This window comes from Caballeronia sordidicola, assembly GCF_002220365.1.
Taxonomy (GTDB): Bacteria; Pseudomonadota; Gammaproteobacteria; order Burkholderiales; family Burkholderiaceae; genus Caballeronia; species Caballeronia sordidicola_C.
Genome location: NZ_MTHB01000036.1, coordinates 56565 through 113051, shown reverse-complemented (window position 1 = coordinate 113051; position 56487 = coordinate 56565). Strand labels below are relative to the sequence as shown.

General features: G+C 59.4%; 46 protein-coding genes and 2 pseudogenes (1 of these 48 cut by a window edge). 37 read left to right on the top strand and 11 right to left on the bottom strand.

Annotated features, from left to right (window positions below; translation table 11 throughout):
- The 3 genes and pseudogenes from BSU04_RS06220 to BSU04_RS06210 form a co-directional block, all read right to left on the bottom strand.
- Positions 1-1160, bottom strand: a 1160-nt coding sequence (locus BSU04_RS06220) for a sensor histidine kinase (RefSeq protein ID WP_256982229.1), incomplete at its 3' end; no start/stop codon positions are given.
- Between the two features lie 108 nt (positions 1161-1268).
- Positions 1269-1958 carry a response regulator gene (locus BSU04_RS06215; RefSeq protein WP_031364554.1) on the bottom strand — a complete coding sequence of 230 codons (690 nt, stop codon included), beginning with the start codon at positions 1956-1958 and terminating at the stop codon, positions 1269-1271.
- A gap of 571 nt (positions 1959-2529) precedes the next feature.
- Positions 2530-2829: pseudogene (locus BSU04_RS06210) on the bottom strand (4a-hydroxytetrahydrobiopterin dehydratase); the annotation flags it as partial.
- Between the two features lie 100 nt (positions 2830-2929).
- On the opposite strand from BSU04_RS06210, the gene BSU04_RS06205 reads away from it, so the two are divergent.
- The gene (locus tag BSU04_RS06205; RefSeq protein ID WP_089159775.1) at positions 2930-3427 is read left to right on the top strand and encodes an Lrp/AsnC family transcriptional regulator; all 498 of its coding nucleotides are present in this window, start codon (positions 2930-2932) and stop codon (positions 3425-3427) included.
- An 8-nt stretch (positions 3428-3435) separates the two neighbouring features.
- Here BSU04_RS06205 and BSU04_RS06200 read toward each other — a convergent pair whose 3' ends face one another.
- Both BSU04_RS06200 and BSU04_RS06195 read right to left on the bottom strand, forming a co-directional pair.
- A complete protein-coding gene (locus BSU04_RS06200; protein WP_089159774.1) occupies positions 3436-3954 on the bottom strand; it encodes a class IV adenylate cyclase in 519 nt (172 codons plus the stop codon).
- Between the two features lie 116 nt (positions 3955-4070).
- A complete protein-coding gene (locus tag BSU04_RS06195) occupies positions 4071-4991 on the bottom strand; it encodes a LysR family transcriptional regulator (RefSeq protein ID WP_089159773.1) in 921 nt (306 codons plus the stop codon).
- A gap of 128 nt (positions 4992-5119) precedes the next feature.
- On the opposite strand from BSU04_RS06195, the gene BSU04_RS06190 reads away from it, so the two are divergent.
- The 27 genes from BSU04_RS06190 to BSU04_RS06050 all read left to right on the top strand — a co-directional run bounded on the left by BSU04_RS06190 (position 5120) and on the right by BSU04_RS06050 (position 36684).
- A complete protein-coding gene (locus tag BSU04_RS06190; protein WP_089159772.1) occupies positions 5120-6796 on the top strand; it encodes a GMC family oxidoreductase in 1677 nt (558 codons plus the stop codon).
- Between the two features lie 435 nt (positions 6797-7231).
- A complete protein-coding gene (locus BSU04_RS06180; protein WP_089159770.1) occupies positions 7232-8011 on the top strand; it encodes an ABC transporter ATP-binding protein in 780 nt (259 codons plus the stop codon).
- Positions 8008-8769 carry an ABC transporter ATP-binding protein gene (locus BSU04_RS06175; protein WP_089159769.1) on the top strand — a complete coding sequence of 254 codons (762 nt, stop codon included), beginning with the start codon at positions 8008-8010 and terminating at the stop codon, positions 8767-8769. The genes BSU04_RS06180 and BSU04_RS06175 overlap by 4 nt, the downstream gene beginning before the upstream one ends.
- Before the next feature lie 71 nt (positions 8770-8840).
- Positions 8841-10064 carry an ABC transporter substrate-binding protein gene (locus tag BSU04_RS06170; protein WP_089159787.1) on the top strand — a complete coding sequence of 408 codons (1224 nt, stop codon included), beginning with the start codon at positions 8841-8843 and terminating at the stop codon, positions 10062-10064.
- Between the two features lie 155 nt (positions 10065-10219).
- A complete protein-coding gene (locus tag BSU04_RS06165) occupies positions 10220-11104 on the top strand; it encodes a branched-chain amino acid ABC transporter permease (protein WP_089159768.1) in 885 nt (294 codons plus the stop codon).
- Complete coding sequence (locus BSU04_RS06160) at positions 11104-12075, top strand: branched-chain amino acid ABC transporter permease (protein WP_089159767.1); 972 nt, start codon at positions 11104-11106, stop codon at positions 12073-12075. Before BSU04_RS06165 ends, BSU04_RS06160 begins: the two co-directional genes overlap by 1 nt.
- 591 nt (positions 12076-12666) lie before the next feature.
- A complete protein-coding gene (locus BSU04_RS06155; RefSeq protein ID WP_089159766.1) occupies positions 12667-13833 on the top strand; it encodes an ABC transporter substrate-binding protein in 1167 nt (388 codons plus the stop codon).
- Positions 13834-14167: 334 nt separating this feature from the next.
- Positions 14168-15346 carry an ABC transporter substrate-binding protein gene (locus tag BSU04_RS06150; protein ID WP_089159765.1) on the top strand — a complete coding sequence of 393 codons (1179 nt, stop codon included), beginning with the start codon at positions 14168-14170 and terminating at the stop codon, positions 15344-15346.
- A gap of 170 nt (positions 15347-15516) precedes the next feature.
- Complete coding sequence (locus BSU04_RS06145; RefSeq protein ID WP_089159764.1) at positions 15517-16572, top strand: branched-chain amino acid ABC transporter permease; 1056 nt, start codon at positions 15517-15519, stop codon at positions 16570-16572.
- A 4-nt stretch (positions 16573-16576) separates the two neighbouring features.
- The gene (locus BSU04_RS06140; RefSeq protein WP_089159763.1) at positions 16577-18361 is read left to right on the top strand and encodes a branched-chain amino acid ABC transporter ATP-binding protein/permease; all 1785 of its coding nucleotides are present in this window, start codon (positions 16577-16579) and stop codon (positions 18359-18361) included.
- The gene (locus BSU04_RS06135) at positions 18361-19107 is read left to right on the top strand and encodes an ABC transporter ATP-binding protein (RefSeq protein WP_089159762.1); all 747 of its coding nucleotides are present in this window, start codon (positions 18361-18363) and stop codon (positions 19105-19107) included. The genes BSU04_RS06140 and BSU04_RS06135 overlap by 1 nt, the downstream gene beginning before the upstream one ends.
- Positions 19108-19396: 289 nt before the next feature.
- The gene (gene mnmG / locus BSU04_RS06130) at positions 19397-21376 is read left to right on the top strand and encodes a tRNA uridine-5-carboxymethylaminomethyl(34) synthesis enzyme MnmG (protein ID WP_089159761.1); all 1980 of its coding nucleotides are present in this window, start codon (positions 19397-19399) and stop codon (positions 21374-21376) included.
- The gene (rsmG, locus tag BSU04_RS06125) at positions 21376-22056 is read left to right on the top strand and encodes a 16S rRNA (guanine(527)-N(7))-methyltransferase RsmG (protein WP_089159760.1); all 681 of its coding nucleotides are present in this window, start codon (positions 21376-21378) and stop codon (positions 22054-22056) included. Before mnmG ends, rsmG begins: the two co-directional genes overlap by 1 nt.
- A gap of 62 nt (positions 22057-22118) precedes the next feature.
- On the top strand, positions 22119-22889 hold the full coding sequence (locus BSU04_RS06120) for a ParA family protein (RefSeq protein ID WP_089159786.1): 771 nt from the start codon (positions 22119-22121) through the stop codon (positions 22887-22889).
- 37 nt (positions 22890-22926) lie between these two features.
- Entirely contained in the window at positions 22927-23856 is a 930-nt protein-coding gene (locus BSU04_RS06115; RefSeq protein ID WP_089159759.1) for a ParB/RepB/Spo0J family partition protein, read from the top strand.
- Positions 23857-23862: 6 nt separating this feature from the next.
- Positions 23863-25002 (top strand): SLC13 family permease, encoded by a 1140-nt coding sequence (locus BSU04_RS06110; protein WP_089159758.1) that lies wholly within the window; start codon positions 23863-23865, stop codon positions 25000-25002.
- Positions 25003-25339: 337 nt separating this feature from the next.
- Positions 25340-25936 carry an ATP synthase subunit I gene (locus BSU04_RS06105; protein WP_089159757.1) on the top strand — a complete coding sequence of 199 codons (597 nt, stop codon included), beginning with the start codon at positions 25340-25342 and terminating at the stop codon, positions 25934-25936.
- A 245-nt stretch (positions 25937-26181) separates the two neighbouring features.
- Complete coding sequence (gene atpB, locus BSU04_RS06100) at positions 26182-27033, top strand: F0F1 ATP synthase subunit A (protein WP_089159785.1); 852 nt, start codon at positions 26182-26184, stop codon at positions 27031-27033.
- Between the two features lie 171 nt (positions 27034-27204).
- The gene (gene atpE / locus BSU04_RS06095) at positions 27205-27477 is read left to right on the top strand and encodes a F0F1 ATP synthase subunit C (protein ID WP_031364235.1); all 273 of its coding nucleotides are present in this window, start codon (positions 27205-27207) and stop codon (positions 27475-27477) included.
- A 137-nt stretch (positions 27478-27614) separates the two neighbouring features.
- The gene (locus tag BSU04_RS06090) at positions 27615-28085 is read left to right on the top strand and encodes a F0F1 ATP synthase subunit B (protein ID WP_089159756.1); all 471 of its coding nucleotides are present in this window, start codon (positions 27615-27617) and stop codon (positions 28083-28085) included.
- Positions 28086-28087: 2 nt separating this feature from the next.
- Complete coding sequence (locus tag BSU04_RS06085; RefSeq protein WP_089159755.1) at positions 28088-28627, top strand: F0F1 ATP synthase subunit delta; 540 nt, start codon at positions 28088-28090, stop codon at positions 28625-28627.
- Between the two features lie 47 nt (positions 28628-28674).
- On the top strand, positions 28675-30216 hold the full coding sequence (gene atpA / locus BSU04_RS06080) for a F0F1 ATP synthase subunit alpha (RefSeq protein ID WP_089159754.1): 1542 nt from the start codon (positions 28675-28677) through the stop codon (positions 30214-30216).
- Positions 30217-30303: 87 nt separating this feature from the next.
- Positions 30304-31206, top strand: coding sequence for a F0F1 ATP synthase subunit gamma (gene atpG / locus BSU04_RS06075; RefSeq protein WP_089159753.1), 903 nt, complete (start codon positions 30304-30306; stop codon positions 31204-31206).
- A 68-nt stretch (positions 31207-31274) separates the two neighbouring features.
- A complete protein-coding gene (gene atpD, locus BSU04_RS06070) occupies positions 31275-32669 on the top strand; it encodes a F0F1 ATP synthase subunit beta (RefSeq protein WP_089159752.1) in 1395 nt (464 codons plus the stop codon).
- Between the two features lie 82 nt (positions 32670-32751).
- Positions 32752-33177: a F0F1 ATP synthase subunit epsilon gene (locus BSU04_RS06065; protein WP_089159751.1), complete on the top strand. Its 426-nt coding sequence runs from the start codon at positions 32752-32754 to the stop codon at positions 33175-33177.
- Positions 33178-33457: 280 nt separating this feature from the next.
- The gene (locus BSU04_RS06060; RefSeq protein ID WP_089159750.1) at positions 33458-35188 is read left to right on the top strand and encodes an AMP-binding protein; all 1731 of its coding nucleotides are present in this window, start codon (positions 33458-33460) and stop codon (positions 35186-35188) included.
- Positions 35189-35736: 548 nt separating this feature from the next.
- On the top strand, positions 35737-36684 hold the full coding sequence (locus tag BSU04_RS06050) for an alpha/beta hydrolase (RefSeq protein WP_089159748.1): 948 nt from the start codon (positions 35737-35739) through the stop codon (positions 36682-36684).
- Between the two features lie 120 nt (positions 36685-36804).
- Here the strand turns inward: BSU04_RS06050 and BSU04_RS06045 are convergent, their stop codons facing one another.
- Complete coding sequence (locus BSU04_RS06045) at positions 36805-37680, bottom strand: transporter substrate-binding domain-containing protein (protein ID WP_089159747.1); 876 nt, start codon at positions 37678-37680, stop codon at positions 36805-36807.
- Positions 37681-37823: 143 nt separating this feature from the next.
- Between BSU04_RS06045 and hemE the strand changes: the two genes are divergently transcribed.
- Both hemE and BSU04_RS06035 read left to right on the top strand, forming a co-directional pair.
- Complete coding sequence (gene hemE / locus BSU04_RS06040; RefSeq protein ID WP_089159784.1) at positions 37824-38912, top strand: uroporphyrinogen decarboxylase; 1089 nt, start codon at positions 37824-37826, stop codon at positions 38910-38912.
- Between the two features lie 461 nt (positions 38913-39373).
- The gene (locus tag BSU04_RS06035; RefSeq protein WP_089159783.1) at positions 39374-41641 is read left to right on the top strand and encodes a primosomal protein N'; all 2268 of its coding nucleotides are present in this window, start codon (positions 39374-39376) and stop codon (positions 41639-41641) included.
- A gap of 56 nt (positions 41642-41697) precedes the next feature.
- Here the strand turns inward: BSU04_RS06035 and BSU04_RS45225 are convergent, their stop codons facing one another.
- Positions 41698-41883 (bottom strand): hypothetical protein, encoded by a 186-nt coding sequence (locus tag BSU04_RS45225; RefSeq protein WP_144021133.1) that lies wholly within the window; start codon positions 41881-41883, stop codon positions 41698-41700.
- A gap of 327 nt (positions 41884-42210) precedes the next feature.
- Between BSU04_RS45225 and putA the strand changes: the two genes are divergently transcribed.
- Both putA and BSU04_RS06025 read left to right on the top strand, forming a co-directional pair.
- Entirely contained in the window at positions 42211-46143 is a 3933-nt protein-coding gene (putA, locus tag BSU04_RS06030) for a trifunctional transcriptional regulator/proline dehydrogenase/L-glutamate gamma-semialdehyde dehydrogenase (RefSeq protein ID WP_089159782.1), read from the top strand.
- Positions 46144-46235: 92 nt separating this feature from the next.
- Entirely contained in the window at positions 46236-47384 is a 1149-nt protein-coding gene (locus tag BSU04_RS06025) for a branched-chain amino acid ABC transporter substrate-binding protein (RefSeq protein ID WP_089159746.1), read from the top strand.
- Between the two features lie 79 nt (positions 47385-47463).
- Here BSU04_RS06025 and BSU04_RS06020 read toward each other — a convergent pair whose 3' ends face one another.
- Entirely contained in the window at positions 47464-49155 is a 1692-nt protein-coding gene (locus BSU04_RS06020; RefSeq protein ID WP_089159745.1) for an AMP-binding protein, read from the bottom strand.
- Positions 49156-49294: 139 nt separating this feature from the next.
- The gene (locus BSU04_RS06015; protein WP_089159744.1) at positions 49295-51001 is read right to left on the bottom strand and encodes a thiamine pyrophosphate-binding protein; all 1707 of its coding nucleotides are present in this window, start codon (positions 50999-51001) and stop codon (positions 49295-49297) included.
- Between the two features lie 252 nt (positions 51002-51253).
- On the opposite strand from BSU04_RS06015, the gene BSU04_RS47385 reads away from it, so the two are divergent.
- The 5 genes and pseudogenes from BSU04_RS47385 to BSU04_RS49130 form a co-directional block, all read left to right on the top strand.
- Positions 51254-51376: a hypothetical protein gene (locus tag BSU04_RS47385; RefSeq protein ID WP_256982218.1), complete on the top strand. Its 123-nt coding sequence runs from the start codon at positions 51254-51256 to the stop codon at positions 51374-51376.
- Positions 51377-51405: 29 nt separating this feature from the next.
- The gene (locus BSU04_RS06010; RefSeq protein WP_089159743.1) at positions 51406-51915 is read left to right on the top strand and encodes a PAAR domain-containing protein; all 510 of its coding nucleotides are present in this window, start codon (positions 51406-51408) and stop codon (positions 51913-51915) included.
- 9 nt (positions 51916-51924) lie between these two features.
- Entirely contained in the window at positions 51925-52584 is a 660-nt protein-coding gene (locus tag BSU04_RS06005; protein ID WP_089159742.1) for a M35 family metallo-endopeptidase, read from the top strand.
- Between the two features lie 402 nt (positions 52585-52986).
- Positions 52987-53658 carry a hypothetical protein gene (locus BSU04_RS05995; RefSeq protein ID WP_089159740.1) on the top strand — a complete coding sequence of 224 codons (672 nt, stop codon included), beginning with the start codon at positions 52987-52989 and terminating at the stop codon, positions 53656-53658.
- 180 nt (positions 53659-53838) lie between these two features.
- Positions 53839-53967, top strand: a pseudogene (locus BSU04_RS49130) (helix-turn-helix domain-containing protein); the annotation flags it as partial.
- A 141-nt stretch (positions 53968-54108) separates the two neighbouring features.
- Here the strand turns inward: BSU04_RS49130 and BSU04_RS05985 are convergent.
- On the bottom strand, positions 54109-55497 hold the full coding sequence (locus BSU04_RS05985) for an L-serine ammonia-lyase (protein ID WP_089159739.1): 1389 nt from the start codon (positions 55495-55497) through the stop codon (positions 54109-54111).
- 30 nt (positions 55498-55527) lie between these two features.
- Positions 55528-56487, bottom strand: partial view of an alginate lyase family protein gene (locus tag BSU04_RS05980; RefSeq protein WP_089159738.1) — the 3' portion only. It continues 144 nt past the right edge of the window; only the last 960 of its 1104 coding nucleotides appear in the window; its start codon lies beyond the right edge, outside the window — the gene reads right to left on this strand; the stop codon is at positions 55528-55530.

Genomic DNA, 56487 nt, shown 5'->3' with positions numbered 1-56487 from the left:
GCGCCTTCGGCGCGCGAGGTGGGTACGTATTTCAGCGCGTTATCGATGAGATTGCCGATCACCTCACGCACCAGCACAAGATTGCCACGCACGATCAGCGGATGCTCGTTGTCGGGATCGTCGAGCCGCTGGAAGCCCATGTCGATACGCACGGCCAGCGCGCGTGGCACCCATTCGGCGCCCGTTTCGAACGCGAGCGTGGCGTAGTCGAAGTCGACGAAACGCGCGGCCTGTTCGCCCGGTTCGGCACGAGCGAGCGAGAGCAGTTGATTCGACAAGCGCACAGCCCGATCCGCCGATGCCCGCAGCTCCTTGACGGCGTCAAGGACCTTCGTGGGGTCCTTGGCGGTCGCTGCCTGTTCGGCGTGCAGTTTCACGGCGGTGAGCGGCGTACGAAGCTGGTGGGCCGCATCGGCAATGAATTTGCGCTGGCCGTCCAGCGCCGTTTTCAGTCGGTCAAGGAGAGCGTTCATCGCGCTCGTCAACGGACGAATCTCGACGGGAACGAAGGATTCGTCGACAGGCTCCAGCGACATGTGGGTCTGCCGGTTGAGGGTATCGGCGAGATCGGTCAGCGGGTTGAGCTGCTGGTTCACCACGCGCCACACGATCACCCAGCCCGCCAGCAACAAGAGCAGTAGCGGCATCATGATCGCGACCATGAACTCGACCGCTATCCGATACCGCGAGCCCACGCGCTGAGCCACTTCCACGACAATCGGATTGCCGTGCGGCTGGTCGACGCGCACCTGCGCGGCACGCACGCTCGTGCCCTGGTAGTTCGTCTCGAAGACATACGCGTAGTGAATCCGGCGCACGTTCGTTCCGGTCAGCGGCAGATCGGGTTCGCCGGCAATTTCGCTATCGCCGTCGCTGATCCGGTAGATCAGTTGTTCGACAGGATCCGAGAACATCGCGCGGGCAAGCGGGGGCACCGTCACGGGTGCGTCGACACCCGCTAGCTGGATTTGCTTGGAGATAGCCGTGGCGAGGTCAGCCAACGAGCGGTCGACCACGTGCTGCGTGTACTGCCACGCAAGCCAGTACGCCATCAATCCGCTCATTAACGCGAGCAGCGACAGCGGCGCGGCAAGGCGGCGCAGCAGCGAGCGCCGCAGGCTGGGCGGCACGCCCGCAGACGTGGTCGCCGAGCGAGCCAGATGCAGCCAGTCGGCGCGGTCGAAACGTTCGTCGGGCGTGCGCCGGGGAGGGAATCGCAAGGTGCTGGGTTACCGCTTGTCAGGCTGGTTGTGCGATCGACAAACCGCTTACGCGGCGGTCTGCCGGATTTCCTGCAGCAAGTAGCCGAAACCTCGCACCGTCACGATTTCCACGCGGCAGTTTTCGAGTTTCTTGCGAACCCGGTGCACGTAGACTTCAATGGCGGTGTCGCCGAGATCACCGCCGAAATGCGTCAGGTGATCCTGCAACTGCGCCTTGCTGACCACGCGGCCGTGGCGCAGCAACAGCATTTCGAGCACGGCGAATTCACGCGGCGACAGTTCAAGCGGTTTTTCGTCGTTGAAAATGCGACGATCGACGCCCGACAGGCGCAAGCCCCCCAACGATACTTCCGGACGCGGTACATCGCCATGCGGGCCGCTGCGGCGCATCACAGCGCGAATGCGCGCTTCGAGTTCAGCGGGTTCAAACGGTTTGAGCATGTAGTCGTCCGCGCCGCTGTTCAGGCCCTGGACGCGGTCATGCAGTTCGTCGCGTGCGGTCAGGATAATCACTGGCGTATGACGATTGCCCTGACGGAAACGCGACAACAGCGTCATGCCGTCGATACCCGGCAAGCCGAGATCGAGAATCACCAATTCATGGCGATTTTGCGTGAGCGCTTGCTCCGCGAAAATGCCGTCGTGGACCATATCGACGGTAAAGCCGGCTTGTTCAAGGCTACTTTGAATGCCGCGCGCGATGGGGCGGTCGTCTTCGATCAGAAGGATTCGCATGGAAGTCGCTCTTATACGATGGGTTGGGCTCGATTGCGCGTCGCGGCCGCCAGCCGGAATTGCCTACCTTTCTTTACCGCGGCGCGTCCGAGTTATATCAGCAATCTTTTTACGCCAAACGCTGCACCGCGCCTCGCCGTGCAGCGATTCTCCTGCGGCTGGACAAGCCAGAATTCCCCGCTTCGCAGACGCCACCCCGCGACCACTTTCCAGCACGACCATTAGTCCCCGTGGCGACAAATTCGGTCGTTAAACGAGAGAAACGGACGGTCCAAACCGTATGCGCTGCTGATTGTACAGTGTCGGTCTGTGCCGCCGATGGACTGGAATGGTCAGAGCGCCTGGAGCATAGTGAAAGCTTACGCCTGTACGAGGGGTTTTCTTTCTCGCTGAAAGATTTCATTGTCGCAGACTTGCAAATACCTTTGTTTCTGCTTTCGAATAAGGGAGTTTCGGTCCCGTACAGGCTCTTTCCAACTCGCTTATTGCGTATTTTGAATGTCATCGTTTGTAATACGACTGTTACGCATTTGTCGCAGAAGTCAGCGTAGGTAAGCGAATGTCAGGCGGTTCAAGTTATGGAGTCGATGAACTTCGCGAGCGTTATATCGCGGTCTGTCAGACCTTTCGCCGCATGGGTGGTGAGCGTGATGTCCACCTTGTTATACACGTTCGACCATTCTGGATGGTGATCCATTTCCTGCGCTTTTATTGCCACGCGGGTCATGAAACCGAATGCCTCGTTGAAGTCAGCAAACTTGAAGCTTCGGAGAATTGCGCAGCTATCCGCAGTGAGTTGCCAGTGCTCTAACTCCGCGAGAAGTTTGGACGTTTCGTCGGCTGAAAGCTTCTTGATCATGTCGGGACCTTTTTGCGTTAGCGATGGCTATTCTGTGCGCAAGGACTACGCCTGCGACTTGGAGATCACGCGGTAAGCTTGCGTCTTTCGGCTTTTCACGCAGGATATCCACATGGTCGACCTTGATCACTTCGATCTCGCGCTGCTAGACGTTCTTCAGCGCTTCGGCCGCGCGACGCATCAACAACTCGGCGAGGAAGTGCCGCTGTCGCCCTCGCAGATCGGCCGCCGCCTGCAACGCCTCGAGGCGACCGGCGTGATCGATGGATACCGGGTGGTGCTGCGCCCCGAAAAACTCGGTCTCGGCGTGACCGCTTTCACGAGCCTTAAGCTGAAGCATCACGGCGATACCGTTATCGACCGGTTCCAGCAGCAGATCGAAGCGCTGCCCGAAGTGCTCGAATGCCATGCGACGGTTGGCGACGCCGACTACCTGTTGCGAATCGTTGCGCCGGATTTGAATGCGCTGTCTACGTTCGTCATGAAAAAGCTGATGCGAGTTCCCGGCGTAGACAGCGTGCGCTCCAATATTGTGCTGACCACATTCAAGCGCAATGGACCGCTACCGCTGGGACATCTCGCAGCCACGCCGCCGGATTCTGCTGAATAAGCTGGCGTTCAGGCCGGTTCGCTCAGCAGGTCGACATACGCGACCGGTACGAGGTCGCTCGCCGACACGCCAAGCTTCGCAAACAATTCCTCGGCTTCCTTCTCGCCGCCCGCTTCGTCGTCATCCTGGCCAAGCAGGACTTCCAGTTCGATGAAATCGCCCAGTCCGTCCACGCGGTCAAGATGAATCCGCGTGCGCCCGACGTTATACACGTGCCGCTCCTTATTCACGATGCCGCGCGTGTTCAGCGCCTGTGCGAGCAGGGCGTGGGTGGCTTCGGGGTTCGTCACCGGGCTGCGGGAGTAATACGACACCTTCGGGCCGTCGCGATCGTCGCGTTGATAGAAAATCAGTTCGGCCGGCGTGTTGTCATCGAATTGCCGCAGTTTGAGGCGGCCATTTGGCACATCGTAGAAAAAATCCTGCTGGCGGTAGATCATCGGCGGTTCGCTGGCTAGCGCTGCTGCGCGCGCCAGAAGCTGGTCGAACTGATGCGCGCGAGCCTTGATTTCGATATTGCGTGCCATCTTGAAATTTCCTGTTCACGTGGGCGCCAGATGCGCGACCCTCAGACTAACAAAGTTTGATGACCGGAGGATTTGTTGGCTTCCGGTCATGACGTTCATACCGGTTGTTCAGGCGATCAGGTCGCCCATTGATCTTCAATCAGATGTAACGCCGCCGCGATGCTCGGCTCCTCGCGGCGCTCCGCCAGCACGATGAACGAAAGCTGGGTCGGCACCGTGACGCCTTCCACGATCGTCAGCGCATGCGCGTGCGCTTCGGCCAGCGCGATGGAATCGCGCACGAGCGTCAGGCCCACGCCCGACTTGACGAGATCGAGCATTGACGGCTCCTGGTCCACTTCCGCGACTTTGACCGGCTGGACGCCGTGGGCGTCGAAGATCCGCGTCAGCAAGCGGTTATGCGCCGATTCCGGCGGTGTCCAGATCCAGGGCAGCCGGGCAAGCGCCACCCAGCCATTCGCCCCGCCTTCCGAACGGTCCGGACGGTTCACGCGCTCCTTCCAACCCGCCGGCGCCAACACGCGATACAGATACGGCTTCAACTGCACGACATGAAAGCGGTCCGGATCGCGGGGTTCATCGATTGCCGGATCGCCGATATAAAACCCCACATCGAGATCGCGCGCCTTGATGCGCTCGAGCACCCAGCCCGACATGCCATGCCGCAACGCGGTTTCGATGCGCGGATACGTCTCCACGAGCGCCCGCAAGAAGCCGCCCAGCCGCAGGAATTCGGGATCGAGGATCGTCCCGATAGTCAGGCGGCCGCTGACTTCGTGGCGAAGCGCGGCGGCCACGCGCTGGACTTCGCTCGCCGCTGTGAGGGCTCGCTCGGCGTGCGGCAGAAGGGTTTCACCGTCGCGCGTGAGGATCAGGCCATGCGATGTCCGCGAAAACAGCGTGACGCCCAGCGTCTCTTGCAGGTTCTTGATCTGCAGGCTGACGGCGGGTTGCGACACGTGCAACAGCACGGCCGCGCGCGTGAGATTGCCTTCGCGGGCAATGGTGACAAAAGCGCGGAGAAGAGTCAGGTCCATGCCTGATATTAGCCCAGCTTATAAAGCTGTTGAAGATATCTGATTGGATTGCTGCACTGCGTCCGCAGTAGGTTGTGCATTTGCTATGGAGCGAAAGCCGCCTGAAGCGGCTTGGGCAGGAGACATCGATGAAACAGGACGCGCGCAAGCTTGAGGGCGAATTTGATTACACCATCGTGGGTGCGGGAACGGCGGGCTGCGTGCTTGCCAACCGGCTGACCGAAGATGCCGATGTGAGCGTGCTGCTGCTGGAAGCCGGCGGCAGGGATAACTACCACTGGATTCACGTGCCGGTCGGATATCTGTATTGCATTGGCAATCCGCGCACGGACTGGCTTTACAAGACGCAGGCTCAAGCCGGACTCGACGGGCGATCGCTTTCGTATCCGCGAGGCCGCGTGCTGGGCGGTTGCTCGTCTATCAACGGCATGATCTACATGCGCGGCCAGCGCGAGGATTACGACGACTGGGCGCGCATTACCGGCGATCGCGACTGGTCATGGGATTCGGTGTTGCCGGTGTTCAAGCGCAGTGAGGATCACCACGGCGGTGGGAATCAATGGCATGGCGCCGGTGGTGAATGGCGCGTCGAGAAACAGCGGCTGAAGTGGAAGGTGCTGGAGACGTTCGCGCAGGCGGCTCAGGAGAGCGGTCTTCCTGCTACCGACGATTTCAATCGTGGCGACAACACGGGTGTCGGTTATTTCGATGTGAACCAGCGCAGCGGGATTCGGTGGAATGCATCGAAGGCGTTTTTGCGGCCGGCGATGAAGCGGCCCAATCTCACCATCATCACGGGTGCTCATACGCAGCGGCTGGTGATGGAGGGCAAGCGCTGCGTGGGTGTGGAATATCGTGGTGGCGAGACGGACTATCTGGCCAAGTCGCGATGCGAAGTGATTCTGAGTGCGGGCGCGGTGAATTCGCCGCAGTTGCTGGAGTTGTCCGGCATTGGGAACGGGGCGCGCCTGCAGCGGCTGGGTATTGACGTCGTGAAGGACCTGCGGGGTGTTGGTGAGAATTTGCAGGATCATCTACAGCTTAGGATGGCTTACAAAGTCCATGGCGTGCGGACGCTGAACACGTTGTCGGCGCATTGGTGGGGTAAGGCCTGGATTGGCTTGCAGTACATGTTGATGCGAAGCGGGCCGATGTCGATGGCGCCGTCGCAGCTGGGTGCGTTTGCGAAGTCCAATCCAGATGATTCGACTATTACGCGGCCGGATGTGGAGTATCACGTGCAGCCCTTGTCGCTTGACCGGTTTGGCGAGCCGTTGCATTCGTTCAATGCGTTCACGGCTTCAGTGTGTCCGTTGCGGCCGACGTCGCGGGGGAGTGTTCATATTGCGACACCGGATGCGCGGGATGCGCCTTTGATTGCGCCTGATTATTTGTCGACTGATCGTGATCGGGAGGTTGCGGTCAATGCGTTGCGTTTGACGCGGCGGATTGTGAGCGCACCGGCGTTGGCGAAGTATTCGCCGGAGGAGATCTTGCCGGGACCGGCGTTCCAGACGGACGCGGAGCTTGCTGTCGCGGCGGGGAAAGTTGGGACGACTATTTTTCATCCCGTGGGTACGTGTCGGATGGGGACGGATAACGATCCGGCTGCTGTCGTTGACTCGCGTTTGCGCGTGATCGGGGTGAGCGGGTTGCGGGTGGTCGATGCATCGGTGATGCCGACGATCACCTCAGGCAACACGAATTCCCCGACGTTGATGATCGCTGAGCGCGCTAGCGAGATGATTCGCGCCGATCGACGGTTTTTGTTTTCGCTCGCGCCGGTCGACGCAATGCCTGGTTGATATCGCTCGTAATGGCGGATGGACCGGCTCTCGGGATTCGGGATGACAACCCGGCCCGAACTGCGGAGCTTGACCTCAACCACCCGGCATAAACCCCGACGATTACATCAACACCCCGACCCGCAAACCGTCCACCGGTGCGAACGAAAATCAATGCCATCCGGTGCGAACTAAAATCCAACCTCAAAACTAAGTGCAAATCCCGATGATTGCGCTGCATCATTGGCGCGACAATAAGGCCTACGCGCGTGTTGCACCGCAGGTCTGCATCACCATTGTGCAGCACGCAAGAAGTGCAACAGCAGTGCGACAAAACCGCAACAGCGGCAGCGCAATCACCCAAGACCAACACCGCCAGCAAAATCACGGGGCATGCGCCAAAAGCGCGCCGAGCTGAAGCTGAAACAAAGGCTCAAACAAAGCACGGAAGGGGACATGATTCTCGGCGATACGATTCTGGAAACCCGCGGCCTGACAAAAGAGTTCAAAGGCTTCACCGCCGTCAACGGCGTGAACCTGCGCGTGCGTCGCGGCTCCATCCATGCATTGATCGGCCCCAACGGCGCGGGCAAAACGACCTGCTTCAACCTGCTCACCAAGTTCCTGGAACCCACCGCAGGACAAATCGTCTTCAATGGCATCGACATCACCAGCGAACGTCCCGCGCAGATCGCTCGTCGCGGTGTCATTCGTTCGTTTCAGATTTCTGCTGTATTCCCGCATCTGACAGTGATGCAGAACGTGCGTATTGGTTTGCAGCGTTCGCTCGGGACATCGTTCAAATTCTGGAAAAGCGAACGCGTCCTCAATGAACTCAATGATCGCGCCATGGACTTGCTCACGCAGGTCGGCTTGACCGATTTCGCCGATACCACCACGGTCGAACTTTCCTATGGCCGCAAACGCGCACTTGAAATAGCAACCACGCTGTCGATGGAACCCGAACTCATGCTTCTCGATGAACCCACGCAAGGGATGGGTCATGAAGATGTTGATCGCGTAACGGCCTTGATCAAGAAAGTATCGGCGGGGCGCACGATCCTGATGGTCGAACACAACATGAATGTGATCGCGGGCATCTCCGACACCATCACCGTCCTGCAACGCGGTGAAGTGCTGGCCGAAGGCAGCTACGCGGAGGTATCGAAGAACGCGCTCGTGATGGAAGCCTACATGGGCAGCGCCGACGCAGCCCTCGCCGGAGCGCACGCATGAGCACGATCATGGAAGAACGCCGCGCTGAACAATTGCGCGAAGCATCCACTCAGGAGCCGGCGCTGGAGCTCGTTGGCGCGCAAGCCTGGTACGGTGAATCGCACATCCTGCACGGCGTGGACCTGACCGTGCATCGAGGCGAAGTTGTTACGCTGCTCGGACGCAACGGTGCAGGCCGCACGACGACGCTGCGCGCGATCATGGGGCTTACCGGTCGTCGCACGGGGTCGATTCGTATCGGCGGACATGAAACCGTCGGCATGTCGACGCACAAGATCGCGCACTACGGCGTGGGGTATTGCCCGGAAGAACGCGGCATCTTTTCAAGCCTCTCGTGCGAAGAGAACCTGCTTCTGCCGCCGCTCGTGGGGCCGGCGAAAGACGCCATGTCGATCGATGAAATCTATTCGATGTTCCCCAATCTCAAGGAGCGCCGCAGCAGCCAGGGCACGCGGTTGTCGGGCGGCGAACAGCAAATGCTGGCGGTCGCGCGCATCTTGCGTACCGGCGCGAATCTGCTGCTGCTCGATGAGATATCGGAAGGACTTGCGCCTGTCATTGTCCAGACGCTCGCGCGAATGATCTTGATGCTGAAGGCGCGCGGCTACACCATCGTGATGGTCGAACAGAATTTTCGTTTTGCTGCGCCACTCGCCGATCGCTTCTATGTCATGGAGCACGGGAAGATCGTCGAGCATTTCAACTCCGGCGAACTCGAAGCGAAAATGCCGGTGCTGCACGAGCTGCTCGGGGTTTGAAATCGTTCAACGCAAGTTCAACGCATCAACATGCGGCCAACCGCAAGAACAACAACTCAACGGAGACTGTAATGAAGAAGAAGACCCTCGCGCGCTTGTCGGGAATCTGCCTGGCGCTTGCCGCTGCCACCGCATCGCTGATGGCCGGCAACGTCCAGGCAGCCCCTGGCGACACGGTGAAGATCGGCTACATCACGGACTTGTCCGGCCTGTATGCGGACATCGACGGGCAGGGTGGCCTCGAGTCCATCCGCATGGCGATTGCGGATTTCGGCGGCAAGGTGAACGGCAAGCCGATCGAACTCGTCTACGCGGATCACCAGAACAAGGCAGACATTGCAGCTTCGCGGGCACGTGAATGGATCGACCGCGACGGCGTGAACGTGATCATCGGCGGCACGAATTCGGCGACGGCGCTCTCGACCAATCAGGTCGCCATTGAGAAGCATATCCCGTACATCAATATCGGCGCGGGCGCGGATAACCTGACCAACGAACAGTGCTCGCCGTACACGGTCCACTACGCGTACGACACCATGGCGCTCGCCAAGGGCACGGGCTCGGCGGTGACGAAGCAGGGCGGCAAGACGTGGTTCTTCCTGACAGCCGACTACGCGTTCGGCAAGGCGCTGGAAAAGAATACGTCGGATGTGGTGAAGGCGAACGGCGGTCAAGTGCTCGGCGCGGTCCGTCATCCGTTGTCGGCCTCTGACTTTTCTTCGTTCCTGTTGCAGGCGCAATCGTCGAAAGCGCAGGTGCTGGGTCTGGCGAACGCAGGCGGCGACACGATCAACTCGATCAAGGCGGCGAAGGAATTCGGCATCACCAAGACGATGAAGATCGCAGCGCTGCTGATCTTCCTCACCGACATCCACAGTCTCGGCCTCGAAACCACGCAAGGCCTGGTCGCAACTGACAGCTGGTACTGGAACAAGGACGCAACGACGCGCGCCTGGGCACAGCGCTACTTCGCCAAGATGAAGAAGATGCCGACGAGTCTTCACGCCGCCGATTACTCCGCGGTCACCACGTACCTGAAAGCGGTGCAAGCGGCTGGCACGACGGATAGCGACAAGGTGATGGACCAGTTGCACAAGGCGAAGATCAACGACTTCTACACGCAAAATGGCTACATCCGCGCGGACGGAAGCATGATCCACGACATGTACCTGATGCAAGTGAAGACGCCGGCGGAATCGAAGGAAGCTTGGGATTACTACAAGATCACCGCGACCATCCCGGGCGACCAGGCTTTCGACACCAAGGCAGAGTCGCGCTGCGCGCTGTGGAAGTAAGCGGCCGGGTTTTAGCGGCACGGTGGATCCAGCTGTGACGCGTAGGGCGCTGACGCTTAAGCGCTGTCCGTGGTCCGCATGATCGATCGACGCATGACGGCTTGCTCATCTTGAGCCAGGCGGCATGCGTCGAAACTACTCTGACGGCAGATTCAATGGAAATTTTCGGCATTCCGCTCGCGGCGATGATGAGCCAGTTGCTGCTCGGGCTGGTGAACGGATCGTTCTACGCCATCTTGAGCCTTGGCCTCGCGGTGATTTTCGGCCTGCTCAACGTGATCAACTTCGCCCACGGCGCGTTGTTCATGCTGGGGGCGATGCTCACATGGATGGGTTTTTCGTATTTCAATGTGCCGTATTGGGCGATGCTCGTGCTCGCACCTTTGGTGGTGGGCGTGTTCGGCATCGTGATCGAACGGACGATGTTGCGCTGGCTCTACAAGCTCGATCATCTCTATGGCTTGCTGCTGACGTTCGGCCTGACGCTGGTGATCGAAGGCGTATTCCGGTCTATCTATGGTTCATCCGGTCAACCCTACGACGTACCCGAACTGCTTTCTGGCGCGACGAATCTCGGCTTCATGTACCTGCCGAATTATCGCGCTTGGGTGGTGCTGGCATCGCTTGTCGTGTGTTTCGCGACGTGGTTCGTGATCGAGAAAACACGGCTGGGCGCGTATCTGCGCGCGGGTACCGAGAACCCGAAGATGGTCGAGGCATTCGGCATCAACGTGCCGTTGATGGTCACGCTGACCTACGGTTTCGGCGTCGCGCTCGCGGCATTCGCGGGCGTGCTTGCCGCACCGGTGATCCAGGTGTCGCCGCTGATGGGGCAATCGATGATCATCACCGTCTTCGCGGTGGTCGTTATCGGCGGAATGGGGTCGATCATGGGATCGATTTTGACCGGTCTCGGGCTCGGCGTGATTGAAGGTCTGACGCGCGTGTTCTATCCGGAAGCCTCTGCAACGGTCGTTTTCGTGATCATGGCGCTGGTGCTGCTCGTGCGCCCGGCGGGACTTTTCGGCAAGGAAAAATGATGGTTAGGAAAGTGCTCTATGGCGTGTTGCTTGCCGGCCTGATCGCGGCGCCGTTCCTCGGCGTGTACCCCGTCTTCATGATGAAAGTGCTGTGTTTCGCGCTGTTGGCGGCAGCCTTCAATTTGTTGATCGGTTATACGGGCCTGCTTTCGTTCGGCCATGCGATGTTCCTCGCCAGCGCCGGTTATTCCGCCGGTTACGCCATCCAGACGCTCGGTTTTACGCCGGAACTTGGCGTGATCGCGGGCACGGCGGTAGCGACGCTGCTTGGCCTGATCGTTGGTTTGTTTGCGATCCGGCGCCAAGGCATCTACTTCGCGATGGTCACGCTGGCGCTCGCGCAGATGGTCTATTTCGTGTTCCTGCAGGCGCCTTTCACGCATGGCGAAGACGGTATGCAAGGCGTGCCGCGCGGCAAGCTTTTCGGTGCAATCAGCCTCAGTTCCGACCTGACGCTCTATTACGTCGTGCTGCTGGTGATGGTGCTGGCGTTTGGATTTATCGTGCGCGTGGTGCATTCGCCGTTCGGGCAAGTGTTGATCGCGATCAAGGAGAATGAGCCGCGCGCGATCTCGCTGGGTTACGACACCTCACGTTTCAAACTGCTGGCGTTTGTGTTGTCGGCGGGATTGGCGGGACTGGCCGGCGCGCTTCAAACGCTGGTGCTCGGCTTCGAGACGCTCGGCGACGCCTACTGGACCATGTCCGGCCTGGTCGTTCTGATGACCCTGGTGGGTGGCATGAGCACCATGTTCGGGCCTCTGCTCGGCGCGTTCATCATTGTGGCGCTGGAAAATCGTCTCGGTGATATTGGCGCAGCGCTGTCTTCGCTCACGGGTATAGATTGGTTCAACTCGCTCGGAGAGTCGGTGACGATCGTGACGGGTCTTATTTTTATAGCCTGCGTGCTGCTGTTTCGACGCGGCATTGTGGGGGAAATTGTCGCCCGGGTGAGGCCGTTGCGCGGCTAGAGCGGCAGGAGCGCGAGCAATGCAATTTAGTTGGCGATCCGAACTATATGTCATTGCGAGTGATGGTTTTCCCTCAGTTAACCGCAGCATTTATCAGGACCTGAACAAATAAGCGCCCAATAAAGGTGCTAACGTGCACCACTAGGGTAAATGCTAGGTTGTCGGTATTCGTTGCGCAATCTAATATCCGTTTCAGTTCTGTTGCACCCGAATTTTGAGGTGGAGAACGAGGAGACAACGAGGCATCAAGTGCCCGACCGAAAGCGCTGTTGGATGATTCCAACAGCGCTTTTTATTTGCGCTCCGCACTCTCGGATTTTCACGTCCAAATCGATTTATTCTGCCGGAATCCAAGGGCCAGACACGGCCTTCGAATGCCTGCGATTTACATTAATTCAATCATTTTCGTACGGGTTTTCCCGAGTGATTTTCAACGCGTGCTTTGGCGCGCATTCACGCGTTCAAATGCCTTCAAAACGCTTGCCCCACCTGGTTCTCGTCCGCTACACTCGCGATTCACCGACCGCGTGGTCGGGATATAAAAATCGTAAAATCGCGCCAGTGAACAAAACACATTTACGGGGCATATCAATGAAGTTGGCTTTACGCTGGATCTCGACGGCGGCATTCGTCGCGAGCATGTCCACAGTAGTCAGTACGCAGGCTTTCGCAGACGTGAAGATTGGCGTGACGTTATCCGCCACTGGCCCGGCTGCATCGCTGGGAATTCCGGAAAAGAACACCATTGCTTTGCTGCCGAAAGAGATCGCCGGGCAAAAGGTGGATTACATCGTGCTTGACGACGCGACCGATTCCACACAAGCCATCAAGAACGCCCGCAAGTTGACGAGTGAAGATCACGTGGATGCCTTGATTGGTTCCACGGTGGTCCCGAATTCGCTCGCAATGATCGATGTGGCGTCCGAGACCTCAACACCCATGATCTCGATGGCTGCGGCGGCCACGATCGTCGAACCGATGGATGCAAAACGCGCGTGGGTATTCAAGACGCCGCAGAACGACATCCTGATGGCCACCGCTATTGCGCAGCATATGTCGAATCATGGCGTGAAGTCGGTGGCGTTTATTGGTTTCAGCGACGCTTACGGCGAAAGCTGGTTCAAGGAATTCACCAAAGCAGCAGACCTCGCGAAGATCAAGGTGGTCGCTAATGAACGGTTCGCGCGCAACGATACATCGGTGACAGGGCAGGTTCTCAAAGCCATGTCGCAGAATCCCGATGCCGTGCTGATCGCGGGCGCTGGAACACCGGCCGCGTTGCCGCAAAAGACGCTGAAAGAGCGGGGCTACAAGGGCAAGATCTATCAGACGCATGGCGTAGCGAACAACGATTTCCTGCGCGTGTGCGGCAAGGATTGCGAAGGCACATTCTTGCCGGCTGGGCCGTTGCTGGTTGCCGCGCAGTTGCCCGATTCGAACCCCGTGAAGAAGGCCGCGCTGACTTATAAGCAGGCTTACGAAAGTGCTTACGGCGCGGGTTCCGTGTCCACGTTCGGCGGTCACGCTTGGGACGCGGGCCTGTTGCTGCAACGGGCCATTCCGATCGCGTTGAAGAAGGGGCAGCCGGGCTCGCAGGCGTTTCGTGAAGCGTTGCGCGCAGCTATCGAGAGCACCAAGGATTTGCCCGGTTCGCACGGAATCTTCAACATGAGCGCGAACGATCACTCAGGACTCGATCAGCGCGCGCGCGTGATGGTGGAGATCGTAGGCGGGCAGTGGAAGCTCGCCAAAGACTGACGGGAACCCAAACGACGATATGAACCGATCCAAGGCGCGTTGCTTCGAACGCGCCTTTTTTTCGAAGGTTATCGATTGGGTGTTTCAGATGGGCTCGGCAGCGCAGGCCTCATGGCTCACGCTGAGGGAAAACGAGCCTAGGCACGGGCAATGACCGAAAATAGATTGAGCAGCAATTAATGAGCAGCAATTAATGAGCAGCAGTTAATGAGCGGCAGTTAAAGAGCGGCAGTTAAAGAGCGGCAAATAAGCCAAGACCGCACGACAAAGATTCATAACAACTCGCAGTAGCGTACAAGGCGTGCGCGATGGCATAGCGTCTGGAGACGATGCAATGAAAAAGACCAACCCGTGGAAGTGGCAGGGACGGCTGACGAGCGCGACGCTCGGCGTGGCACTCGCCCTTAGCGCCGGCGCGGCGTTCGCGCAGGTGAAGATTGGGGTGACGTTATCGGCGACAGGGCCGGCGGCATCGCTTGGGATTCCCGAGAAAAATACAATCGCGTTGTTGCCGAAGGAGATTGGCGGAAAGACGGTCGAGTACATCGTGCTCGACGACGGTTCCGACACCAGCCGCGCTGTGCAGAACACGCGCAAGTTGATCGACGAAGATCATGTCGACGCTATCGTGGGCTCGACCGTGACGCCGAACTCGCTTGCCATGCTTGACGCCGCCAGCCAGAGCAAGACGCCAATGATTTCGATGGCCGCCTCCGCCGCGATCATCTCGCCAATGGACGCCAAGCGCGCGTGGGCGTTCAAGACGCCGCAGAACGACAGCCTGATGGCCGACGCGATTGCTGAATTTATGGAGAAGCATGGCGTCAAGACGGTTGGCTTCATCGGCTTTGCAGATGCGTACGGCGACGGCTGGTATAGCGTGTTCAACACCGCTGCGGCCGCGCACAACCTGAAGATTGTCACGAACGAGCGCTTCGCCCGCACCGATACCTCGGTCACCGGCCAGGTGCTCAAGACCATGAGCGCAAATCCGGATGCGGTGTTGATCGCGGGAGCAGGCACGCCCTCGGCGTTGCCCGCCAAGGCACTGAAGGAGCGCGGCTATAAGGGCAAGGTCTATCAGACGCACGGTGTGGCGAACAATGACTTCCTGCGCGTGTGCGGCAAGGATTGCGATGGCGAATTGTTGCCGGCGGGGCCCATCCTGGTCACGGATCAATTGCCGGACAGCAACCCCGTGAAGAAGTCGTCGCAGGCTTATAAGACGGCCTATGAGAAGGCCTACGGCGCAGGGTCGGTATCCACGTTTGGCGGCCACGCATGGGACGCCGGGCACATGCTGGAGCAAGCCATTCCCGAAGCGCTCAAGACGGCTCAGCCGGGCACCGAAGCCTTTCGTGCAGCGCTGCGTACTGCGCTGGAGAACGTGAAGGACCTGCCGCTCGCGCACGGTGTGATGAACACGACGCCGACCGATCACAATGGTCTCGACAAGCGCGCCCGCGTGATGGTGCAGATTGTTGACGGCAAGTGGAAGCTGCAGACCGACTAGCTGTGACAGGGACCGCTTGCGCGCCGGCAATTTGGCGCGTTAGCGTTCCAATGTTCAACGCGCCGGGGTTTCAACCATGGCCTGAGGCTGCGTTTTCCCGCAGCACCAGGCCATGTTTTCGATGGGCTGATCCGGCAGCCCCAGTAGCAGGATGCTCCTAAAGAGGACGTATGGACTTATCGATTGCGGCGATTCTCGCGCAAGACGGCATCACCACGGGCGCGATCTACGCATTGCTCGCGCTCGCGCTGGTCCTCGTGTTCTCGGTGACGCGTGTCATCTTCATTCCGCAGGGCGAATTCGTCGCGTACGGCGCGCTGACGCTGGCTGCGCTGCAAACGCAGAAGCTGCCGGCCACGTGCTGGCTGCTGATTGCCATGGGCGTGGGGTGCTTCGTCGCGGAGATCGCGGGCATGGTGCGGCATCCGTCGCGACACCGGCAGATAGGGCGCACGGTTGCCGTGCTGGCGGGCAAATACCTGCTGTTCCCGGTGGCCGTTTATGCGCTGACGCAAAGCGTGCTGATGCAGCCGCTGCCCATGATCCTGCAAGTCGCGCTCGCGCTGCTGATCGTGATACCGATGGGTCCGTTCGTCTATCGGTTGGCTTACGAGCCGATTGCCGAAGCCAGCACGCTGCTGCTGCTGATCGTGGCCGTCGCCGTTCATTTCGCGATGGTCGGCCTCGGTCTTGTGATGTTCGGCGCGGAAGGCTCGCGCACAAATGCTTTCTCCGACGCTACCTTCAACCTCGGTGGCGTTTCTATCTCTGGGCAGAGTCTGTGGGTGGTCGGGACGGCCGCGGTGCTGATCGTTGCGCTGTATCTGTACTTCGACCGCACAATCTCCGGCAAGGCGCTGCGCGCGACCTCGGTGAACCGGCTTGGCGCGCGCCTGGTGGGCATCGGCACGACGCAGGCTGGACGGCTTGCCTTCACGCTCGCGGCCGGCCTGGGCGCGCTCTGCGGCGTGCTGGTGGCCCCAATCACGACCATCTACTACGACTCGGGCTTCCTGATCGGCCTGAAGGGCTTCGTTGGTGCGATCGTGGGCGGCTTGGTGAGTTATCCGCTGGCCGCGGCGGGTTCGCTGCTGGTCGGGCTGCTTGAATCGTATTCCTCGTTCTGGGCAAGCGCTTACAAAGAGGTGATCGTCTTCACGCTGATCATTCCGGTGCTGCTGTGGCGGAGTCTGGCAAGCCCGCATTCGGACGAAGACGAGGAGTGACGCGATGAAATTCGTCATGCGAAACAAGTTTTTCTGGGTATTCCTGCTGGTCGTGTTCGCGCTGCCGGTGCTGCCGCATCCGGTCCGTACGCCCGAGTACTGGATCACGCTGCTGAACTACATCGGGTTGTATTCCATTGTCGCTATCGGGCTCGTGCTGCTGACGGGTATTGGCGGGATGACGAGCTTCGGACAAGCGGCGTTCGTGGGTGTAGGCGCTTATTCAACGGCCTACCTGACGACGCAGTTCGGTGTGTCGCCGTGGCTTGCGTTGATAGTGGGCGTGGTGCTGACGGCGCTGATCGCGCTGCTGCTCGGGATGGTCACCATGCGACTGTCTGGCCACTTCCTGCCGCTCGGGACAATCGCGTGGGGGCTGTCGCTGTTCTTCCTGTTTGGGAACCTCGAATTCCTCGGCAAATACGATGGCATCAACGGCATTCCGGTGCTCAACCTGTTCGGCTGGCATCTCGAATCCGGGCGGTCGATTTATTACCTGATCTGGGTCGTCGTGTTGCTCTCGGTGGTATCTGTTCAGAATCTGCTTAATAGCCGGCCGGGGCGGGCGATTCGGGCGCTGCGCGGTGGCGGCACGATGGCCGAAGCCATGGGCGTGAACACCGCGTGGATGCGTGTGGTGATCTTCGTCTACGCAGCCGTGCTGGCCGCGATTTCAGGTTTCCTGTATGCGCATTTGCAGCGTGCCGTGAATCCGACGCCGTTTGGCTTGAATCACGGCATCGAGTTCCTTTTCATGGCTGTCGTTGGGGGCGTATCGCACGTCTGGGGTGCGGTGTTGGGCGCGACAATCCTCACCGTTCTGCAGGACTATCTGCAGACCTTGCTGCCTAAGCTGCTTGGCTCTAACGGCAATTTCGAAATCATCGTGTTCGGGATATTGATGGTCTTGCTGCTCCAATACGCACGGCAAGGAGTGTGGCCGTTCGTCGCCCGGCTCTTTCCCAGCGGCCCGCGCGCCCGCGCTCCTGAGCACGCGGACGCGCTGCCGCAACGTCCAAAGCCAATCATCGGCGAGCCTTTGCTGGTCGTCGATAAGGCTCGCAAGGAGTTCGGCGGTCTAGTCGCTGTCAACGACGTCAGCTTCCAAGTGAAGGCGGGCGAGATCATCGGTTTGATCGGACCGAACGGTGCGGGGAAATCGACGACATTCAACCTGGTCACCGGAGTCCTGCAAGCCACGAGCGGCTCGATCACCTTTCAGGGTGAGCGCATCGATGCACTGACTTCACGTGAAATCGTCAAGCGCGGTATTGGGCGGACGTTCCAGCACGTGCGGTTGTTATCGGGAATGACGGTTCTGGAGAATGTCGCGATCGGTGCGCACTTGCGGGGAAAGACGGGTGTGTGGCGCAGCGTCGCCCGCCTGAACGCAGCGGAAGAGGGGCGGTTGATGGCGGAAGCGGCAAAACAGATCAAGCGCGTGGGTCTGGAAAAGCATCTCTACGATGAAGCCGGCAGTTTGGCACTGGGGCAACAACGCATTCTGGAAATTGCCCGAGCGCTATGCTGCGATCCGACTTTGCTATTACTCGACGAGCCCGCAGCCGGTTTGCGCTATCAGGAGAAACAGCAGTTGGCAGAGTTGCTGCGACGCCTGAAAGACGAGGGGATGAGCATCCTGCTGGTGGAACATGACATGGATTTCGTGATGAATCTGACTGACCGGTTAGTGGTGATGGAGTTTGGAACCCGAATTGCCGAAGGATTGCCTGAGGATGTCCAAAAGGACCCGGCGGTATTGGAAGCTTATCTGGGCGGGGTGGACTGATGGCCGATGCAATTCTTCAAGTCGCCGATTTGTCCGTCCGCTACGGCAAGGTAGAGGCGCTCCACGGCGGCAAGCTCGCCGTTGGCTCGGGCCAGATCGTTTCCGTTATTGGGCCTAACGGCGCGGGCAAATCCACTTTGCTCAATGCCATCATGGGCGCGCTTCCGTCCACGGGCTATGCGAAGGGAACAGTTCTGTATCGGGGCGAGGATATCTCAGCGCTGGCCATCGAAAAGCGTGTTTCACGTGGAATGTGTCTTGTGCCGGAAAAGCGTGAGCTGTTCGCGAGTATGAGCGTGGAAGACAACCTGGTTTTGGGTGCGTATCGGCGAAAGCGCGCTGGCGAGCGCAATTTCCTCGATCAACTCGATCATGTGTTCGATTTGTTTCCGCGCCTGAAGGAGCGCAGGAACCAGGCCGCTGGGACGTTGTCGGGCGGGGAGCGGCAGATGCTCGCAGTCAGCCGTGCACTCATGGGTAAGCCCGATTTGTTGATGCTGGATGAACCTAGCCTCGGCCTAGCACCGTTAATCGTGAAAGAGATCTTCCATATCATCAGTGCGTTGCGGCAGACAGGGGTTGCTACGTTACTCATCGAGCAAAATGCCCGGGCAGCGTTGCAGATATCTGATTACGGGTACGTGCTTGAAACGGGCGAGTTTGCGATGGAAGGTGTTGCTAGCGAACTGGCTCACGACCCGAAGGTTATTGAAACGTACTTGGGATTGGCGAAGAAAGTCGCATAGCGTCGTTACCGGCTAGTGATATTCGATGGCGTGTTTCACGTGAAACATGCCATTTTTTTTTGCATTGAGTGTTTCTAGCGGCTTTCCTTTCCGCTTGGAGATCAAAGTCGGCTAAAGGCCCAGCGGATAGGTGACCGAAGATCCTCGCTCCAGCAAATTTCGATCGCGTGTTTCACGTGAACCATTCGATTTTTTCGTATGAGCTGTTTGGCCTGGATCGTGGCAAAAGCTAACCGGCTATAATTCTTCGATATCTCTTTCGAAGGTCCGCCACATCGCGCGGGAACCCATGCTTTATCCAACTGAATTCGATGTGATCGTCGTCGGCGGCGGTCACGCTGGAACTGAAGCCGCTCTGGCCTCAGCTCGAGCAGGTGCGGCTACGCTTTTGTTGACCCATAACATCGAAACGCTAGGCCAAATGAGTTGCAATCCCTCGATCGGTGGGATTGGGAAGGGCCATTTGGTCAAGGAAATCGATGCCTTAGGCGGTGCGATGGCCGCGGCAACCGATGAAGCGGGCATCCAGTTTCGGATTTTGAACTCTTCAAAGGGTCCCGCTGTTCGGGCCACGCGGGCGCAAGCAGATCGGGTCCTGTACAAGCAGGCGATTCGGCATCGGCTCGAAAACCAGCCGAACCTTTGGTTGTTCCAGCAGGCCGTGGACGATTTGATCGTCGAAGGCGACCGTGTTGTGGGCGCTGTGACCCAGGTCGGCGTGAAATTCCGTGCGAAAGCGGTCGTGTTGACGGCTGGGACTTTCCTCGACGGAAAAATTCACGTGGGTTTGAATAACTACACGGGCGGTAGGGCAGGTGATCCGGCGGCCGTGTCATTGTCCGCACGGCTTAAGGAGCTTCAACTTCCGCAAGGTCGATTGAAAACGGGCACTCCGCCGCGGATTGATGGCCGGACCATCGACTATTCGAAGCTCGAAGAGCAGCCTGGTGATCTCGATCCGGTCCCCGTGTTCTCTTTTCTCGGACGCGTTGAACAGCATCCGCGACAAGTGCCGTGCTGGGTGACGCACACCAATGAGCGTACGCACGACATCATTCGGGCCGGCCTTGATCGTTCGCCGATGTACACCGGCGTTATCGAAGGCGTCGGGCCGCGCTATTGCCCGTCGATTGAAGACAAGATTCACCGATTTGCCTCCAAGGACTCGCATCAGATCTTTCTGGAGCCGGAAGGGCTGACGACGAACGAGTTCTATCCGAACGGCATTTCTACGAGCTTGCCATTCGATGTTCAACTCGAGTTGGTCCGTTCAATGAAGGGTTTGGAGCACGCGCATATTCTGCGGCCAGGCTACGCGATCGAATACGATTACTTCGATCCGCGGGCGCTGAAGGCATCGCTGGAAACCAAGGCGATTGGCGGTCTGTTCTTCGCTGGACAGATCAATGGCACAACCGGATACGAGGAAGCCGCTGCACAGGGCTTGCTCGCGGGTCTCAACGCGGCGCTGCAAGTCAGTGGGAAGGATGCGTGGTGCCCTCGCCGTGACGAAGCCTATCTGGGCGTGTTGGTAGACGATCTGGTTACGCAAGGGGTGTCGGAGCCGTATCGGATGTTCACTAGCCGCGCGGAATATCGCTTGTCACTGCGTGAAGACAACGCCGATATGCGCTTGACTGAGGCGGGCAGGGCACTGGGCATAGTGGATGATGCCCGCTGGAACGTGTTCAACGAAAAGCGTGATGCTGTTTCACGTGAAACACAGCGCCTGAAATCGACTTGGGTTAACCCTAAAACGTTGCCCGAAGAAGAAGCTATCGCGCTGCTCGGTAAGCCGATTGACCACGAATACAGCTTGGCGGATCTATTGCGGCGGCCGAGCGTCACCTATGCGGACGTTTGTGCACTGCGGAATCACACTTCCGGCCCGGCAGCACCGCTCGCGCAAGATCCGGTTCTGCTCGGCCAAATCGAAGAGCAGATCGAGATTGCGGTGAAATACCAGGGCTACATCGACCGCCAGGCTGGCGAGATTGAGCGCAATGGAACGCACGAGAATACGCGCTTGCCGGAAGCGTTCGACTACGCAGAAGTGCGTGGACTGTCCTTCGAGGCTCGTCAAAAACTCATTCAGCATCGGCCGGAGACGATTGGCCAAGCGTCGCGTATTCCGGGCGTTACGCCGGCCACCGTTTCCTTGCTCATGGTTCACCTCAAGCGGGCGATGGGCCGACGCGAAGGCGCTGCAGATCAGTCCGCAGCGGGAAATAGCAGGTCCGGGCGTGGCAGCGCTCGCTCCGTCTCGTGATGCAGCGTGAAGCCGGGGACGCCGGACTACAAAAGCTTCTAAACGAAGGAATCGAGCAGCTTGGCATAGCCGTCACAGACGCGCAGCGCCAGAAGTTGCTCGACTACGTGACCCTGCTGGGTAAGTGGAACGCGGTCTACAACCTGACTGCGATCCGCGATCCGCGCCAGATGCTGATTCAGCACATTCTGGATTCTCTCGCGATCATCCCGTTCATCACTCGCCGTACCGAGCCTCAGTCAGCGCTCGATGTTGGCTCAGGCGGCGGTTTGCCGGGCATTGTCATGGCGATCGTCCTGCCCGACTGGAAAGTCACGCTGAACGATATTGTTCACAAGAAAACAGCCTTCCAATCCCAGGCAAAATTGCAACTCGGCCTGACCAACTTATCGGTTGTGACAGGACGTGTCGAGAATCTGCACCCCGGCGTCGAAGTCCCAGGTCTTTTCGATGTAATCGTGTCCCGCGCGTTCGCAGAGCTCTCTGACTTCGTTACACTTGCGCGTCATCTGGTTGCTGGCAACGGCCGCATTTGGGCGATGAAAGGGATCAGGCCGGACGCGGAGATTGCTCGCCTTCCCGCCGACACGAAAGTCTGCTGTATCGAACGTCTCCGCGTGCCCATGCTCGACGCCGAGCGCCACCTGATCGAACTTGAAATCGGAGCGGCCCCACATTGAACACTGCAGTCGACATCTCACGCGCGCCTGAAATCCAGTCAGGAAAGAAGGGACACATCACGATGGCAAAAATCTTCTGCGTCGCTAACCAGAAGGGCGGCGTCGGAAAGACGACGACAGCAGTCAACCTCGCGGCGAGTCTGGCGGCGCTCGACCAGCGCGTCTTGCTGATCGATTTGGACCCGCAAGGCAACGCCACCATGGGAAGTGGCGTCGACAAAGCCGCCGTCGAGAACACTGTGTACGACGTATTGGTCAACGGGGTGACGGTACTCGAAGCGCGTACCCGTACGAACGCGGTCGCCTACGACGTCTTGCCGGCTAACCGCGAACTGGCGGGTGCAGAGGTGGAACTGGTCGGCGTGGAAAACCGCGAACGCGTGCTGCGTAAGGCTTTGACTGAAGTCGAAGCCGATTACGATTTCATCCTCATCGATTGCCCGCCGGCTTTGTCGTTACTCACGCTGAACGGTTTGTGCGCTGCGCACGGTGTGGTCATCCCGATGCAGTGCGAGTATTTCGCGCTGGAAGGCCTGTCGGACCTCGTCAACACGATCAAGCAGGTCCACGCGAATCTCAACCGTGACCTGAAGGTGATCGGATTGTTGCGCGTCATGTTCGATCCTCGCATTACGTTGCAGCAACAGGTATCGGATCAACTGAAACAGCATTTCGGTGACAAGCTCTTCGACGTCGTCATTCCTCGCAATGTCCGGCTGGCCGAAGCGCCCAGCTACGGTTTGCCGGGTGTCGTGTTTGACCGCGCATCGCGTGGCGCGCAGGCGTATATCCAGTTCGGCACGGAAATGATCGAGCGCGTACGCGCGCTTTAACGGACACAGCGTCAAGATGGCAGAACGAGGAAGCAAGATGAATGCAACGATGAAGAAGAAGGGCCTTGGGCGCGGTCTGGAGGCCCTGCTGGGCGGAAGCTCGGATATCACCGAGGCCGTGCGCAGCGAAGGCCTGCCGAATGTTCTACGCCTCGACTCGATGCAAGCCGGCAAGTATCAGCCGCGTACCCGAATGGACGAAGGCGCGCTGCAGGAACTCGCGGCCAGTATCCGGGCGCAGGGTGTGATGCAGCCGATTCTCGTGCGATCCATTGGCGGCGAGCGGTACGAAATCATTGCGGGCGAGCGGCGCTTCCGGGCGGCGAAATTGGCCGGCCTCGAAGAAGTGCCGGTGCTTGTGAAGAACGTACCGGATCAGGCCGCTGCGGCCATGGCGCTGATCGAAAACATTCAGCGTGAAGATTTGAATCCGTTGGAAGAGGCGCAGGGTATCCAGCGTTTGCTCGATGAATTCGATTTCACGCACGAGCAAGCGGCCGAATCGGTCGGGCGCTCGCGGAGTGCCGTATCGAATTTGCTGCGCCTGTTGAACCTGGCTACACCGGTGCAAACCATGCTGCTCGCCGGCGATCTCGACATGGGCCACGCCCGCGCGCTGCTTGCCGTCGATGCCGCCACGCAGATTCAGTTGGCCAACCAGGTGGTCAATAGGCGTATGTCCGTACGCGAGACTGAGAAGCTGGTTTCATCGACGACCAAGGAAGCGCCCGCTACGAAAGCGCGCGTCGCGCACGATGGCGGCCGCGACACGCGCAGGCTGGAAGAGGAATTGTCCGACCTGCTGTCAGCGAACGTGAAGATCAAGATGGGCGGGCGAGGGCGCGGGAAGTTGCAGATCGACTTCGGCGATCTCGATGCGCTGGAAGGCATTTTGGGACGGCTGCGTACCGGCGCCGTCAACGGCAAAACGGAAACCACGGACAACGTATCCGCAGCGCAGGCATAACCCGCGATGCAGTCACCCGCGGACTCCAAACGCTTCCCGATAAATCCTTTGGCGAAAGCGTGGGCGCTTGTCACCAAAGAACCCGTGCTGGCAATCCTGCTGGTCGCGCTCATTGCGCTGCAAGTGTTGCATCCCAAGCCGTGGGCGTCGTTACCCGCGTTGATCGACTGGCAGACCGTACTGACGCTTGCCGGCTTGCTGATGTTGACCAAGGCGGTGGAGTTGTCGGGCTTCCTGATGTGGATGGCGCACCGCGTTGTGCATCGAATTCACGGTGAACGCGGCCTGGCGTTTCTGCTGATCGGCCTTGCCGCAGTACTCTCGACCTTGCTCACCAACGACGTTGCACTGTTCGCCGTCGTGCCTTTGACGCTGTCGCTGCACAAACTCGCGCCACTTCCGATCAAGCGGCTGGTGATCTTCATCGCGATCGCTGTGAATGCGGGATCGATCCTGACGCCGCTCGGCAACCCGCAGAACCTGTTCCTCTGGCAGACGAGCGGCGTCTCCTTCGGCGGGTTCGTGTGGGCGTTGCTGCCGTTGTGCGCGGCGCTCATGGCGATGCTCTACGCACTGGCCGCGGCGATGTTCCACAACAAGCCGCTCGATCTCTCCAGCGATACCGAAGGACATTCCGTCGATATCCCGCTTTGCACGGTAGCGGGCATTGCATTCCTCGCATTCGTGGTTCTCGCCGACGCCCATCACGCCGGCATTGGTCTTGCCGCTGTCGCGGCGGGTTTCTTGTTGTGGCGACGTCAGGTCGTGCTGAAGATCGATTGGTTGCTGTTGCTGATTTTCGTGCTGATGTTCATTGTGCTTCGAAGCGTGGCCGCGTTGCCGTGGGTGCATCACGCAATAGCGAGTCTCGGCCTCGATTCACCACTCAAGGCTTACGCGGCCGGCGCCGTGTTGTCCCAGGGAATCAGCAACGTGCCGGCCGCGATCATGCTCGCCGAGTTTTCAAAAGACTGGCGAGCGCTGGCGTTCGGTGTGAGCGTGGGGGGATTTGGTATTGCGATTGGTTCGCTTGCCAATCTGATTGCGGTTCGGCTTTCAGGTGAACGCGGCATGTGGGGTCCGTTTCATCTCATCTCCATTCCATTCTGGATCGTCGCGGCGGCGGTGGGAGCCTGGCTCGTTTGATCAGATGAAAATGGTGCGGCGCACGCAATGTGATTTGTGTCCTGCTGAAAAACGACATGAAACCACCGCACATCTGGCGTTAATCAAACTCGTTGTCGGCACAAGTGAAATCTCCTTTCAGAGACGTGTTTTCAAGGCTCGTCCGCTTGTTTTTTGATGGCCCTAAGCTATTGAATCTGTGACAACAATCGCTTACAATCCCCCGGATTTATCAGCTTGGCGACTCCGAAAGCGCAACGTAAGTATGTGGTTGAATCCAGCCATGAAACCAATGGCAAAGAATGGCAAATGCGAACGGCAAATGCGCAGGCTGTAACTGACTTTAGTGAGATGTGTGATGGCGGTGCGAGAGCAGGATCGAGCGCCGGAAGGCGGGCAAGATGGGCGCGATTCACGCCCTGCCGCTGATTTGACCGGACACAAGTCGTCCGGTTCAACGCCGAACACCACTTCTTCTGGTCAGTCGCGCCACGCGTCGGAACATCCATTCGACGATTCGTGGGACGCTGAAGCACAAGATAACAAGACTGTTCCGCTAACGCGGGCAGAGGCGGAGACGCTGTTCGGTCCTGAAGTAAGTCGTTCCTCGCGTGTCACGCCGTTCAAGGTGGTGGCGGCGCAAATGGTTTTGTCCCTGTGTGCGACGTTGGCATGGTGGCTGTTCTACAGTCCACCGGGCGCTGCTGCGCTGTCCGCGTTCCTCGGGGGAGCGATTTGCTGGGTGCCGAGCGGATTGTTCGCGGCACGTCTGAAAGCGAAGAGCGGCGCTGAAACTGTCGCAAGCTGGATGATCGGCGAAGCAATGAAGATGGGCGCGACCATCGCCATGTTCGTGGCAATCGCGTACGGTTTCAAAGGCGTGCTGTGGGTGCCGCTGCTGGTGACGTACCTGATCGCGTTAAAGACGTACTGGATCGCGATGGCTTGGAAGTAAGGCGCGCTGCATGGTGCGCGAGGTGCGCGAGGTGCACGAGGTGCACGACGAGGTGCGCGACATAAGACGCCTCGTAGCCTTGACGCGGCAGGTAAGTGACGTACCAACGGTAACAGAGCAAATTAATACGTGCGGAGTCCGTCTCCTGCACGCGGGCCCGTGCCCTGCGAACCGCCCAAGAGATGGCGGATCGAGGATCACGCGGGCGGCGGAAGATTTTCGACAATTTGGGTGGCTTTAAAGTTATGGCAGCTAGCGAAGGAACGCACGCGATGGATCCGTCGGAGTACATCGCGCACCACTTGCAGAATCTTTCCACGTCCTCGCAGACGTCGATTTTCGATATCCACGTCTGGAATCTCGACACGCTTTTCTGGTCGATTCTCTGCGGTCTCGCCACCATCCTGATTCTCGGGTTGGCGGCTCGCAAAGCGACCTCCGGCGTGCCGGGCCGCTTCCAGTGCGCGATCGAGATGCTGGTCGAGATGGTGGAAGACCAGTCGAAGTCGATGGTCCATGGTAGCCGCCGTTTCATCGCCCCGCTCGCTCTCACGGTATTCGTGTGGGTTGCGCTCATGAATTCGCTCGACTTCATCCCGGTTGACCTGCCCACGCGCGTGATCGGCTGGCTGGGTCTGTCGGAGACGTTCCCGCATATGCGCATCGTCCCGACGGCTGACCTGAACGGCACGCTGGGCATTGCTATCGGCGTGTTCGTTCTGATGATTTACTACAACTTCAAGATCAAGGGCGTTGGCGGCTTCGTGCACGAACTGCTGTCCGCTCCGTTCGGCGCGCATCCGCTGCTGTGGATCCCGAACCTTGCACTCAACATTATCGAGTTCGTCGCCAAGACGGTTTCCCTCGGCATGCGGCTGTTCGGCAACATGTACGCAGGCGAACTGTTGTTCCTGCTGATCGCGTTGCTCGGCAGCATGTGGCACTTCGGCGCGGACGCCTCTGTGCTTGGCTTTTTGGGCCACGTAGTTGCAGGGACGGTTTGGGCGATCTTCCACATTCTGATCGTGCTGCTGCAGGCGTTTATTTTCATGATGCTGACGCTGGTGTATCTCGGCCAGGCCCATGACTCGCACTAAGCCGCACCAAGTAGCTAAATCAGGCAGCAGGGAAGGCTCACAGTAGTTCGGTAAAACGCTGCAGAACACCGCAGCGAAAGAACGTAACAGCGACCAAAAGTCAGCAGAATCGTATCGAGTTTCAATTTTTAATAATCTAAGTTCCAAAGTCTTTTTCACATAGGAGTAGTCATGAACGCTTTCATCGCCAACATCCAGGGTCTGACCGCCATCGGTATCGGCATCATCATCGGCCTGGGTGCAATCGGCGCCTGTATCGGTATTGGCCTGATGGGCGGCAAGTACATTGAAGCGTGCGCTCGCCAGCCGGAACTGATGAACCCGCTGCAAACCAAGATGTTCCTCTTGGCTGGTCTGATCGACGCGGCGTTCCTGATTGGCGTTGGTGTGGCAATGCTGTTTGCGTTCGCGAACCCGCTGCTGTCGAAGCTCGTCGCAGGCTGAGGTTCCTCGGAAGTGTGCGCTCGAGCTTTCAAGCGACGAGCGCAGGACGGAACGTGCAACGGCGCTTAATCGATGCAACCCTCGATCAAGCGCCTTGCCGTTTCACTCTCCGGATTAGCAACGTTTAAGGAAACACCGTGAATCTCAACGCAACCCTGTTTGCGCAAATGGTCGTGTTTCTGATCCTCGCGTGGTTCACGATGAAGTTCGTGTGGCCGCCGTTGATCAACGCCCTGGATGAGCGCTCGAAGAAGATCGCCGACGGCTTGTCAGCCGCCGAAAAGGGCAAGGCCGAACTCGAAGCCGCACATAAGCGCGTCGACCAGGAACTCGCGCAAGCCCGTAACGACGGTCAGCAGCGTATTGCGGATGCTGAAAAGCGCGCAGTCGCAGTCGCCGACGAAATCAAGGCTAACGCCCAGGCTGAAGCCGCGCGCATCATTGCGCAAGCGAAGGCCGACGCAGACCAGCAAGTCGTCAAAGCGCGCGAAGCATTGCGCGGCGAAGTCGCGGCGCTGGCCGTGAAGGGCGCCGAGCAGATCCTGAAGCGCGAAGTCGATCAATCGGCTCACGCCGAGATGCTGAATCAACTCAAAGCCGAGCTCTGATCATGGCCGAACTTGCAACCATCGCACGACCGTACGCTGAAGCTGTATTCCGCGTGGCCGAAGCGGGTGAGCTCGCCGCCTGGTCTGACTTCGTCGAGGAGCTGGCTCAGGTTGCGCGTCTGCCTGAAGTGCTCTCCATCGCGACGAGCCCGAAAGTGAGCCGCGATCAGGTCAGCGAGCTGTTGTTGTCGGCGGTGAAATCGCCGCTCGCGCAACAGCCGGAGGCAAAGAACTTAGTGCGAATGCTGGTGGACAACCACCGGCTGACGCTGATGCCGGAAATTGCCGTGCAGTTCGACGAGCTGAAGAATTCCCGCGAAGGTGCGGCCGATGCGCTGATTGTCAGCGCATTCCCGCTGGAAGGCGCACAGTTGACCGACCTTGTCGCGAATCTCGAACGCAAGTTCCACTGCAAGCTGAAACCTACTGTTGAAGTCGATAAGTCGCTGATTGGCGGTGTTCGCGTAACGGTAGGCGACGAAGTACTCGATACCTCGGTCCGCGCGCGCCTTGCCAGCATGCAGACGGCGCTGTCCGCCTGACGCGCATTGCGCCGGCGCGGTTAAGAATTGACTATCAGGAGTGACTAATGCAACTCAATCCCTCTGAGATCAGCGAGCTGATCAAGAGCCGGATCCAGGGTCTGGAAGCGAGCGCCGATGTTCGCAACCAAGGCACTGTGATTTCCGTGACCGACGGTATCGTGCGTATTCACGGTTTGTCGGACGTGATGCAGGGCGAAATGCTCGAATTCCCGGGCAATACCTTCGGCCTCGCGCTGAACCTCGAGCGCGATTCGGTTGGCGCCGTGATTTTGGGCGAATACGAACACATTTCGGAAGGCGACATCGTCAAGACGACGGGCCGCATTCTCGAAGTGCCGGTAGGTCCGGAACTGCTCGGCCGTGTGGTCGACGCACTGGGCGTGCCTATCGACGGCAAGGGTCCGGTCAACGCAAAGATGACCGACGCGGTCGAAAAGATTGCACCGGGCGTGATCTGGCGTAAGTCGGTGTCGGAGCCGGTTCAAACGGGTCTGAAGTCCATCGACGCAATGGTGCCGGTTGGCCGTGGCCAGCGCGAGCTGATCATTGGCGATCGTCAGTGCGGCAAGACGGCTGTGGCCATTGACGCGATCATCAACCAGAAGGGCAAGAACCTCTTCTGTATCTACGTTGCAATCGGCCAGAAAGCTTCGTCGATCATGAACGTGGTGCGCAAGCTGGAAGAAAGCGGCGCGATGGAATACACCATCGTGGTCGCGGCTTCGGCTTCGGAATCGGCTGCGATGCAATACCTCGCACCATACGCCGGCTGCACGATGGGCGAATACTTCCGCGATCGCGGTCAAGACGCGCTGATCGTGTATGACGATTTGACCAAGCAAGCATGGGCGTATCGTCAGATTTCGCTGCTGCTGCGCCGTCCGCCGGGTCGTGAAGCGTATCCGGGCGACGTGTTTTATCTGCACTCGCGTTTGCTGGAACGTGCGGCTCGCGTGTCGGAAGACTACGTTGAGAAGTTCACGAAGGGTGAAGTGAAGGGCAAGAGCGGTTCGCTGACGGCATTGCCGGTCATCGAGACGCAGGCCGGCGACGTGACCGCATTCGTTCCGACGAACGTGATCTCGATTACGGACGGCCAGATCTTCCTGGAAACCGACTTGTTCAACGCCGGTATCCGTCCTGCTATTAACGCAGGCGTGTCCGTGTCGCGAGTCGGCGGTGCAGCGCAGACCAAGGTCATCAAGAAGCTGTCCGGCGGTATTCGTACCGACTTGGCGCAGTATCGTGAATTGGCAGCGTTTTCGCAGTTCGCATCGGACCTGGACGAAGCTACGCGTAAGCAGCTGGAGCGCGGCCGCCGCGTGACGGAATTGCTGAAGCAGCCGCAATATCAGCCGCTGCAAGTTTGGGAACTGGCGATCGCGCTGTTTGCCGCGAACAACGGTTACCTCGACGATCTCGAAGTCGCTCAGGTGCTGCCGTTCGAAAAGGGTCTCCGCGACTTCTTGAAGACCAAGCACGCCGACATGATCAAGCGCATCGAAGATAACAAAGACTTGTCGAAGGACGACGAAGGCGCATTGCATGCCGCGCTGAAGGACTTCAAGAAGTCGGGCGCTTACTGATCCTCGTATTGGTCGAACTTTGAAGCGGCGCGGGCCGCTTTCAGAACAAACGAAGCATCCCGCGCCACTTCGATGAAGGAGTAAGCAATGGCTGGAATGAAGGAAATCCGCGGCAAGATCAAGAGCGTGCAAAACACGCGCAAGATCACCAAGGCGATGGAAATGGTGGCTGCGTCGAAAATGCGCCGCGCGCAGGAGCGCATGCGCGCTGCCCGCCCGTATGCCGACAAGATCCGCGACGTCGCCGCGCACATGAGCGCTGCCACGCCTGAGTATCGCCATCCGTTCATGGTTGAGAACAAGGGCGCGAAAGCGGCCGGCATGATCCTCGTCACGACCGACAAAGGTCTGTGCGGCGGCATGAACACGAACGTGCTGCGCGCTGCGCTCCTGAAGTTCAAGGAGCTGGAGCAGAAAGGTCAGACGATCGAAGCATCGGCGATCGGCAGCAAGGGTCTGGGCTTCCTGAACCGGTTGAAGGCCAAGACCGTGTCGCAAGTCACGCATCTGGGCGACACGCCGCATTTGGAAAAGCTGATCGGCGCAATCAAGGTCCAGCTCGACCTGTATTCGGAAGGCAAGATCAGCGCGGTGTATCTGGCGTTCACCCGCTTCGTCAACACGATGAAGCAGGAAGCCGTGATCGAGCAATTGCTGCCGCTGTCGGTGAGCGATTTTGCGCGCAAGGACGGCCTGGATAAAGACAGCGAACTGGTCACGCCGAAGACATCGTGGGACTACATCTACGAACCGGATGCGCAGACCGTCGTCGATGAACTGCTCGTGCGTTATGTCGAAGCGCTCGTCTATCAGGCGGTGGCGGAAAACATGGCGTCGGAGCAATCGGCTCGGATGGTCGCGATGAAGGCTGCGTCCGACAACGCGAAGACCGTGATCGGCGAACTGCAGCTCGTGTACAACAAGAGCCGGCAAGCATCGATCACGAAGGAATTGTCAGAAATCGTCGGTGGCGCTGCAGCGGTCGGTTGATCGCCCAAGCGTCGAATCGAACTGCGCCTGTCGCGCGAGTGAAGAATTTAGTATCTAAAGGAAATGCGATGAGTACTACTGCTTTGGTAGAAGGCAAGATCGTACAGTGCATCGGCGCGGTTATCGACGTGGAATTCCCGCGTTCCGACATGCCGAAAATCTACGACGCGCTCGTTTTGGAAGGTTCGGAACTGACGCTTGAAGTCCAGCAACAGCTGGGCGACGGCGTGGTTCGTACCATTTGCCTGGGTGCATCGGATGGATTGCGCCGCGGTACGGTGGTGAAGAACACGGGTAAGCCGATCAGCGTGCCGGTCGGCAAGCCGACGCTAGGCCGGATCATGGACGTGTTGGGTCGTCCTATCGACGAAGCCGGCCCGATCAACACGGACGTCACGCGCGGGATTCACCAGAAGGCGCCGAAGTTCGAAGATCTGTCGCCGTCTACCGAATTGCTCGAAACCGGCATCAAGGTTATTGACTTGATCTGCCCGTTCGCCAAGGGCGGTAAGGTTGGTCTGTTCGGTGGCGCCGGTGTGGGCAAGACCGTGAACATGATGGAACTGATCAACAACATCGCTAAAGAGCACGGTGGTTATTCCGTGTTCGCTGGTGTTGGTGAGCGTACCCGCGAAGGGAACGACTTCTATCACGAAATGAAGGATTCGAACGTTCTGGACAAGGTCGCGCTGGTCTACGGCCAGATGAACGAGCCGCCGGGCAACCGTCTGCGCGTAGCGCTGACCGGCCTGACGATGGCCGAGCATTTCCGCGACGAAGGTCTGGACGTGCTGTTCTTCGTGGACAACATTTACCGTTTCACGCTGGCTGGTACGGAAGTGTCGGCTCTGCTGGGACGTATGCCGTCGGCCGTGGGCTATCAGCCTACGCTGGCTGAAGAAATGGGCCGTCTGCAAGAACGGATCACGTCGACGAAAACCGGCTCGATCACCTCGGTGCAAGCCGTGTACGTTCCTGCCGATGACTTGACCGACCCGTCGCCGGCGACCACGTTTGGTCACTTGGACGCAACGGTCGTGTTGTCGCGTGATATCGCTTCGCTGGGTATTTATCCGGCTGTGGATCCGCTCGATTCGACCTCGCGCCAGATCGATCCGAACGTGATTGGCGAAGAGCATTACGCTATCACGCGTGGTGTGCAGCAAACGCTGCAGCGCTACAAGGAATTGCGCGACATTATCGCGATTCTGGGCATGGACGAACTCGCGCCGGAAGACAAGCTCGCGGTTGCGCGCGCTCGTAAGATCCAGCGTTTCCTGTCGCAGCCGTTCCACGTCGCGGAAGTCTTCACGGGCTCGCCGGGCAAGTACGTGCCGCTGAAGGAAACCATCCGTGGCTTCAAGATGATCGTGGAAGGTGAATGTGATCATCTGCCGGAGCAGGCGTTTTACATGGTCGGCACGATCGACGAAGCCTTCGAAAAGGCCAAGAAGATCCAGTAAGGGTCTGGTGGGCGCGGGTTCTTGAAAGAGAGCGCGCGCCTTTTGATACGCTCAACCAGCCTTGCATGGGATAGAGGTCGATATGGCAACAATTCAAGTAGACGTCGTCAGCGCGGAAGAGCAGATCTTCTCGGGCCGGGCGAAGTTCGTCGCACTGCCGGGCGAAGCGGGTGAACTCGGCATTCTGCCGGGCCACACGCCGCTCATCACGCGGATTCGTCCGGGTGCGGTGCGTATCGAAGCGGAGAACGGCGACGAAGAGTTCGTGTTCGTTGCTGGCGGGATTCTCGAGATCCAGCCGGGCGTGGTGACGGTTCTGGCCGATACCGCGATCCGTGGCGCGGATCTCGACGAAGCTAAAGCGTTGGAAGCGAAGAAGCGCGCTGAAGAAGCGTTGCAGAACACGGGTTCGAACCTCGAGTACGCGACCGCACAAGCGGAATTGGCGTACGCGACGGCTCAGATTGCGGCGATTCAGCGGCTGCGGAAATTGCGCGGTAACCACTGAGTTTTCGCGAGTCTGGCGATACGAAAAAGCAGCCTTCGGGCTGCTTTTTTCATGCGCGTTCCAAACGGTGATGCATGCGCCAACACCTAGGCCCAACCGCGCGCGCTTGCGCGCAAAACTGCACAACCAACATGCGTTGATCCGGGCGTTTTTGCGGGTAGCTTGCGGGTAACACTCAATGCCCTAGCTCTTTCTCGCGATGCACAATCAGTCTTCCGAATCGCTTTCATGGCGCTTCATTTTCTTCTTATAGCGCCATCCCACGGAGGAGACCTTCGATATGCCTACCCAATCGATGCACACCGGGCCGCAGATCGAACCACGCGACGGCTTGTCGTACGTTCGCGGCTCGACGGACATTGCGCTGAGCGACGCCACCGTTTCCCGCTTCCTGCGGGGCACGGCCGCGAAATACCCCGACCGTCCCGCGGTGATTTTCCGCGAACAAAACATCCGTTGGACCTGGCGCGAATTCGCCGATGAAGTCGATGTCCTCGCGTCGGGTTTGCTCAAGCTGGGTGTGGAAGCGGGTGACCGGGTGGGCATCTGGTCGCCGAACCGCTCTGAATGGCTGCTCACGCAATTCGCGACGGCACGGATCGGCGCGATCCTGGTGAACATCAACCCGGCGTATCGGTTGTCGGAGCTTGAGTACGCATTGAACAAGGTCGGCTGCAAGGCGCTGATCGCGGCGGAACAATTCAAGACGTCGAAGTATCTGGAGATGCTGCAAACGCTCGCGCCCGAACTTGTCACGGCCGAACCTGGTGCACTCAACGCAGCGCGTTTCCCTGATTTAAACGCCGTGATCCGAATGGGCGAGGGCACGACGCCCGGCATGCTGCGTTTTCCCGATGTCATGTCGCGCGGCCGTGATCAGCTGAATACAGCTCAGCTCGACGCGCGGGAATCGGCGCTTACAGCACACGATCCCATCAACATCCAGTTCACGAGCGGCACCACCGGCAACCCCAAGGGCGCCACGCTTACTCATCACAACGTGGTGAACAACGGCCGTTACATCGCGCACTCGATGTTGCTTACCGAGCAGGACTCGCTGTGCATTCCCGTGCCGCTATATCACTGCTTCGGCATGGTGCTGGCGGTGCTCGCGTGCGTATCGGCGGGGGCGACGATGGTGTTCCCTGGCGAAGCCTTCGATCCTGCCGCGACGCTCGCTGCCGTCGATGAAGAGCGCTGCACCGCATTGCACGGCGTGCCGACCATGTTTATCGCGGAACTCGATCTCCCTAATTTCGATCAATACGACCTGAGCCGTTTGCGCACCGGGATCATGGCGGGTTCGCCCTGCCCGATCGAGACCATGAAGCGCGTGGTCGCAAAGATGAATCTGCGCGAAATCACGATCGCGTACGGAATGACGGAGACGAGCCCGGTGTCGTTTCAAAGTTCGACCACCGATCCCCTCGATAAACGCACGACGACCGTCGGTCAGATCCAGCCGCATCTGGAGGTGAAACTGGTTGATCCGCTCGGCGAAATCGTCCCGGTTGGCGAGACAGGCGAACTCTGCACGCGCGGTTATTCGGTGATGAAAGGGTATTGGGGCGACGAAGAAAAAACGCGCGAAGCGATTATCGATGGCTGGATGCATACCGGCGATCTGGCGACCCTCGACGCTGAGGGATATTGCAATATCGTCGGACGTTTAAAGGACATGTTGATTCGGGGTGGCGAGAACATTTATCCGCGCGAAATCGAAGAATTCCTGTTTCGGCATCCGAAGATTCAATCGGCCCAGGTATTCGGTGTTCCTGATATTAAATACGGCGAGGAAGTGTGCGCGTGGATTGTTCTCCGTCAAGGCGAACACGCGACGGCAGAAGACATCCGCGAGTATTGCCAAGGACAGATTGCACACTACAAGATTCCGCGGCACATCCGCTTTGTCGACGAACTGCCGATGACGGTCACCGGCAAGGTCCAGAAATTCATCATGCGAGCAAAGATGATCGAGGAAATGAAGCTATCGGAGGCTAAAACGGCGTGACTACGGGTAATTGCTGGGATTTACAATTGAAAATGGCCGCCGGGAATAATCACGGCGACCATTTAAATTCTTGCGCAAACGTTTGTACAGACGAAAAAAAAGCGGGCCTGGAGCCCGCTAAAAACCACACGCTACGGGGTTAGCGCGAGGAGACCAAGGGTGGGACTGGGCCAATAAGATTTCATCGGCCAACGACCCCAACAAACATGTCCCTGAAGCTGGGATTCGGCACCAGGCCGACCGCCGAATGCAACTCAAAACGTTGTAGTTCACCAACGCTGCACTCGATCACATCCGTGTTGAAACCGTTGAAGTGATTGTGGGCGAATAATCCGGGCATCACCGTAACAAAGTGTTTCAGGTTGTAACCCTGCACGCACAAGGGTCAGCGATTATTCCGTCCCCCCTTTGTCGATTATTGCGATTGAAGAGCCGATATTTCGATGCCTCTTAGAAGTGCATGCACCGCTGAGCACGATATGCAGATATTAAGGACAATCGAAAAACGCCGACCCAACCGGGCGGCGAACTGTACTGGAGACCACCGCATGACCATCGACGCAGACCTTCTCGCCTACTACGCCAAGGTTGCCGAAGCGTTCCCCGAACAGCAGGCCGATGGCGACCCGATCGGCATGCGGCGGCAGTTTCAGAACGTCGCGCGTGAGTTCGCCGCGCCCCGGCCGGCGGGAGTGGATGTCGAGGACACGGTCCTGCCGCTTGACGGACGTACGCTGCGGGCGCGGATCTACCGGCCGGCGGGCGCCAGGAAGCCGTTGCCGCTGGTGGTCTATTTTCATGGCGGCGGCTGGGTACTTGGGGATCTGGAGACGCACGACCTGATGGTCGCGCGATTTGCCCTGGACTCGCAAAGCGCTGTCGTGAGCGTGGATTACCGGATGGCGCCGGAGCATCCCTTCCCCACGCCAGTTGACGATGCGCTCGATGCGCTGCTGTGGCTCGCCGAGCATCGTTCGCGTCTGGGCTTCGCGACGGATCGGCTGGGCGTGGCCGGCGACAGCGCGGGCGGCCATCTTGCCGCCGTGGCGTCACGTGCTGCGAACGATCGCGTGGCCGGTCTGGTCACGGCGCAGTTGCTGATCTATCCGGTGGCGCGCTGTCGTTTCGAGGGCGGCAGCTTTACGGCCAACGCCGAAGGGCCGGGCTTGACCACCGAAGAAATGCGCTTTTACTGGGCGCAATTCCTGACAGCCGAGCCACCCGCCGACGACGACGTACGCGCTTTCCCGCTAGCGGAGTCCTACGATCGAACGCCGGCACGAGCGTTGATCGTGGCTGCAGCCTACGATCCGCTCTACGACGATGCTCACGAATTCGCACGTTTTCTGGAAGCGAATGGCGGGCGCGCCGAGGTAATTGACGCGCACGACATGACGCACGGCTTCGGCCGGATCCAGGCGCATTCGAAAGCGGCGGCGGCCTGGATGAAAAAAACGTCGGAACGCTTCGGTGAATTGTTACATGCAGAGCGTTGACTTTTCGATGCCCAGCGACATCTGCTTACGTGACGCTTACGCTGAGTTATCAACCCGATGAATCTGACGAATGGGTGAGGACGCGCGAAAAAGGCGGCCTGATTCCGACCGCCTCCGCGTTCATTTCAGCCATTTATCGAGCATCGCCTGAAACTCACCCGTCGAACGTGACAGGTGCAGCCATTGATCGACATATTGTTGGAACACCACGTCGCCGCGCGGCAGCAGGTACGCCTTTTCTCCGAACTGGAACGGCTTGTCTGGATGAACCGAGCACAGGCCCGGATTCAGCTTTTGCTGGAGCAGGGTTTCAGAGGCGTCGGTGACCATCACGTCTGCCTGGCTATCGAGGATTTGCTTGAAGATGGTCACGTTGTCCGGATACTCGATCAGTTGCGAGTGCGTGAAGAACTGCTTCGCGAATTTCTCGTTTGTGCCACCGGGGTTGACAATGGTCCGCACGCCGGGCTGATCGATTTGCGCGACGGTCTGGTATTTGTCGACATCCGCGCAGCGGACAATGGGTGTCTTGCCGTCGACCATGTAGGGTTCGGTGAAGAACGCGCGTTTCTGGCGTTCGAGCGAGGTTGAAACCCCGCCGACCGCGATGTCGCACTTCGCGACGAAATCGTTCATCAGGTTCGACCACGATGTCTTGATGAACTCGGCTTTGACGTTCATCGACTGAGCGAGGTTTTGCGCGGCATCGATGTCGATGCCTTCGAACTGGCCGTCCGGCCTCAGGAACGAGTACGGCTTGTAGTCGCCCGTTGTGCAGACGCGCAGCGTGCCGCGTGCGAGGATTTCGTCGAGTCTCGATGGGGCGGGTGAGGCTACCGGTGCGCTCGCCGGTAACGCCGTGCCGGGGGGGGCGGTGATGCTGCCCGCTTGCACGGTTTGCGCCTGCGCGCCGATGGCGAAGCCGAGCAGCAGGACGCAAACACCCGTGCGAAAGACACCGCGAAGCGACACGCAACCAGAGGCAAGAACTTTCATCGACACTCCTCGAAAGATTATTTCAGTCGCCGATGATATCGAAGGGGTTCGTCGTTCGCACCTCCCCCAAAAAGCCTATGCGCTGAGTACGAACGAAAACCCCTGTCCGGTAGAATGCCTCTTTGCCCAACGCTCCAAATCACGTGCCTTCCACACTCCTGAACGACACTTTTCTGCGCGCGCTGCAGCGCCAGCCGACCGACTACACGCCGATCTGGCTGATGCGTCAGGCGGGCCGCTATCTGCCCGAGTACAACGCCACGCGTTCGCGCGCCGGCAGCTTCCTGGGGCTCGCAACCAATCCCGACTACGCGACGGAAGTCACGCTTCAGCCGTTGGAGCGCTTCCCGCTCGATGCGGCCATCCTGTTTTCTGACATCCTGACCGTCCCGGACGCCATGGGCCTCGGCCTGAATTTCGTCCAGGGCGAAGGCCCGCGATTCGAACGCACGGTCCGTAACGAAGAGGACGTCGCCAAGCTGCACGTGCCGGATATCGACGCCACGCTGCGCTACGTAACAGACGCCGTATCGCAAATCCGCCGTGCACTGACCGACGCGCAAGGCCGCCAGAAAGTGCCGCTGATCGGTTTTTCAGGCAGCCCCTGGACACTCGCGTGCTACATGGTGGAGGGCGGCGGATCGCCCGATCACCATACGGTCAAGGCCATGGCCTACACCCGGCCGGACCTGATGCACCGCATCCTCGATATCAACGCGCAAGCGGTCGTCGCTTATCTGAACGCACAGATCGAAGCGGGCGCGCAAGCCGTGATGATCTTCGATACCTGGGGCGGTGCACTCGCCGACGGCGCTTATCAACGCTTTTCACTCGACTACATCGCGAAGGTGGTCGCAGGATTGAAGCGCGAACACGACGGCGTCAAGGTGCCCGTCATCACGTTCACGAAGGGTGGCGGCTTGTGGCTGGAACAGATCGCGGCAATCGGCGTGGACGCGGTCGGTCTCGACTGGACCGTGAACTTGGGCCAGGCGCGCGAAAAAGTGGGCGATCGGGTCGCGCTCCAGGGGAACATCGATCCAGCGGTGCTTTTTGCATCGCCGGCCGTGATTCGCACCGAAGCGCGCGCCGTGCTCGACAGCTTCGGGAATTTCCCCGGTCACGTCTTCAATCTCGGCCACGGTATCTCGCAGTTCACGCGTCCGGAGAACGTGGCGGAACTCGTTGATGAAGTCCATCGCCACAGCCGATCCATCCGCGCAAAGAACTGACGTTTGGTCAAAAAAGATTGCTGCGCCGCGTCACGAAAAGCTTACGCCAAACGTTTGGCCGGCAGGACAAAAGTGCTGCGAAATGCCCGTAGATTGGCCGTTCCGCCAATGTCAAGAGTTGACTTATGCACATTTTGTACGTTGCGGCGCGCCATCTTCAAATCAGACCTAAGCGCCCTCATGAGGGCATGTTTTGTGTCTTCAAATACATGATTAATAAGAGAAATTTGAGACCAACCCGAAATGTGGGCTACCGCACACAGCGAGCGAGATCGCCACTTTTTGTCCCTGTCAATCAAAGTTCTCAACAAAGTTATCCACAGGCCTGTGGAAAGCTTCGAAATCTCAAAAATAATCCGCAGCTTAGCGTCGAATGTGATGTTTCACTTTAACTACGCCCCGCACAGTCCCATGTTCAGGTGGAACGGTTGCTCCTGCGTGGATTGCGGCGGGTGCGGCAATTGAGCGTCTTTGTCCGCGTCGCGCTGGACCATCCTCTGCCGACGCTTTTCGACTATCGATACGATCTGGCCCCCACACCGTTACCCGGCATGCTGGTACGTATTCCCTTCGGGCGTCGCGATGCAGTCGGCCTGATTTGCGAGGTCACGGATCACACCGACGTGCCGGCGGACAAGCTGCGCAATGTGGCCGCGATTTGCAGCACGCTCGCGCCGCTTGCCGACGAATGGCGCGCGCTGACGCTGTTCGCGGCCGAGTATTACCAGCGCGGTCTGGGCGAAGTGGCGCTCCCCGCGCTGCCGCAGGTTCTGCGCGACGCCTCGCGCTGGGCGAAATTGCTCGCGCCTCAGGAGCGCTACCGGTTGATGCCGGAAGGGCGCGCAAGTTTGCCCGATGCCTTGCCGCCACGCGCCACCGCGCTGCGCCGTCTCGCCGATGCCCTTGCCGCCAATCCCACGTTGCCCGCCGCCGAGGCTCGCGCGCTGCATCCGAAAGCACGCGCGACGCTCGATGAATGGCAGGCGCGCGGATGGGTCGCGCTGGAAACCGGCGACGTGCAGGAGCAGGACATTGCGCTGGCGCCCGCAGTTGAAAAGGCCGCGCTGCATGGAAGCGCCGCGCTTTTGCCTCATCTGAGCGCCGAGCAGTCCGATGCCGTCGATGCCATAACCGGCGCAAAAGGTTTTGCTGCGTTCTTGCTGCACGGTGTGACAGGCAGTGGAAAAACCGAGGTCTATCTCCACGCACTGGCCCATTTGCTCGCTTCGCGCCCCGATGCGCAAGCGCTCGTGCTCGTCCCGGAAATCAATCTCACGCCGCAATTCGAAGCCGCTTTCCGCACGCGTTTCGCCGCGCTGCCGGAGGGCGCCATCGTGACGATGCATAGCGGGCTGGCCGAAGGCGAACGTGCCCGCAACTGGCTCGCGGCTCACACGGGTCGCGCGCGGCTCGTGCTCGGGACGCGGCTGGCGATCCTGGCGTCGTTGCCGAAACTGGCGCTGATTGTGGTCGATGAGGAACACGATCCCGCCTACAAGCAGCAGGAAGGCTTGCGCTATTCGGCGCGTGATCTGGCGGTGTATCGGGCGAACAAATTGGAGATTCCGGTGGTGCTCGGGTCGGCGACGCCATCGCTGGAAAGCTGGTGGCAGGCCGAGCAAGGCCGATACACCAAACTCACGCTCACGCGCCGGGCGGTCGCGACCGCAGTCCTACCGAGCGTCCGGCTGATCGATCTGGAGGAGGAGCGGCAGCGCGGACGGGCGTCGGTAGAGGGATTGTCGGGGCCGCTTATCGCCGCGATGAAAACGCGCCTGGAACGCGGCGAGCAAAGCCTCGTGTTCCTCAACCGGCGCGGTTACGCGCCCATTCTTTCGTGTGACGCCTGCGGCTGGGTCGCCGGCTGCCCGCGGTGCAGCGCCTACGTCGTGCTTCACAAACCCGAACGCACGCTGCGCTGCCACCATTGCGGCTGGGAATCGCGCATTCCCAAGTCCTGCCCGGATTGCGGCAACGTGGATATCGCGCCGATGGGCCGCGGCACGCAGCGCGTAGAAGAAACGCTTGCGACGGCGGTGCCGGGGGCGAGGGTTTTACGTATCGATGCCGACAGCACGCGACGCAAGGGCAGCGCACAAGCCCTTTTCTCCGATGTCCACGCGGGTGAGGTCGATATCCTCGTCGGCACGCAGATGATCGCAAAGGGGCACGACTTTCAGCGTGTGACGCTGGTCGGCGTGCTCAATGCCGATACCGCGCTTTTTTCCCACGATTTCCGGGCGAGCGAGCGACTGTTTGCCCAACTGATGCAGGTTAGCGGTCGGGCGGGGCGCGCTGGCTTGCCGGGCGAGGTGATGATCCAGACGCGCTACGCGCGGCACGCGCTTTATCACGCGCTGGCCCGGCACGACTACGTTGGGTTTGCCAATTCTACGCTGGCTGAGCGCCGCGACGCGCATTTACCGCCGTTCGTCTATCAGGCGATGCTTCGCGCCGAAGGACGCACGCTCGAGGCCGCGCTGGACTTTCTGGGGGCTGCGGCGGCAGAGTTCGCCGCGCTGGCCGGTGCCGAACGCGTGACCGTGTACGACGCGGTGCCGCTGACTATAGTGAAGGTGTTTAACGTGCACCGCGCGCAGCTGTTGCTGGAGTGCGCGTCGCGGGCCGTGTTGCAGAATGCGTTGCGGGCCTGGCAGCCGGCGTTACGCAGTCTCAAGGTAAAAGGCGTGATCCGATGGAATGTCGAGGTCGATCCGCTCGATATCTAGTGTTGCTCGGGACGGTGGGCGGGTTTTTGCCGCACGCTGTCCGGCGCCTCTGCCGTTCAGCTATTGCCGCGGTCCGCGCCGTGCACGCGTGCAACCGTCAGGCCGCCGACCGTCATGTCGGTACCATCGTCGCGAGCGTCACCCTCAGGGCGCTCGACGTGCGGATGCGCGCCGCGGATGAACAACACCACGCACAGCGCACACATCGCCCAAATGCTGCAAAAAATTGTCCAGGTGCTCATATCCTCTTCTCCCCGAAACCGCGCGGCTAATTTTTAAGACGGCCGCAAGTTTCATCTCTGACATGGCCGTACCAGTTCTTATCGGCAGCAGACAGCGATTACTTAGGGGTGGCTCAAGAAAAATTATCAAACGCGAAATCCTAGAGCACGCCCAGCTCCGGCCGCCATCCTCAATTACCCGTAATCCCTTGTTCAGAAAGGAGTTTTGACCGATTTTACAAAGGTGCAACCCATCTCGAAATGTCGGTTGCACCTTTTTTAAGCGCGGGTTACGATTCGGCCACTTTTCAAGCTATCGCCGGTTCCGATTCCGGCAAGGAAGGATATATGGCGAGCACCACCCTGGGCGTCAAAGTCGACGATCTGCTGCGTACCCGTCTTAGAGACGCTGCCACGCGGCTCGAACGGACTCCGCACTGGCTCATCAAGCAAGCCATCTTCGCGTATCTCGAACGCATCGAACATGGACAGCTGCCGCCTGAACTGTCCGGTGCAATCGGTTCGGCCGATGCGCTGGAATCCTCTGTGCACGGCGACTCGGAAGAAGACGGCGCGCCGCATCCCTTCCTCGATTTTGCCCAGAACGTGCAACCGCAATCCGTATTGCGTGCAGCCATCACGGCGGCGTACAGGCGCCCTGAGCCGGAATGCGTGCCGTTTTTGATCGGACAGGCGCGGCTGCCGGCTAATGTCGCGGCTGAAACGAATGCGATGGCGACAAAGCTTGTCGAAGCACTGCGCAAGAAACAAACGGGCGGCGGCGTCGAAGGGCTGATCCACGAGTTTTCGCTGTCTAGCCAGGAAGGCGTTGCGCTGATGTGTCTCGCCGAAGCCTTGCTGCGCATTCCGGATCGCGCCACGCGCGACGCACTGATCCGCGACAAGGTCAGCAAGGGCGACTGGCGCTCGCATATGGGCCAGGCACCGTCACTGTTCGTGAACGCGGCGACGTGGGGTCTGATGATCACCGGCAAGCTGGTGACGACGAATAGCGAAGCGGGGTTGTCGTCGGCGTTGACGCGCCTGATTGGCCGTGGCGGCGAGCCGCTGATCCGCAAGGGCGTCGATATGGCCATGCGCCTGATGGGCGAGCAATTCGTCACGGGCGAGACGATTTCGGAAGCGCTGGCAAACAGCCGCAAGTTCGAAGCGCGCGGTTTCCGTTACTCCTACGACATGCTCGGCGAAGCCGCGACGACCGAAGAAGACGCCGTTCGCTACTACGCGTCGTACGAACAGGCGATTCACGCGATTGGCAAGGCGGCCGGATCGCGTGGGATCTACGAAGGCCCGGGGATCTCCATCAAGCTGTCCGCGCTGCATCCGCGTTACTCGCGCTCGCAGCAGGAGCGCACGATGACCGAGTTGTTGCCGCGAGTAAAAGCGCTGGCGCTGCTCGCGCGGCGTTACGACATCGGGTTGAACATCGATGCGGAAGAAGCCGACCGGCTGGAAATTTCACTCGATCTGCTCGAAGCGCTGTGCTTCGATCCGGAACTGGCCGGCTGGAACGGCATCGGTTTCGTGGTGCAGGCTTATCAAAAACGCTGCCCGTTCGTTATCGATTATTTAATCGATCTGGCGCGTCGCAGCCGTCATCGGATCATGGTTCGGCTGGTTAAAGGCGCTTACTGGGATTCGGAAATCAAGCGCGCGCAAGTCGATGGCCTCGAAGGTTATCCGGTCTACACGCGCAAGATCTATACGGACATCTCGTACGTGGCCTGCGCGAAAAAACTGCTCGCGGCGCCCGATGCCGTGTATCCGCAGTTCGCCACGCACAACGCATTCACGCTGTCGGCGATCTATCACCTCGCCGGGGGGAATTATTACCCCGGTCAGTACGAGTTCCAGTGCCTGCACGGCATGGGCGAACCGCTGTACGAAGAAGTCACCGGACGCGACAAGCTCAACCGGCCGTGTCGCGTGTATGCGCCTGTCGGTACGCACGAAACGCTGCTCGCGTATCTCGTGCGCCGCCTGCTTGAGAACGGCGCGAATACGTCGTTTGTGAACCGGATCGCCGATAAAACCATTCCGGTCAGCGAACTCGTGCAGGATCCCATCGACGAAGCGTCCAAGCTCACGCCGCTCGGTTTGCCTCATGCAAAGATCGCGCTGCCGCGTCATTTGTACGGCAACGAGCGCCTCAATTCAATGGGCTTCGATCTGTCGAATGAGCATCGGCTGGCGTCGTTGTCATCGGCGTTGCTCGCGAGCGCGAATCATCCGTGGCGCGCGGCTCCGATGCTCGAAGCCGCTGACGTAGTGGAAGGCGTCGCACGCGACGTTCGCAACCCCGCCGACTTGCGTGACTTCGTAGGAACGGTGATCGAGGCGACATCGGAGCAAGTCGCTTTGGCTATTTCGAACGCAGTCGCTGCCGCGCCGATCTGGCAATCGACGCCCGTCGATGAACGCGCCGATTGCCTCGCCCGCGCAGCCGATCTGCTCGAAGCGCAGATGCATACGCTGATGGGTCTCGTCGTGCGCGAAGCGGGTAAATCGCTGGCGAATGCGGTGTCCGAGATTCGTGAGGCTATCGACTTCCTGCGGTACTACTCGGCGCAGATTCGCAGCGAATTTTCCAACGATACACATCGTCCGCTCGGCCCCGTGGTTTGCATCAGCCCGTGGAATTTCCCGCTCGCGATCTTCATGGGACAAGTGGCCGCAGCACTCGCTGCCGGTAATCCGGTGCTCGCGAAGCCCGCTGAGCAGACGCCGCTGATCGCAGCTCAAGCCGTGCGCATCCTGCGCGAAGCCGGCGTGCCGCCGGGCGCGGTGCAATTGTTGCCGGGCAATGGTGAAACCGTGGGTGCGGCATTGGTCGCCGATCCGCGCACGCGCGCCGTGATGTTCACGGGTTCGACGGAAGTCGCGCGCCTGATCAACAAGACCTTGTCCGAAAGGCTCGACCCGGATGGCCGGCCGATTCCGCTGATTGCGGAGACGGGCGGACAGAACTCGATGATCGTCGATTCGTCGGCGCTGGCCGAGCAAGTGGTCGCGGACGTGTTGCAATCGTCCTTCGATTCGGCCGGTCAACGCTGTTCAGCGCTGCGCGTGTTGTGCCTGCAGGACGACGTCGCGGATCGCACGCTCGAAATGCTCACCGGCGCGATGCGGCAACTCGCGATGGGCAATCCCGACCGGCTTTCCACCGATGTCGGCCCGGTGATCGATGCCGAAGCGAAGCAAAGCATCGACGCGCACATTGCATCGATGCGCGAGAAGGGCCGCAACGTCGTGCAGTTGCCCATGCCCGATGGCTGCGCACAAGGCACATTCGTCCCGCCGACGCTGATCGAACTTGATTCCATCGATGAGTTGAAACGCGAGGTCTTCGGTCCGGTACTTCACGTAGTGCGGTATCGCCGGGCGCATCTTGATAAACTGCTCGACCAAATCAAAGCGACGGGTTACGGACTGACGCTGGGCATCCATACGCGTATCGATGAAACCATCGCGCACGTGGTCAGCCGGGCGCACGTGGGCAACATCTACGTGAACCGGAACGTGATTGGCGCGGTCGTCGGCGTGCAGCCGTTCGGCGGCGAAGGTTTATCGGGCACGGGGCCGAAAGCAGGCGGTGCGCTGTATTTGCAGCGGCTCCTCGCCAAGCGTCCGACGGGCTTGCCGAAGTCACTGGAAAGCGCGCTGCTCGTGGACCAAACGGCTGCGAACGAAACGCCGGCTGCGCTGAGCGCATTGCGCGACTGGGCGATTGCCGAACGTGATCCGCAAACGGCGGCGCGTTGCGAAGGCCATCTGCAGCACGTGATGGCCGGCGCGACCGCTGTGCTTGCCGGCCCGACCGGTGAGCGCAACACCTACACGCTCGGGGCACGCGGCACGGTTCTCTGTGTGGCAGCGACGGCGAGCGGCGCTCGTGCGCAACTCGCTGCCGTGCTCGCCACCGGCAACAAGGCGCTGTTTTCCGGCGCGGCGGGTGAACAGCTCGTGGCTGCGTTGCCGGCGAAGATCGCGCCCTATGCGTCGACGCGCAAGAGCCCGGATGCGGCCTTCGATGCGGTTTTGTTCGAAGGCGACAGCGACGAATTGATGGCGTTAGTGAAGGACGTCGCGAAACGCCCGGGACCGATCGTCTCGGTGCAGGGTGTGCCGGCGGGAGCATTCGCCGACGACGCTCACGACGGCGAGCAGGAATACGCGCTCGAACGGTTGCTGACGGAACGCTCGGTGAGCGTGAACACGGCGGCCGCGGGCGGCAATGCGAATTTGATGACGATCGGCTGAGCTGTATTCAGCACGGCGGTTGGCTCAAACAAACGGCAGCAGGCACGGCGATCCCGGCACACGCTGCCACTTACCAGGGAATCAGGAGAGTTATGGATTACACGATGAAGAAGCTGGCAACAGCAATGTTGGTCGCCGGTCTGTCGGTTGCTGCAACAGCTCAGGCTCAAACCGCTGAGGACGTGAAGGTAGGATTCGCTGGCCCGATGACCGGCGCGCAAGCGCACTACGGCAAGGATTTCCAAAACGGCGTGGTGCTCGCGGTTGAAGATTTCAACGCCACCAAGCCTGTGATCGGCGGCAAGCCGATTCGCATCGTGCTCGATTCCGCTGATGACCAGGCTGACCCGCGCACCGGCACGACCGTCGCTCAAAAGCTGGTCGACGACAACGTCAAGGGCATGCTCGGTCACTTCAACTCGGGTACGACGATCCCCGCTTCGCGCATCTACGCGAACGCCGGCATTCCCGAAATTGCAATGGCCACCGCGCCTGAATACACGACGCAAGGTTACAAGACCGCGTTCCGCATGATGACTTCGGACACGCAGCAAGGCTCGGTGGCCGGCGACTTCGCGGTGAAGACGCTGAAGATGAAGAAGATTGCGATTGTCGATGACCGTACGGCCTACGGCCAGGGTCTCGCCGACCAGTTCGAGAAGGCCGCGAAGGCATCGGGCGCGACGATCGTAGACCGTGAATACGCGAACGACAAGGCTGTCGACTTCAAGGCCATCCTGACCAAGATCAAGTCGTTGAATCCGGACCTCGTGTATTACGGTGGCGCCGATTCGCAAGCCGGCCCGATGGTCAAGCAGATGAAGACGCTGGGCCTGCACGCGCCGTTGATGGCGGGCGAAATGGTCAAGACCGACACGTTCCTGAAGATCGCGGGCACGGCAGCCGACGGCACGGTGGCGTCGCTGGCTGGTTTGCCGCTCGATGAAATGCCGGGTGGCGCGGCTTACGTTGCGAAGTACAAGGCGCGGTTCAACGAAGACGTGCAAACGTACTCGCCGTACGCGTACGACGGCGCAATGGCGATGTTCGCTGCCATGAAGAGCGCCAATTCGACCGACCCGGCGAAGTATCTGCCGTTGCTTGCTAAGACTGACATGGCAGGCGTGACGTCGAAGCAGCTCGCGTATGACTCGAAGGGCGATTTGAAGAACGGCGGCATCACGTTGTACAAGGTCGTCGACGGCAAATGGACGACGCTGCAAAGCGTGGGCGGCAAGTAAGGTTTAAGAAGCTGTTGTGAAGATGTTGCAAGCCCCGCATGCGTTCTGCGCTGCGGGGCTTTTTCTTTGCTTTTCTTGGCTACGCGCCGAAATCTTCCTCCCAATATTCATTCTCCCGGCGTTCGTCGCTGCCTCGCGCTTCTTCGGTTTTCCTTAGCTCTACGCGACGAATCTTGCCCGAGATCGTCTTCGGCAATTCATAGAACTCGATGCGTCGAATGCGCTTGTATGCAGCCAGTTTCTGCGCGGCGAACTTCAGGATTTCGCCGGCGGTTTCCTTCGTCGGTTCGTACCCGTTGCGCAACGCGACGAACGCTTTCGGCACCGATAAACGCAGCGGGTCAGGACTCTGTACAACGGCTGCTTCGCCCACCGCCGGATGCTCGATCAGCACACTCTCCAGCTCGAACGGACTGATCCGATAATCCGCTGCCTTGAAGACATCGTCGGAGCGGCCTACGTAGGTGAAGTAACCGTCGTCATCGATTGACGCCACATCGCCCGTACGATAATGGCCGCCGCGCATGGCATCCTGCGTCTTCGACGGATCGTCCACGTAACCGTCCATCAAACCCAGCGGCTTGGGGTCGAGGATCAGGGCGAGTTCGCCTTCCTCGGCCGGGTTGTCGTCGTGATCGAGCAGCGTGATGCGGTAGCCGGGTAGCGGCCTGCCCATCGATCCCGGCTTCATCGGCTGACCCGGCGAATTGGCTATCTGCGCGGTGGTTTCGGTCTGGCCGAAACCATCGCGTAACATGAGGTTCCAGGCTTTTTTCACACGCTCGATAATCTCGGGATTCAGCGGCTCGCCCGCTCCCACGACTTCGCGCAAATGCACCTTATAAGCCGATAAATCCTCCTGAATCATCATGCGCCAAACGGTCGGCGGTGCGCACAGCGTGGTGATCGGGTGCTTGACGAGCGCTTCCAGCGTGGCCTTCGCGCTGAAGCGCGATGTGTTGTGGATGAACACGGTAGCGCCCGCGTTCCACGGCGCGAAGACGCAACTCCATGCGTGTTTCGCCCAGCCGGGCGAGCTGATGTTGAGATGGACATCGCCGGGTTTCAGGCCGATCCAGTACATGGTAGACAAATGTCCCACCGGATAGCTCTGATGACTGTGCAGCACGAGCTTCGGGCGACTCGTCGTGCCGCTCGTGAAGTACAGCAGCAGCGGATCGGTCGCGAGCGTCCTGCCTTCCGGTTCGAACGAAGGGCTTTCGTTGAAGGCATCGGCGAAGTTCAGCCAGCCTTCGGACAACGCAGCGCTCGGCGGAATAGCTACGGCTATGCGGGTTTTGGTTTTATCGATGGAATCGAACTTCGCGGTTTCACTCGATGCCACGATCACATGCTTCACTTCACCACGCGTCATGCGGTCGGCTATGTCCGCCGGGGTCAGCAACATGGTCGCCGGAATGGTGACGGCGCCGAGTTTCATCGCGGCGAGCATGGTTTCCCAAAGTGCCGGCTGGTTCGGCAGCATCAGCAAGATCCGGTCGCCTCGCTGGACACCTTGTTGCCTCAACCAGTTGGCCAACTGATTCGATCTCGCCGATAACTCCGCAAACGAGAGCTTCGTCTCGTCTCCGTTTTCCTCGACCACCCACAGCGCCGGTGCAAGGTTGCTGCGTGCGTATTCATCGAACCAGTCGAGTGCCCAGTTGAACTCCGTCAGTTCGGGCCACGCGAAGTCTTTGTACGCAGCGGCGTAGTCGTCCCGATGACGTAGCAGAAAGTCTCTTGCCTGCAGAAATGCTTGCGATGCCATGGTCTTTCGTCTCCTGGATTTTGTTCGCTTTTGCCTGAGCCTTGATATGGCTCTTTTGCGTGGGTCTTTGTGAAACCTGCTTGTTTGCGAGTGTTCATGGCCGCCACGGTGCCCGGCTGCCGCTCACTTGCTCATTTGCTTACTTCTGCCGCAATTTCTCGCCCTGTTCCCGAACTTGATCCAGGGTTGCCGACGGAGTGCTCGCATCCTGCGGAATCCTTATTTCTATCACCGATGGCAATCCCGTTTTCATCGCGCGCTCGAATGCGGGCATGAATTGCGCCGTCGATTCCACGAGTTCTCCATGCGCTCCAAATGCGCGCGCGTAGGCCGCGAAGTCGGGGTTCGTCAGCGCTGTGCCGTGAACGCGGTTCGGATAGTGGCGTTCCTGATGCATGCGGATCGTGCCGTATTGCTGGTTGTTCACCACCACGAATATCACCGCGAGCTTGTACTGCATTGCCGTGGCCAACTCCTGGCTCGACATCATGAAACACCCGTCGCCGGCAAACGCCACCACGACCCGGTCTGGATACAACGACTTTGCCGCGATCGCTGCGGGAACGCCATAACCCATCGCGCCGCTTGTCGGCGCAACCTGCGACCGGAAATGCCGATACGCATAGTGCCGATGCAGCCAAGTCGCGTAATTCCCGGCACCATTTGTCACGATAGCGTCGGCGGGGAGATGCTCGCTGAGTTGCTCCATGATCTCGCCGAGCTGGACATCGCCGAGCATGGGGCGGGGCTTGCGCCACGCGAGATAGGCGTCATGCGCTGCTTCAATAGCGCCGCTCCACGGGATGGCTGCGGGCGGCTTGAGCGCGACCAACGCCGAGACCATTTCCGGCATGCCTGAAACGATAGGCAGATCCGCCGAATACACACGCCCCAGTTCTTCCGCGCCTTGGTGCACGTGGATCAGCGTTTGTTTCGTCTTGGGTATGTCGAGCAGCGTGTAACCGCCGGTCGTCGATTCGCCCATGCGGGGGCCCAACACCAAGAGCAAGTCGGCTTCGCGAATGCGTGCGGCGAGGGCGGGATTGATCCCGAGGCCGACATCGCCGGCATAGTTGGGGTGGTTGTTGTCCAGCGTGTCCTGGAACCGGAAGGCGCAGCCGACCGGCAGTTGCCACGCTTGCACGAAGCGCGCGAAATCCGCCGTGGCTTCGGGCGTCCACCCGCTGCCACCAGCAATGACAAATGGTTTCTTCGATGCCGCGAGCATGTCGTTCAACCGCGCGATCTGCGCGGGCGCGGGAGCGGCAGCGACGCGCTGATAACGCGGCGCGCCCGCTACGGCTTCGCATGCGTCGCTCAGCACGTCTTCCGGCAACGCGAGCACGACCGGGCCTGGGCGGCCAGAGGTTGCAATGTGGAACGCATGGCTCAGATATTCGGGAATGCGTCGCGGATCATCGATTTGCGCGACCCACTTCGCCATTTGCCCGAACATGCGCCGGTAGTCGATTTCCTGGAATGCCTCGCGATCCATGTGTTCGCGTGCGCACTGGCCGATGAGCAGGATCATCGGCGTGGAATCCTGGAATGCGGTGTGGACGCCGATTGATGCGTGGGTGGCGCCCGGGCCGCGCGTAACGAGCGCCACGCCGGGGCGGCCGGTCAGTTTGCCTACCGCCTCGGCCATGTTTGCCGCTGCGGCTTCGTGGCGGCACACGATGGTCTGGATGCGGCTCGTTTCATCGTGGAGGGAATCGAGGATGGCGAGGAAGCTTTCGCCGGGAACGCAGAAGACGCGTTCGACGCCGTGCGTGAGGAGTGCATCGACGACCAGGCGTGCACCGGTGGTCGGGAGGGCGTTCGAGGACGGGACAGCAGATGTCATGCGATGAAATCTCCCAGAAGGTTTCGCGCGGACGGCGATGGGCATTCGATTTCATAGCTTACGCTTGCGCGGGGCGCCGGCGCTAGGGAGGGGTTTTGCTGGTGTTCACTGGTCCATTGGTTTTTCGTCCTTGTCCGCACCATCGTTCAGATTCTTGGTCATTTAATTTGCATCTTCAGATCCGTCTGATTGACTCTTAACCGTCGTTCTCGATAAAACCATCCCGAACAGTCAAAAAAAGGAATCGAGACGATGAGACGGTACAACATCAAGCTGCGCGACAAAACGACGAGCGGCATGACCGATCCCAATGGCCGAACCGAGCGAATCGCGACTGATGCGGCATCGAACATCATCATCGAAATTACGCACTGACAATCCCCGTTAATTTGAAGGTCACAACAATGGATGAAATTGCCGGACATGGAGACAGCACGACGACAGGCGGCCGTATCGTTGCGGCAAGTTCGACTACTTTCGAGTACTCGAAGCGCATGGCGTTAAGCGGAGATCTCGCAACCTGTGGCAAGTGCGAAGGTGGTCCGTTTCCCATTTTAGGCACGGCTGACATCTGGACTGAAAACGGCAAATCGATGGTCAAGAGCCGCGACCTAGTACTTTGTCCGTGTGGTGAAAATCATGTCATCGCTGATTCGACGATTTACTACTTCGGATCCGCGAAGTCGGTAACCGTGAGCGTGACGGTTGCCGCGGTGGTCCTCAATAGCGCGGTGCAATTTGACCAGCAGTTCACGTTGCGCGACCGCGCAACACAGCAGCCACTCGGCCGTGTTTCGTATGTCATCACGAATCCGGCAGGCGAGATATTGAAGGGCATCACCGACGAGGACGGTAAGACGCAACGTATAAAAACAAGCGCATCCGAAACGCTCAATCTAAAAATTCAACACTGAGAGCCGCGCATGGCAGATGAAAATTGGGTCGAAGTAGGAACGGCAACAACTAACCGCATACCGGATTCGACGGTAGATATATACGTCGACCTGAACGCACCGCCGATATGCCCGAACATGACGGACGCTGAGTTTCGAAAGAGCGTGCTAAAGCTGACGGCTGACGCAAACGCTATGGTGCAACGGCGACTAAGTGAGTTGAGCCGATGGGCGGTGATCGATAAGGAACGTGTACAGATATGGTTCGGCGCTAGCGACGAATCAACCAAAGTCCGTTTAATCGATGGGCTGACGAAATTAGGTAAGGTTTTGTCAAAACTGGCCCCGAAGAATTTTATTCGATCGTCGCTCGATACAGATAGGGCGACAGGATGTACCCCCAATCTGAAAAATCTTGCTGGTGAAGTCGCGCACGTCTGTGGACCCGACACGGCGACGCACACCATTTCGATTAGTCCAAATTTTTGCACGTTACCCGAGCGCTCGGCCGGAAAACTAGACTCTAAACAACTTACGATTGTTCACGAGGCCACGCATTTCTATGACACTTTTGGATCGTTCGACCATGCCTATACTCAGTTCAACGCGCGTCGGCTTGCTCAATCAAACCCGGAACTTGCGATTGCTAACGCGGACAGCCTCGCGTGGTATGTGCTATGCACTGACTAGCGCGGTGCTGTGCTTCACGTCGAGCCATGCTTTTGCGTGCAGCCTAGGGTTGCAGATGTCGGCAATTATGTCCAGGAACTCTGCTGATATGACGAACGCCGATCGCATACGTTTGGCAAACCTGACTATCGACGTGCGCACCTTGCCAATGCGAAGCGATGCAATCATCTATGGCTATGCGTTCGCGGGGGAGCATGATCCCGCCGCACTAGCAGGCAGAAGGGCACAGACTGTTGCGCAATTCCTCACCCAAATGGGTGTCGCTACCGACCTGCTACACGTTGAGAGCAGCGTAGTCGCGTCGAATAGTAAACGCGATCCATCCGAGCCGGTCGACATACAGTTTTCGCCGATTTGCCCAACTGGCGGATGCGGTTTTCTTTGCAACACTCCGACTCCGAAATGAAAAACGAAGCTCCTCGCCGTTCGTGTGGCCGTGTGTTCCACACCATCCCGACCATGTTCGCATTGGTGACGTTCGCGCCTAAACCGGGTGCCCCCGATCACGCTCGCGTGATGTGCTATCCGACGCCCGAAGGCGACGCGATGCTCACGTATTTGTCGCCGTTCGATGCGTGGATCGAAGCTACTTATTCGTCCAAACCCGGTACGCCTTATCGCGTCATCGACGCGTCGACGTTCGATCCTCGCGAGATGGTTTCCGACCTCCGAGGCAAACTCAACGTTGGGCTGCACATCGGCTGGACCGCTAGTGACGGCAAGTTACTTGCGAAGCCAAGCGGTGAATTGGTCGGGTACATGGCGCTGCAAACGCTCGCGGTCGCACCCGCCGACATGGAAGACATCGAATTCACCTTAAACGTCGAGAATCGGAAAAGCGTCGATACATTCCATGAGAAAGCGGGACTGTTCGCCTATTCGGAATCGCTCGAAGCCAGCATGAAGTGGGGCGATCATCGTCTTGACCGAGAGGTAGCGTTGGCCATGCAAAACGTGCCCGCAACGTGCGAAGCATCCAGCGCTGACATCAACCAAATCGCGGTCTATGACCTGGAAGGAAAACAATGGCACTTTGTAGCGCTGGCTGACCTGGTTGATAAAACCACGGCTTGACCAACGAATAAGCTCCGTTGTTACGGGAAGGACCGAGTGAGTCGATCCTCCCGCTATGACGCGCGCACGCTGGCTCATGCGCTGCATGCAGGCGAATTTACATGAGGTGGAGAGCGATGAGTGACAAACTGTTGAAGGCGCTGCACGAAAACGGCGCAAGGGTTACACCAGGCTGGAACGATGGGCGCGGTGACGCTGCGGGAGTTCGATGCGCTACGCTTTCCGCCGATCAAGGTCTATAGCACGGCGCAAATCAAGCGGCTGCGCCAGCGCAGCGAGGCGAGCCAGGCGGTGTTCGCGGCGTGCCTGAACACGAGCGCATCGACGGTGCAGAAATGGGAGCAGGGCCAGAAGCGGCCGAATGGGCCGTCGCTGAAGCTGCTCGATCTGGTTGACCGTAAAGGCTTGGAAGCGATGTTTCAAAGGCTTCACAAGGAGACCATCTCAACCTCAACACTCAACAATATTCACCGCCAACCCACCGCGCGACGTTTCCTTGTATTTGGTCTTCATATCGGCGCCGGTTTGCATCATCGTCTTGATGACGGAATCGAGCGACACGTAATGACTGCCGTCCCCACGCATCGCCATACGCGCGGCATTCACCGCTTTCATCGACCCCATCGCATTACGTTCGATGCACGGAATCTGCACCATTCCGCCGACCGGATCGCAGGTTAGCCCGAGGTTATGTTCCATCCCGATCTCGGCGGCGTTTTCAACCTGCGTCGGCGTTCCGCCCATGACCGCCGCCAACCCCGCGGCCGCCATTGAACATGCAACTCCCACTTCGCCCTGACATCCGACCTCGGCGCCGGAAATAGAAGCGTTCATCTTGTACAGAATCCCGATCGCCGCCGCCGTCAGCAAAAAGTCGATCACGCCCTGCGCATTCGATCCCGGCATGAACCGGTCGTAGTAATGCAGCACAGCCGGAATTATCCCGGCCGCGCCGTTGGTCGGCGCCGTCACCACACGCCCGCCCACCGCGTTCTCCTCATTCACCGCAATCGCGTACAGATTGATCCAGTCGATCATGGAAAGCGGATCGCGCAACGCTTGCTCAGGTTTGTCGACCAGCGCCCGATACAGCACGGGCGCACGCCGCTTCACCTGGAAAGGACCGGGCAGGCAGCCGTCGGCGTCGGGGTTATCGATTCCGCAACCGCGCTTCACGCACGACTGCATCACCTCCCAAATGCGCAGCAAGCCCGAACGAATCTCGTCTTCGCTACGCCACACGCGCTCGTTGTCCCACATCAATTGCGCCACGGATTTGCCCGTTTCACGGCACAACGCAAGCAATTCATCGCCGGACTGGAACGCGTATGGCAACTGTTCAATAGCGGTCAACACCTTCACATTCGATGCCCCCGCAGTCACCACAAAACCGCCGCCCACCGAGAGATAGGTCGAGTCGCGCAATGACACGCCGTTAGCATCGAAGGCATGGAGTTTCATGCCGTTCGGATGCTCAGCCAGCGCCTGCCGCAGAAACACAATATGTTCCTTCAGCACAAACGGAATCTCATGGCGTCCCAGCAGCGGGAGCTTTTTCGACGCGCGCACGGTCTCGAGACGCGTGCTGATCGTGCCGGCATCCACCGTATCCGGGGCGTCGCCCATCAAGCCGAGCATCACGCCCCGATCCGTACCGTGACCCTTGCCGGTTGCGCCGAGCGAGCCGTACAACTCGCATTTCACAGTAGCCGTGGCGTCCAGCAAACCGTCGCGTTCGAGCCCCTGCACGAACATCAGGGCGGCGCGCATCGGCCCGACCGTATGCGAACTCGACGGACCGATGCCGATTTTGAAAAGATCGAAAACGCTGACTGCCATGACTGCTCCTGCAAAGGTCGTGCTAAAAAATCAGCGCGCCGGCAACGGCAAACAAACCGCGAGCCAAGCCGGCGGCGTGGGCGCCAGGCGCAGCGCAATGGGCGCGTAACGCCCGTCGAGCCGCGCCGATAGATGAAATAACTCGGCCGCGTGTTTCGGATCCCACGTGCCCGAATAACCGGGCAGGCCAGCCTCGCGGCGAGTGGCGTCGAAGGGCACGCTCGAATGGACAAATTCGTCGTGCGTGCGCGTGCCGAGCGCGTACGGCGTGAGCCAGTTCAGCGCGGCGGCGAGCGTCGCGCCCGACTGCGCGCGCTCGCTCAACCAGTTGCGGTTGTGACGGCGCGCGGCAAGCGCGGCCGTGACCAGCGGCTGCAGGTCGTACGTGACGTAATGCAGCGCATCGCGTTCGGCGAAATCGACGGTCGAACCGTCCGGCGCAATGTTGTCTCCAATATGCTCCACGTACAGACGCTGCGCCGCATTAATCAGCTTGCGGTCATCGATAGTGAACGCGCCCATTGAAATCAACTTGATCCGGTGACTCTGCCAGTTGTTTCGATACGTGCCGGTCAGCGGCCGTTTCTGCTTATCGATATCCGCAACATATCCCGTCACCATCTTCGAGATGAACGCGCTCGACGCATTCCGCGTTTTTACCGGCAACGCGCTCGCGGTCAGGTCGTAGGCGAGGATCAGCGATTCGAAATTCGTTTCATCGATAGGATTGAAACTCGGCTGATACGTTGTGACCCACGCGAATAAAAACCGGTCGACGAGACGCAAATACGCTTCGTTGCCGGTCGCGCGCCACGCAAGCGCCGCGTCGCGCATCAATCCGAGATCCTTCTCCGCTTCTTCGCTTTCGTCGCGAATGCCCTGATGCGGCAACGTGCCTTCCGTATGAAGCGTCGCCAGCGCTTTTGGCTGGTCGTTCAGCCGCGACTGCACCATTTTTACCAGGGCTTTGACACCCGGATCGGCGTTCGT

Excerpts from the sequence above, each read along its gene's own strand:
- BSU04_RS06215 (WP_031364554.1), bottom strand. The coding sequence starts at position 1,958 with ATGCGAATCCTTCTGATCGAAGACGACCGCCCCATCGCGCGCGGCATT.
- BSU04_RS06205 (WP_089159775.1), top strand. The coding sequence starts at position 2,930 with ATGGTCGACCTTGATCACTTCGATCTCGCGCTGCTAGACGTTCTTCAG.
- BSU04_RS06200 (WP_089159774.1), bottom strand. The coding sequence starts at position 3,954 with ATGGCACGCAATATCGAAATCAAGGCTCGCGCGCATCAGTTCGACCAG.
- BSU04_RS06195 (WP_089159773.1), bottom strand. The coding sequence starts at position 4,991 with ATGGACCTGACTCTTCTCCGCGCTTTTGTCACCATTGCCCGCGAAGGC.
- BSU04_RS06190 (WP_089159772.1), top strand. The coding sequence starts at position 5,120 with ATGAAACAGGACGCGCGCAAGCTTGAGGGCGAATTTGATTACACCATC.
- BSU04_RS06180 (WP_089159770.1), top strand. The coding sequence starts at position 7,232 with ATGATTCTCGGCGATACGATTCTGGAAACCCGCGGCCTGACAAAAGAG.
- BSU04_RS06175 (WP_089159769.1), top strand. The coding sequence starts at position 8,008 with ATGAGCACGATCATGGAAGAACGCCGCGCTGAACAATTGCGCGAAGCA.
- BSU04_RS06170 (WP_089159787.1), top strand. The coding sequence starts at position 8,841 with ATGAAGAAGAAGACCCTCGCGCGCTTGTCGGGAATCTGCCTGGCGCTT.
- BSU04_RS06165 (WP_089159768.1), top strand. The coding sequence starts at position 10,220 with ATGGAAATTTTCGGCATTCCGCTCGCGGCGATGATGAGCCAGTTGCTG.
- BSU04_RS06160 (WP_089159767.1), top strand. The coding sequence starts at position 11,104 with ATGGTTAGGAAAGTGCTCTATGGCGTGTTGCTTGCCGGCCTGATCGCG.
- BSU04_RS06155 (WP_089159766.1), top strand. The coding sequence starts at position 12,667 with ATGAAGTTGGCTTTACGCTGGATCTCGACGGCGGCATTCGTCGCGAGC.
- BSU04_RS06150 (WP_089159765.1), top strand. The coding sequence starts at position 14,168 with ATGAAAAAGACCAACCCGTGGAAGTGGCAGGGACGGCTGACGAGCGCG.
- BSU04_RS06145 (WP_089159764.1), top strand. The coding sequence starts at position 15,517 with ATGGACTTATCGATTGCGGCGATTCTCGCGCAAGACGGCATCACCACG.
- BSU04_RS06140 (WP_089159763.1), top strand. The coding sequence starts at position 16,577 with ATGAAATTCGTCATGCGAAACAAGTTTTTCTGGGTATTCCTGCTGGTC.
- BSU04_RS06135 (WP_089159762.1), top strand. The coding sequence starts at position 18,361 with ATGGCCGATGCAATTCTTCAAGTCGCCGATTTGTCCGTCCGCTACGGC.
- mnmG (WP_089159761.1), top strand. The coding sequence starts at position 19,397 with ATGCTTTATCCAACTGAATTCGATGTGATCGTCGTCGGCGGCGGTCAC.
- rsmG (WP_089159760.1), top strand. The coding sequence starts at position 21,376 with ATGCAGCGTGAAGCCGGGGACGCCGGACTACAAAAGCTTCTAAACGAA.
- BSU04_RS06120 (WP_089159786.1), top strand. The coding sequence starts at position 22,119 with ATGGCAAAAATCTTCTGCGTCGCTAACCAGAAGGGCGGCGTCGGAAAG.
- BSU04_RS06115 (WP_089159759.1), top strand. The coding sequence starts at position 22,927 with ATGAATGCAACGATGAAGAAGAAGGGCCTTGGGCGCGGTCTGGAGGCC.
- BSU04_RS06110 (WP_089159758.1), top strand. The coding sequence starts at position 23,863 with ATGCAGTCACCCGCGGACTCCAAACGCTTCCCGATAAATCCTTTGGCG.
- BSU04_RS06105 (WP_089159757.1), top strand. The coding sequence starts at position 25,340 with ATGGCGGTGCGAGAGCAGGATCGAGCGCCGGAAGGCGGGCAAGATGGG.
- atpB (WP_089159785.1), top strand. The coding sequence starts at position 26,182 with ATGGCAGCTAGCGAAGGAACGCACGCGATGGATCCGTCGGAGTACATC.
- atpE (WP_031364235.1), top strand. The coding sequence starts at position 27,205 with ATGAACGCTTTCATCGCCAACATCCAGGGTCTGACCGCCATCGGTATC.
- BSU04_RS06085 (WP_089159755.1), top strand. The coding sequence starts at position 28,088 with ATGGCCGAACTTGCAACCATCGCACGACCGTACGCTGAAGCTGTATTC.
- atpA (WP_089159754.1), top strand. The coding sequence starts at position 28,675 with ATGCAACTCAATCCCTCTGAGATCAGCGAGCTGATCAAGAGCCGGATC.
- atpG (WP_089159753.1), top strand. The coding sequence starts at position 30,304 with ATGGCTGGAATGAAGGAAATCCGCGGCAAGATCAAGAGCGTGCAAAAC.
- atpD (WP_089159752.1), top strand. The coding sequence starts at position 31,275 with ATGAGTACTACTGCTTTGGTAGAAGGCAAGATCGTACAGTGCATCGGC.
- BSU04_RS06065 (WP_089159751.1), top strand. The coding sequence starts at position 32,752 with ATGGCAACAATTCAAGTAGACGTCGTCAGCGCGGAAGAGCAGATCTTC.
- BSU04_RS06060 (WP_089159750.1), top strand. The coding sequence starts at position 33,458 with ATGCCTACCCAATCGATGCACACCGGGCCGCAGATCGAACCACGCGAC.
- BSU04_RS06050 (WP_089159748.1), top strand. The coding sequence starts at position 35,737 with ATGACCATCGACGCAGACCTTCTCGCCTACTACGCCAAGGTTGCCGAA.
- BSU04_RS06045 (WP_089159747.1), bottom strand. The coding sequence starts at position 37,680 with ATGAAAGTTCTTGCCTCTGGTTGCGTGTCGCTTCGCGGTGTCTTTCGC.
- BSU04_RS45225 (WP_144021133.1), bottom strand. The coding sequence starts at position 41,883 with ATGAGCACCTGGACAATTTTTTGCAGCATTTGGGCGATGTGTGCGCTG.
- putA (WP_089159782.1), top strand. The coding sequence starts at position 42,211 with ATGGCGAGCACCACCCTGGGCGTCAAAGTCGACGATCTGCTGCGTACC.
- BSU04_RS06025 (WP_089159746.1), top strand. The coding sequence starts at position 46,236 with ATGGATTACACGATGAAGAAGCTGGCAACAGCAATGTTGGTCGCCGGT.
- BSU04_RS06020 (WP_089159745.1), bottom strand. The coding sequence starts at position 49,155 with ATGGCATCGCAAGCATTTCTGCAGGCAAGAGACTTTCTGCTACGTCAT.
- BSU04_RS06015 (WP_089159744.1), bottom strand. The coding sequence starts at position 51,001 with ATGACATCTGCTGTCCCGTCCTCGAACGCCCTCCCGACCACCGGTGCA.
- BSU04_RS47385 (WP_256982218.1), top strand. The coding sequence starts at position 51,254 with ATGAGACGGTACAACATCAAGCTGCGCGACAAAACGACGAGCGGCATG.
- BSU04_RS06010 (WP_089159743.1), top strand. The coding sequence starts at position 51,406 with ATGGATGAAATTGCCGGACATGGAGACAGCACGACGACAGGCGGCCGT.
- BSU04_RS06005 (WP_089159742.1), top strand. The coding sequence starts at position 51,925 with ATGGCAGATGAAAATTGGGTCGAAGTAGGAACGGCAACAACTAACCGC.
- BSU04_RS05995 (WP_089159740.1), top strand. The coding sequence starts at position 52,987 with ATGAAAAACGAAGCTCCTCGCCGTTCGTGTGGCCGTGTGTTCCACACC.
- BSU04_RS05985 (WP_089159739.1), bottom strand. The coding sequence starts at position 55,497 with ATGGCAGTCAGCGTTTTCGATCTTTTCAAAATCGGCATCGGTCCGTCG.